The following is a 57,385-nucleotide window of genomic DNA, read 5'->3' on the forward strand; positions in this document are numbered from 1 at the left end:
CGAGGAGCTGGGCGACGCCGAAGTTCTGCAGGGCGGAGGCGAACAGCACCGGAGTGGTGCGGCCGGCGAGGAAGCGGTCCTGGTCGTGGTCGGCGCCGTCCATCTCGAGCAGCTCGTGGCCCTCGAGGGCGGCCGCCCACGCGTCGCCGGCCATCTCCGTGGCCTCGGCGGCGGGCACGTGGCGCTCGGGGGCGCGCGTCGCGCCGCCCGCCGTACGGGTGAAGTGGATGAAGTCACCGCTGCGGCGGTCCAGGACGCCCTGGAACTCCCCGGACTGCCCGACCGGCCAGGTGAGCGGGGTCGGCTTGAGCCCGATCTCCTTCTCGATCTCGTCCATGAGCTCGAGGGCGTCGAGGCCCGGGCGGTCCCACTTGTTGATGACGGTGATGACCGGGATGCCGCGGTGGGCGCAGACCTGGAAGAGCTTGAGCGTCTGCGGCTCCAGGCCCTTGGCCGCGTCGACGAGCATGACGGCGGAGTCGACCGCGGACAGCACGCGGTAGGTGTCCTCGGAGAAGTCGGAGTGGCCGGGGGTGTCGACGAGGTTGACCACGTGGTCGCGGTAGTCGAACTGGAGCGCGGCCGAGGTGATCGAGATCCCGCGCGAGCGCTCCATCTCCATCCAGTCCGAGACGGTGCCCCGGCGGCCCGCCTTGCCGTGCACCGCGCCGGCCTCGGAGATCACCCGGGCGTGCAGCGCCAATGCCTCGGTCAGGGTCGACTTGCCGGCGTCGGGGTGGCTGATCACCGCGAACGTACGGCGCGGGCGGGTGTCGGTGGTGCTGCTCATCGGGTCAAGACTCTCAGGTCGGGCCCAGAAACCCGCAACGGGCGCCGCCTCAAGGCAGCAGGAAGGTGTCGGCGGCGCGCTCGGACGTCGAGTCGAGGATCTCCGGCCACCGCATCCCGGGCAGCAGCGCGACGTCGTAGATCTCCTGGACCGCGGCGTCGAAGCGCAGCCACGCGACGGTGCTGCCCGTCTCGATGTCCACCACCCACACCCCGCACTCCCGCTCCTCGAGCCGGGCGGTCAGGGGCAGGCCCCCGAAGAGGTTGGCCTCGCGCACCTCGCTCAGCCCGACGAAGGCGTAGCGCCCGGCGAAGCTCAGGCCCCGGGTGAAGCCGGGCAGCTCGGCCACCCGTTCGACCCGTCCCGTGGCGACGTCGACCCGCGACAGGGCTCCCTCGCCGGACTCCAGGAACCACAGCTGGTCGCGGTGCCAGGTCGGCGAGTGCGGCATCGAGAGGCCCTCCGCCACGACCTCGTCGGTCTCCACGTCCATGATGATGCCGCCGCGCTCCTTGGTCGCCCGCCAGCCGCCCGCGGTGTCGGTGGTGCCGAGCGCGGTGACGTACCTGACCCGGTCGTCGACGACGGCGAGCCCGTTGAGGTGGCACCGGTCCTCGGCCGCCAGGCCGGAGATGAACGGCGGACGCCAGCGCGGCACGAAGCTGTGCCGGCCGTCGAACGTCGCCAGGCAGGAGAACCTCGTGGCGACCGCCCAGAGCTGCCCCTGGGCCCAGGCGAGGTCGTGCACCCGGATGTCCCCGGTGTGGAGGGTGTGGCGCGGCAGGAAGACGGCGTCGTGGCTGCCCTCGGGCGGCAGGGCCGGCGCCAGCTGTGGGACGTTGGCGTAGGTGACGATGTCCGACTTGGTCCCGACCGTCAGGAGGCCGTCGCGGTAGGCGGTGCCCATCGGGCGGGCCAGGCGCCGGAAGTGCGTGTTGACGCCCTTCTCCTGGGCGCGCGCCAGGACCAGGTAGCCCGACTGGTACGTCGTCATGACGAGGGTGGCGCCGAGGGCCTGCAGCAGCTCGGCGAACGACGCGGTGCTGGTGCTGCGCAGCGTCGAGGCCTGGTCCGGGCCGGCGCCCGACGGGTCCGGCGCGGCCCGCAGCCAGGCGAGGACGTCGCTCAGCGCCTCCTCCGGGGCGCGCTGGAGGTCGCCGACAGCGAGGCGGCCCACCCGGGGGCTCGGCACCTCGGCGAGGTCCTGCTCCAGGATGCGGTGGGCGGTCTCCCACTGGGCCTCCACGGTCTCCGCGACGGAGCGCCCGCGCAGGGCCCGCCAGCCCGGGACGAGGGCGTAGGACCACGGCAGGCCCTCCCAGCCGGGCAGGTCGGGCTGGGTCACGTGGGTGCCGGCCCCCCACCCGTCCACCATGGCGGCGCGCGCCTCGTGCGGGTCCGCCTCGACGTGCACGAACCGGGCGTCCGGCCAGGCGGCGGCCAGGAAGGCGACGTGCTGCGCGATGCCGTCGTAGGTGACGACGACGGTGGAGCGGTCGGCCTCGCGCGCCTCGCGCCCCTGCGGCCAGGCGGCGCCCGACCAGCTGTCGCCCAGGGGCTCCACCCAGCGCGGCTTGGCGTCCTGTCGACCGAGGCGGACGCTGTCCCATCCCCGGCGGTCGGCGCCGAGGGCCGGCACCGAGGTCACCGGGTCGAGGTCGCCGGGCAGCCGTGGCAGGCCGGCCGCGTCCGCCAGCCGCTCCGCGACACCGGCCGTGTCGACCCCGAGGTCGCCCACGACGAAGACCGGTCGGAGCGGGGTGGGCGGGGCGTCCATGTCAGACACTCAAGCACTCCTGGTCGGGCCCCGGGGGACGACGTGGCTCAGCGCTTCTTGGACACCTTGACCGAGACCGACGAGCTGCCCGCGCGGTAGGTGCCGGAGCGGTCGCTCGCGGTCACCGTCAGCGTGAGCGTCTTGGCCCGGTCCTTCTTGGTCACCTTGTACGTGGACCGGGTGCTGACGACCTTGGAGCCGCGCTTCCAGACGTAGGCGTAGGTCACGCCCGCGGTCTCGTTCCACGCCCCGGTGGTGGCCGTGAGGGTCCTGCGCACGGCCGCCGTCCCGCTGATCCGGGGGGCGGTCACCGCCGCGAGCTGGTTGCTCAGGGTGAGGTTGACGCCGGTCACCCGGGCGCCGGACCTGGCCAGCACGCGCGTCGCGCCCGCGACGGTCCACGAGGACTTCCAGAAGCGCTCGATCAGGGGCTGCCTGCTCACGCCGGCGTCGGACTCGTCGAAGGAGTCGTAGGCGTCTCCGTCCGCCGACACGAGGTAGGTGCCCGGGACCACGGCGGCGACGTAGTTGCCGGCCGCGTCCGGCTCGACGCGGTCGACCAGCCGTCCGGTCGCCGACCAGATGTCGACGGTCGTCTCGCTCCTGTCGACGCCCTTGACGCCCGAGACCGCGATCCTGCCCGAGAGCCGGGCATAGCGGGCGTTGAGGCTGGACCCGGCGTTCGCGGAGCCCTTGATCGGGACCGAGAACGTCCTGCCGGACTTGAAGCTCGTACCGCCCACCCACGAGGAGACCAGGTCCTCGCCGTGGACGTTCAGCTTGTACTGGCCCGGGGCGAGCGAGGTCACGGGCGCGGTCCACGTCCCGTCGCGGCGGGTCTCGATGGACCCGACCTGGTTCCCGGTCAGGTCGAAGACACGCACCAGGCCCCGGTGGGCACCACCGGCGTCGTCGGTGACCTTGCCGTACAGCCCGCTCGTCGTGTCGAGGGGCGAACGCGTCATGACCGCGTTGGCGGTCGCCACGTCACTGGCCCCGAGCGTCAGCGTCGACGCGCTCGCGGGGACCGCGCGCTCGTCCTCCGGGTCGGCGGCGACGTTGCCGAAGTAGACGGTGGCGTACTCCCCCGTGCCGGAGGAGTAGTAGTAGTCCTCGCCGTCGCTGAACCGCAGCGTGAACGTGCCGCTGCCGAGGGGCTCGTTCCCGTCGCAGTCGACGTAGTCGCCGTACTCGCCGCCGTCGACGATCTCGCAGTCGGCCGCGCTCGAGAAGCCGAAGGTGCCGTCGGCGCCCGTCTCCGTGCTGGCCACCTCCATCCACGAGTCGCCGACCCGCTCCAGGAGGTCGACGTCGGCGTTGTCGACCCGGACGCCGCCGGCGCCGGTCACGGTCCCGGAGATCCGCTGGGGCCCTGCGTCGCTCTCGGCCGGCAGGCTGGTCGCCGACGCCGTGCTGGTCCTGCCGGCCGTGACGTTGAGGGTGCTGGCGGCCTCCGCGGTGCCGCCCCCCACCCACGTCGTCCGGGAGTAGTCGCAGCCGTAGCCGTCCTCCTCGTCGTAGGAGCAGGACTGGGAGTCGCGGTCGACCACCCGCAGCTTGTAGGAGCCGGGGACCAGGTTGGCCTGCCAGGACTCCGTGACGGTCTTCGCCGGGCCGTCGTCGTACTCGTCCTCGTAGCTGTCCACACGGATCTGGGTCACGTACTGGGCGGTGCCGTCCTCGATGGAGGCGGTCGTCACGGTCGAGCGGTACACCTGCACGTAGGCGTCGAGGTCGCCGTCGGTGAGCTGGGAGACGCTGCCGGCGATCCGGCCGTAGCTGGCGCCGATCGGGGTGAGCTCGATGCCGGCGCCCTGCCAGGGGCTCTCGGCGCTGAGGACCCGCGCGGTGCTGAACCGGTCGACGTGCGCGCCGGAGGGGTCGTGGGCCTTGGCGGTGTACGACCCCAGGTCCAGACCCTCGAAGCGCACCTGGCCGCCGCCCTCGTCCTCCACGGTGGCCGGGTTGTCGACCGGGGTGGTGCTCGTGGTGACCGCCTTGCCCGTGGCGGTGCTGTACAGCGTCACCTGGACCCCGGGCAGCTCGTCGCCGGAGTACTGGTCGCGCACCTGGACGCTCAGCTCCCCGGGTCCCGCGGCCAGGGCGGCGTCCATGGCCGGGATCCATCCCAGCGGCGTCAGCACCAGGCCGGACGCGGCAGCCGTCACGAGCACCTTCGTGCGCTTCATCTGTTCCCCTTGTGGCATGCCCGAGTCGGCGACGTCACTCCCGCCGGCCCCCGCCGGCGGCGTCAAGGTACCCACGCACGAGCCCGCGCGAGGCGGATATGCGAGAACCTCGGCGCCCGGTCCATACCGCCGGGACCGAGCACGGTGGAACCCGGGACGCCGGGCACGGCGACGTGCTAGCGCCACCTCGCGATCGGTGCATCCTCGGCATCGTTTCCGCAGAATTAACGTCCCGAATGACTGTCGCTTCCCCCGCTTCGCGCGGGACTCGCGTGTAATGGGGGTCCACGGGCAGGCTCGACGGGCCGTCCACGGCACGCGTACGCGTCTCGGGAGGTCGCCATGCAGCACCGGCTCGGCACGCTGGGCATCACCCTGGGGACGATGCTGCTGACCGTGGGGACCCTGTCGGGGGGCGCCCAGGCGACGGTGCGCACCGTCGACGCTCCCCGTGTCACCGCGACCGGCGCCCAGGACCTCCGCACGGCCCTGCGCGGCCCCGCGGCGCGCCCGCGGCCCGCCCGCGCACCTGCTCGCAGCGGCTCCGGGATCGTGGCGCTCGACTGGAGCGACCTCGACGACACGCCCCGTCCCGCCCGCGGCGACTACCTGGTCATGCAGCCCTGGGAGTACGCGCGCATCCCGGCCCTCAAGGCGGCCAACCCCCGGCTGCGCGTCCTCATGTACAAGGACGCGGCCGCGACCGTCGTCGAGGCGCACGAGACCGGCCTCTACCCCACGGGCGTCGGCTACCGCGAGGCCTCGACGCACCCGCGGTGGTTCCTCACCGACCGCGCCGGCCGGCGCCTGGAGTGGTCGGACTGGCGTGGCCTGTACCCGATGAACGTCGCCGACGCCGGCTACCAGCGGGCCTGGGGCGACAACGTCCTGGCCGAGCTGCGCGCGCACGACTGGGACGGCGTCTCGATCGACGACACCCTGACCTACCTGAGCCACCCCACCGTCGACGACCGCGTCTCCACGCAGATCCCCGACGACGCCACGATGTACCGCGCCACCGAGTCGTTCCTCGCCACCATCGGGCCCCGGCTGCGGGGCGCCGGCTACCTCGCGGTCCCCAACGTCACCGTCGAGTGGGACACCTGGCGCTCGACCCTCACGGACTGGAGCCGCTACGTCTCCGGCTGGGAGAACGAGTACTTCGTGAAGTGGGGTCTGGACCGCGAGACCCGCTTCCACGACGCCGACTGGGAGTGGAAGATGCGGATGGCCGCCTGGTGCGCGGCGCGCCGGCTCCCGCTGCTGGCGATCACCTACAGCAGCCGCTCGGACCGCGCGACGATGCGCTATCACCGCGCCACCTGGCTGCTGACCTGGAACGGCCGCACCGGCGCGAGCATCTTCGTGCCCGCCGAGGAGGGCGCCAGCCACTGGTCGCCCCGCGCCAACACGCGGCTCGGCGCGCCGCGCGGCAAGCCACGCGAGCGCGACGGCGTGTGGCGGCGGGCCTACGCGCGCGGGCTGGTGCTCGTGAACCCCACGACCCACGCCCGCCGGGTCACGGTGCCCCGCGGCTACCGCACCAGGAGCGGCACGGTCGTGCGCAGCGTGCGCCTCGGGCCGCGCACGGCGCGCCTGCTCCGCCGCTGAGCCGCGCTCAGCGCGGGGCCACCCGGAAGACCGGCCACCCGATCTCGGTGCGCCATGCCGAGGCGTCGGCGGTGTCGCGCGGCCCGACCAGGTAGGTCTCGCGGACCGGCCCGGCGACGGCGAGGACGTTGCCCACCACCCAGCTGCCGACCTCGCCGTAGGTGACGTCGATGTCGTCGTGCTCCCCGACGTGGGTGGTCACGGCCAGCTCGACGGCCGGCAGCGTCACGGGCTGGACGCGCCCGCTGCTCGGCGGGCGGTCGGTCGGCAGGTAGACGAGCATGCGTCCTCGCCCGACCTCGAAGAGAGCGTTGTCGTAGAGCCCGCCCGGGGCGCCGGTCGACCCTGCCACGGTCGCGTCGAGCTCGGCCATCGCGCCGGCGTACCAGGAGAGGACGTGGTCGTGGTCGACGTCGCCCTGGACCGCGGCCACCGTGGTCTGCGGCACGGTGCGCAGCTCCACGTCCACCGGCGCCGGCGCGGGACGCAGCAGCCGCCGCAGCGAGGCCACGGCCGCGCGGGTGCGGTCGAGCTCCGACTCCAGCCGCTCCAGGTGGCCGGCCACCAGCGTGGCCCGGACGTCCGGGTCGGGCGTGCCCACGATCCGGCGTACCTCCGCCAGGGGGACGTCGAGCTCGCGGAGCCGGTGGATGACCTGGGCGGTCGGGATCTGCTCCGCGGCGTAGTAGCGGTAGCCCGTCGCTGGGTCCACCGTCGCGGGCACCAGGAGGTCCGCGTCGTGGTAGCGGCGCAGCGTGCGCACGCTCAGGTGGGTGAGGCGGGAGAACTCCCCGATCGCCAGCATGCGTGAAGTCTGCACTCTCCCCCCCGGGGAGACTCCAGGACTTGACCCTCCCTCGGCGGGACGCCGCAGGGTCCTGGCATGACCACCTCGACGCACATCTCCCCCACGCAGCTCCCCGCCACGATCCGGGCCTACCTCGCCGCGCACGCCGCCGGCGAGACCGACGCCGCGATCCGCACCTTCGCCCCGGACGCCGTCGTCGTCGACGACGGCAGCACCTACCGCGGGACCGACGAGGTCCTGCGGTTCCTGACCAAGGCCGGCGCCGGCTTCACCTACACGACCGAGCTCGTCGGCGCCGAGCGCGTCGACGACGAGCACTGGGTCGCCGTCAACCGCCTGGAGGGCGACTTCCCCGGCGGCCTCGTGGACCTCCGCTACCGCGTCACCCTGGTCGACGACCTCATCGCCGAGCTCGTCATCGCGCCGTGAGCCCAGGGCACCGCGTCACGGCGCCGACGGGTCGACGCCGAGGTTGACCTCACGGTCGTCGCTCTCGTCGGTGGTGCGCTCGCAGGTCCCGGCGAGGTCGCAGCGGACCACCGTCGAGACGTAGACCGTCTCGCCGCGCGCGTCGTCGCCCACGCCGACGCTCACCTCGGCCAGCACGTGCTGGTCGTCCTCGAAGTAGGGAGCCGAGTCCATGTCGACCCACGCGGCGCAGCGCCGGGGACGGCCCGTGCACCGCGAGTAGATCTGCTGCAGGTTGGCGAGCTCGGGGGCGACCGCGAAGGGGATCTTGAGCACGACCTTCTTGTCCGCCACGGTCCTGACCTGCACGAAGTAGCGGTCCTCCCCACCGGCGGCGTCCTCGAACCCGATCGAGACGCGGTGGACGCCGTCCGGGGAGAGCGCGCCGGCGTCGGCCGGCAGCTTCGCCTTCCCGTAGTAGACGTCGAGCGCGGCCTGGTCGGCCGGGTCGAGCCCGGAGGGCTCGACGGGCGACGTCAGCTTCTGCAGCTCCTCACCGGAGCGCACGTCGATCTCCCGGACGACGCGCCGCCCGGTCCCGCGGTCGTCGAAGTTGACCCAGAGGTGACCCGTCTCCTCCACCAGGATCGGCGGGTAGCTGTAGCTCTCGTAGCCGCCCGTGCCCAGCCGTTGCGCGTGGCCGGACTCGTCGACGGCCCAGAAGCTGGTGAGGGAGTCGCCCGGCGCGGCGCCGGTGACCACGACCCGCCCGTCGACGGTGCCCATGATCTGCACGCTCGTCCCGGGCAGGTCCGTCTCGAGCGGGCGCCCGTCGAGGACGAGGGTCGTGCCGACGGCGCGGTCGATCGCCGGCGGCTTGCCCAGGGGCAGCTCGAACGGGTCGACGACGCCCTCGGGCAGCGGGGCGGACTTCGGCGTGAAGGCGGCCTTGGAGGGCGCCGCCGACGCCGGGGCCGACGACGTGGACGACGGGGCGGAGGACGGGCCGTCGGACTCCTCCTCCCCACACGCGGCGAGCGCGCCGGCGAGGGCCGTGACCGTGACGGCGACGAGCGCCAACCGACGTGAGCGGGAGCGGAGCTGCATGGCGTTCTCCTCGGGTGGGGCGGTGGGCGACGGCAGTCGCGTCGAGGTAGGACGCACCGGCGTGGCAGAAGGTTGCCCCGTTCGGGGGCTCCCCACACGCAACGGAGCCGTCCCGACCGAGGTCGGGACGGCTCACATGCTTCAAGAGGGCGAACGAGTGGAGCTGGCGGGAATCGAACCCGCGTCCTCGAGCGTCGAACCAGGTCTTCTCCGGGTGCAGTTCGTGATGTCGCTTTTCTCGGCCCCGGGGCTCGCACGAACACGTCCCCGACAGGCTCAGTCACGGAAAAGTCCCGCTCAACCTCCGCGACGCGGATTGAGCAGCAAGCCTCCTAGATGACGCCAGTACCCGGGACGGAGGCAGGTGCCCGGACTGACGCTTCGATCACTGCTCAGGCAGCGAGAGCGAAGGAACTGCGATTGGTGTTGGCAGTTATAGGTTTCCAACGAGCGTTTACGAGATGACGTTGGCTCCTCGACCCGCTTCTCCTGGAACTAACGTCCCAAGTCGAAACCGATCAGCCCCTCTTGAGTTATGAGGACAGTCTACGGGTCCCACCCCGGGTCGCGAAGCCACACGGCCGGTGGGCGCGCCCACGCCCGTCAGGCGGGGGGCTCTGGAGCACTCGGGACGTCCTCGAAGGCCATGCCCCGCTCCGCGACCGAGGCCGCGTGCGCCCGCCACGCGTCGCGATGAGCGCTCCGGACCGCTTCCCGGGTCGCTTCGTCCGCGTCCTGCGGGAACACGAGGAACTCGGACGGGGCCGGCATCGACTCCGACGTGCCGTCGGGGCGCACCAGCTCCCAGCGCTCGTTGGTCATCCGGTGCGACGCCCGAAACTCCAGGCTCCCGTCGTCGTGCCAGCGCCAACGGACCGTCCACCCGGCCGTCCGCAGGTGCCCGTCCGCGCGCGCCTCGACGGCGCCGGGCGGCAGCTCCAGCCCCCAGTGGGCGAAGTACTGCGCGAACGCCAGGGCGGTCGGCGTCGTCGGGCTCACGGAGCGGCGCCGAACAGGCGGACCCCGTTGTGCCAGCAGACGTCGCGCAGCCAGTCGTCGCCGAGGTCGAGGCGGGCCAGGCCCTCGAGCTGCTCGGCGTAGGGGTACGGGATCGTCGGGAAGTCGCTGCCGAGCAGGACCTTGTGCTGGGCGTCGCGCAGCCGCGGGACCAGCTCGGCGGGGTACTGGCCGAAGAACTCGGTGAACACCATCGTCGTGTCCAGGTGGACCCGCTCGTAGGTCTCGGCCATCTCCAGGAACTCCGCGCACTCCGGGGCGCCCATGTGGGCGACCACCACGCACAGCCGCGGGAAGCGCTCGAGCACGCGGCGCAGCGGGTCGGGCCCCGTGAAGGCGTTGCCGACGGGGCCGGAGCCGGCGTGGATGACGACCGGGGTGCCGGCGTCCTCCAGCGTGCCCCAGACCGCGTCGAGCAGCGGGTCGTCGAGGTGGAACTCCCCCACCTGCACGTGCACCTTGACGACCTCGACGCCGTCGGCGACCAGCTCGGCGACGTACGACGGCGCCTCGGGCTCGGGGTAGAAGGTCGCGGAGCGCAGCACCTCGGGGACGCCGGCGGCGAAGTCGCGCGACCAGTCGTTGAGGTAGCCGGCCACCCCGGGCTTGTGGGCGTAGGGCAGCGTCGAGAAACGGCGTACGCCGAAGCCACGCAGCACCTCGACCCGCTCCTCGTGCGAGACGCGGTAGCGGATCGGCCAGTCGCGGCCGATCTTCGGGCCGGCGGCGTCGAAGACGGCGTAGACCGCGCGCTGGATGTTCTCGGGCAGGAAGTGGACGTGGACGTCGAACAGCCCGGGGAGGCCGAGCTGCTCCCAGAAGTCGCGGACGGCGGGCGTGTCCGGGTGGGGTGGTTTCGAGGCTCGCTCCGCTCGCACCTCAACCACCGGCGGTGCGGCGTCCTCTTCCCGGGAGGGCTCAGTCACGCATGCCCTTCGCGCGGCGGCCGACGGCCTGCTCGACCTCGCGGGTGGCCTGGCGCTCGGCGAGGGAGTGCCGCTTGTCCCAGGACTTCTTGCCCTTGGCGAGGCCGATCTCGACCTTGGCGCGGCCGTCGACGAAGTAGAGCGCCAGCGGGATGACCGTGAGGCCCTTCTCGTTGACCCGGCGCTCGATCTTGTCGATCTCGACCCGGTTGAGCAGCAGCTTGCGCTTGCGGCGGGCGGCGTGGTTGGTCCAGGTGCCCTGGGTGTACTCCGGGATGTGCACGCCGTGCAGCCACGCCTCGTGGCCGTCGATGTCGACGAAGCCGTCGACGAGCGACGCCCGTCCCATCCGCAGCGACTTCACCTCGGTGCCCTGCAGCACCATCCCGGCCTCGTAGGTGTCCTCGATGTGGTAGTCGTGGCGCGCCTTCTTGTTCTGCGCGACGATCTTGCGCCCCTGCTCCTTCGGCATCCGACCAGTGTCTCAGGGTCCGTCAACCGAATGGAGGGCGCGGGCCCGCCTCGGCGTCAGAGGAACTTCATCGGGTCGACAGGGTCGCCGTTGACCAGGATCGTGAAGTGCAGGTGGCAACCCGTGGACCAGCCGGTGTTGCCGGCGTAGCCCACGACGTCGCCGCGCTTGACGCGCTGGCCCTCGGAGGCCTTGTAGCCCTGGAGGTGGTTGTAGACGGCCGTGAGGTTCTTGCCGTTGTACTGCCCGAGGTTGAGGTAGAGGCGGTTGCCGTAGACCGAGGAGTAGTAGGTGTCCATCACGGTGCCGCTGGCCACCGCGCGCAGCGACTGCCCGCAGGAGACGCCGAAGTCCGTGCCGTCGTGCAGGCCCCAGTAGCCGTAGATCGGGTGGGTGCGGTAGCCGAACGGCGAGGTGACGTAGCCGTTGGCCGTGGGGGCGTCGAGGATCCCGTTGGTGGAGCCCTTGTAGCCGCCGTTGCCGGCGCGTGCGGCCGCGGCCAGGATCTGCTCCTTGATGCGTGCCTCGCGCTGCTTCAGCTCGCGCAGGACCCGGGCGTCGCGGGCGCGGGCGCGCACCGCGGTGGCCCGGGCGTCGCGGGTGGTCACCAGCAGGCCGACCACGGCGGTGCGGGCGTCGCGCGCCTTCACGACCAGGTCGCGCACCATGGCGAGGTTGGCGGCGGCGTCGGCGCGCCGGTCCTCCATGTCCTTCTTGGCGCTCTCGACGAGCGTCTCGCGGGCGGCGAGCTGGATCTCGGCCGCGTGCAGGTCGGCGTACTCGCGGTCCTGGCGGCCCACGATCGCGTCGGTCGCGCCCATCTGGCGGACGACGTCCTCAGGCGTCTTGGCGTTCATCAGCGACGACAGCGCCAGCAGGTGCGGGTCGCCGCTCTCGTAGAAGTCGTTGACCGTGTTGACGACCTCGGTGCGCTGGGAGGCCATCGCGGCCTGGCCATCGGCCAGGTCCTGACGCGCCTGGGCCAGGGCCTCCTCGGCCTCGACCAGCTTGGTCTGCATCTCGGCGTCCTTGGCCTGCGCCGTCACCAGGCGCGCCCGGACGTCGGCGAGGTTGGCACGGGCCGTCGAGAGCTGGGCGCGGACGGCGTCCAGGCGGGCGCTCGCGCGCTGCGCGCGCCGGCTGGCCTCGCCGAGGTTCTCCTGGACCTGGTCGATCTGCTTCTCGACCTGCTTCTGCTTGTCCTTGAGCGGGTCGTCGGCGGCGTTGGCCAGAGGGACGACCGCCCCGCCGAGGGCGGCGGCGGTGACGAGAGCGGTCACGACGGCGCGCTGACGCGACGCGCTGGGGAAGTAGCGCACAGGTATTGCCTTCGGCGTTCGGGGAAGTGAACTCCCCAACCGTAGGCGGCGCGGGTCAGACTTTGATGTATTTGCGCGTCAGTAGGAGTGTCGGCAGCACCGTGAGCACCGGACCGAGGATGCCGATCACCGCGACGGCCACGCCGTACTCCGGCCAGCCGATCCACGGGATGAAGGCGAGGTCGCCGCTGAGCCCGTCGAGGATCCCCCACTTGACCAGGGCCGCCAGGGCGCCCGCGGCCAGCGCGACGCCCAGGAAGGCGGTCACCAGAGCCTCCATCAGGAACGGCAGCGCGATGTAGAGGGTCGAGGCTCCGACCAGGCGCATGATGCCGATCTCCTTGCGGCGCGCGAGGGCCGCCAGCCGGATCGTGTTGGCGACCAGGAGCAGCGCGGCGAGGACGAGGAAGCCGGCGATCACCCACGAGGCGAACTTGATCCAGTCGATCGTGCTCAGGATCGGGCCGACGACCTCGCGCAGGTCCTGGACCCCGGCGACGCCCGGCAGGCCGATGACCTGGCTGGTGATGCCGCGGTACTCGTTGGGGTCCTCGAGCGTGATCCAGATCGACTCGGCCATGTCGTCGGCGGTGAGGGGCGCGTCCGGGCCCTCGAACCGCTCGTCGCCGTAGAGGTCCTTGACCTTCTCGAAGGCCTCCTCCTTGGACTCGAGGTACCAGCTGTCGACCTCGGGGCTGTCCTCGACGACGTCCTCGATGGCCTGCTTCTGCGGCTCGGTGACCTCCGCGTCGCAGGACGGGTTGTCGTCACCGTCGCGGCAGAGGTAGACCGTGATCTGGAGCTCGCTGCCCCACTGGTCGGCGGCGGCGACGGCCTGCTGGTTGAGCAGCGCGCCGAAGCCGACCAGGGTCAGCGAGACGAAGAGGGTGAGGACGACCGCGATGTGCATCGAGACGTTGCGGCGGAGCCCCTGGCGGAGCTCGGTGAACGAGTGGCGCAGCTGCATGCTCAGAGCACCTCCGAGCCGTAGGAGCCAGTGGCCTCGTCGCGGGTGACCCGACCGTGGTCGAGCTCGATGACGCGCTTCTGCATCTGGTCGACGACGGAGTTGTCGTGCGTGGCCATGAGCACCGTGGTGCCGGTGGCGTTGATCCGGTCGAGCAGGCTCATGATGCCGGCGGACGTCGTCGGGTCGAGGTTGCCGGTGGGCTCGTCGGCGATCAGGATCATCGGCCGGTTGACGAACGCGCGGGCGATGGCGACGCGCTGCTGCTCGCCGCCCGAGAGCTCGTCGGGCAGGCGGTCGCCCTTGTCCTGCAGGCCGACCAGCTCGAGCGTGCGCGGCACGACGTTGCGGATCTCGTCCTTGGGGCGGCCGATCACCTGCAGCGCGAAGGCGACGTTCTCGCTGACGGTCTTGTTGGAGAGCAGGCGGAAGTCCTGGAACACGGTGCCGATCTGGCGGCGCAGCCGCGGGACCTTCCAGCCGGCGAGCCGGTTGACCTCCTTGCCCGCGACGTGGACGCGCCCGGAGGTGGGACGGGACTCCCGCAGGACCAGGCGCAGCGCGGTCGACTTGCCGGAGCCGGAGGCGCCGACGAGGAAGACGAACTCGCCCTTCTCGATGTCGATCGACACGTTGTCGAGGGCGGGCTTTCCCGGGCCGGGATAGGTCTTGGTGACCTTCTCGAAGCGAATCACTGAATCGACAGTAGCCGAGCGAGCGGTGCCCGTCCGGGACCCCCCGCCACACCTCCTGGGGGTGTGGCGGAGGTCGCTTCCGTATCGTGGCCGCGTGCCCGTCGTCCGTCATCTCGCGCTCGCCCTCGGGGTGACCGCCCTCGCCGTGGGCATCGGCGTCGCCGTCTCCGACGTCCCCGAGGACACCGCGCCGGCCACGGTGGAGCCGAGCGTGCCGCTCACCGACGTCGACACGACCGAGCTGGTGGCGCAGCGGGCGGCCTTCTGCGACGCCCTCCCCGGGGCCGCCGTGACCGAGGCCCTCGGGGGCGATCCCGTCGACGAGGCCTCCTACGGCAGCGGCGACCGCGCCGCGCTGACCGACCGCGTCGAGGACGTGTCCCACGAGTTCAGCTGCTCGTGGCGGGGCGAGGACGGCACGGTGGCCCGCGCCTGGCTGTTCGTGCCCCCGGTGACCCCGGCGACCGCGGACTCGCTGGTCGCCTCGGCCCGCAGGGCCAAGGGCTGCACCCCCGACCCCGGCGCCCCGGCGTACGGCGTGCCCTCGCTGGCGCTCGCCTGCGAGCAGGCCGGCGTGCGGACGCAGTCCTACCGCGGCCTGTTCGGCGACGCGTGGCTCACCTGCGAGCTCTCCGCGCCCACGACCACCCCCGCCGCCGCGAGCCCCGAGGCCCTGACCGACCGGGCCGGCCGGTGGTGCGTCAGCGTGGCGTCGGCCGTCGAGGTCGCCGGCTGACCGGACCTCCTCCGGCCGGGCGGACACGCCCACCTGGCGGGACGGCGTGACTTCTTTGACTTGTATGTGTATTAATTTGCTGGACTTTAGTTACTTCAGCCAAGGAGACACATGCACCCCCGACGCCCCCTGCACCTGCGCGGACCACGCCGACGCACCCGCACGACCGTGGCGCTCGCCTCGGCCCTGCTCCTGGCCCTGACCGCCTGCTCGAGCGAGGACGCCGGGCCGGAGCTGGAGCTCAGCGCCGCCGTGCCCGACGAGGTCCCCGACGGGACCGTGCTCCGGGTCGGGGACCCGGCGACCGAGGTCGCCCTCGAGCTCTCCGGCCTCGACGAGGAGCTGGAGGGCATCGACATCGAGTGGGCCAACATCTCCGGCGGGCCCAAGACCCTCGAGGCGTTCCGCGCCGACGCGCTCGACGTGGGCGCGGTCGCGGACATCCCACCGCTGTTCGCGCAGTGGACGGGCACCGACGTCAAGATCGTGGCCGCCCGCGAGACCGTCGACCCGCTCGAGCACCCGACGTACGAGCTCGGCGTCGCCCCGGGCGTGGACGTGAAGGAGCTGTCCGACCTCGAGGGCAAGACCATCGCCTACTCCCCCGGCCAGGCCCAGGGCGCGCTCGTGCTGCGGGTGCTGGCCGAGGCCGGCCTGACCCAGGACGACGTCGAGCTGGTCGAGATGGCCAGCGTCGACGACGTCTACGTCAACGCGCTCGGCAGCAAGCAGGTCGAGGTCGCCCCGCTCGGGCAGGCGCTGGCGGCGCCGTACCTCGCCAAGTACGGCGACGACGGCGGCACCACCATCGCCCCCGGCGTGCGCGACGACTGGTGGACGCTCTACGCGCCGGTCGAGACCGTCAAGGACGCCGCCAAGGCCGCCGCGCTGAAGAAGTACGTGGCCGTGTGGGCCGAGGCCGCGCAGTGGATCTCCGAGCACCCCGACGAGTTCGCCCAGGGCTACTACGTCGAGCACGAGGGCCTGCCGCTCGAGGACGCGAAGGCGATCGTCGAGGCGCTCGGCACCTACTCGGTCCCGACCAGCTGGGACCAGGTCATCGAGGCCCACCAGGCCACCGCCGACCTCCTGGCCGAGGAGCAGGGCCACGACGAGCTCGACGTCGAGGACCTGTGGGACCGGCGCTACGAGGAGGCCATCGCGGCCGCGGTCGGGGGCACCTCGTGACCGCGGTGCTGACGGCCCCGGCCGAGCTCCCCGCCGTCGACGACGCCCGCGTCGTACGCCGCCGGGTCGGCCCGGGCCGCCGGGTGCCGTTCGCCACCCTGGTGGGTCCGCTGCTGCTCCTCGCCCTGTGGTTTCTCGGCTCGGCGACGGGGCTCATCGCCCCCGAGACGCTCAGCGAGCCGTGGACCGTCGTCACGGCGTTCCAGACGCTGATCGAGGACGGCCGGCTGCAGGAGAACCTGCTCACCTCCGCCACCCGCGCAGGCCTGGGCCTCGCCCTCGGGGTGGCCGTGGGGGCCGGGCTGGCCATCCTGTCGGGCCTGTCCCGCCTGGGCGAGGCCGTCATCGACGGGCCCGTGCAGATCAAGCGGTCCATCCCCAGCCTGGCGCTGATCCCGCTGCTGATCCTGTGGTTCGGGATCGGAGAGCAGATGAAGATCCTCACGATCGCGCTCGGCGTGCTGGTGCCGATCTACATCCACACCCACAACGGCCTGCGCGGCATCGACGGTCGCTACGCCGAGCTGGCCCAGACCGTGGACATCCGGCGCAGCGAGTTCATCCGCAGCGTCGTGCTGCCCGGTGCGCTGCCCGGCTTCCTGCTCGGCCTGCGCTTCGCGGTGACCTCGGCGCTGCTGGCGCTCGTCGTGGTCGAGCAGGTCAACTCCACGAGCGGCATCGGCCACATGATCACTCTCGCCTCGAGCTACGGCCAGACCGACGTCATCGTCGTCGGGCTGGTCCTCTACGCGGTGCTCGGCCTGGTCGCCGACACCACGCTGCGCATCATCGAGCGAAAGGCACTGACATGGCGACGCACCCTGGAGGGCTGACCCCCTCGAGCGCCCCGGACGGCACCGCCGTACGGGTGCGCGACCTCACTCGCAGCTTCAGCGAGGCCGGAGGCGTGCTCGACGGCCTCGACCTCGACATCGCCCAGGGCGAGTTCGTGGCCCTGATCGGCCGCAGCGGGAGCGGCAAGAGCACGCTGCTGCGGGCGCTGGCCGGGCTCGACCGCGACGTCAGCGGCGCGGGCACGGTCGACGTACCCGACAGCGTCTCGGTGGTCTTCCAGGACTCCCGCCTGCTGCCGTGGAAGCGAGTCCTGGACAACGTGACGTTCGGCCTGCGCGGCAAGGGGGCGACCGAGCGGGGGCGTACGGCGCTCGCCGAGGTCGGCCTCGAGGGCCGGGAGCGGGCGTGGCCGCACGAGCTCTCCGGCGGCGAGCAGCAGCGCGCCGCGCTGGCGCGCTCGCTGGTCCGGGAGCCGCGGCTGCTCCTGGCCGACGAGCCCTTCGGCGCCCTCGACGCCCTCACCCGGATCCGGATGCACGTGCTGCTGCGGCGCCTGTGCGAGGCGCACCGGCCCGCCGTGCTGCTGGTCACCCACGACGTCGACGAGGCGATCGTCCTGGCCGACCGGGTGATCGTGCTCGACGACGGCGTCGTCGCCTCCGACATCCGGGTGGAGCTGGCGGGCCGCCGGTCCCAGGCCGACCCCGAGTTCGCGGCGCTGCGCGCCCGGCTGCTCGCCCAGCTCGGCGTCGAGGACGACCACGAGGCGCCGGTCTCCCGGCGCGCCCCCTCCCACCTCGACCGGAGAGCCGCCTCATGACCCTGCACCTCAACCTGTTCATCTACCCCGGCGGGCACCACGAGGCCGCCTGGCGCTACCCCGGCTCGGAGCCCGAGCGGGTGCTCGACGTCGGCTACTACCAGGCGCTGGCCCAGCGGGCGGAGCACGAGAGGCTCGACGGGATCTTCTTCGCCGACGGTCCCGCCCTGGCCGAGAACATCCGCTACGCCGCGCGGATCAAGCCCGAGCCGCTTACCCTGCTCTCGGCCATCGCCGCGGTCACCGAGCGCATCGGGCTGATCGGGACCGCCTCGACGACGTACAACGACCCCTACAACCTGGCACGCCAGTTCTCCTCGCTCGACCACATCAGCGGCGGTCGGGCCGGGTGGAACATCGTGACCACCGGGGCGGCCAGCGCGGCGCAGAACTTCGGGCTCGGCGAGCACCCCGTCCACGCCGAGCGCTACGCCCGCGCCGACGAGTTCCTCGAGGTCGTGACCAAGCTCTGGGACAGCTGGGAGGACGGCGCGCTGGTGGCCGACGCCGGCAGCGGGCTGTTCGCCGACACCGACCGCGTCCACGCGATCGACCACGTCGGCCGGCACTTCTCGGTGTCCGGACCGCTCAACACCTCGCGCTCGCCGCAGGGACGCCCGGTCTACGTCCAGGCCGGCTCGTCCGAGGACGGGCGAGGCCTGGCCGCGCGCTGGGCCGAGGCGATCTTCACGGCCCACCAGACCCTGGACAGCGCGCAGGAGTTCTACGCCGACATCAAGCAGCGCGCCGCCCGGCTGGGCCGCGACCCGCGGCGGCTCAAGGTGCTGCCGGGCATCAGCCCGGTGATCGCGTCCACCACGCGCGAGGCCGAGGAGCTGCACGAGGAGCTGAACGCCCTGACCCAGCCCGAGTACTCGCTGCACCAGCTGCACCGGCTCACCGGGGCCGACCTGTCGTCGTACGACCTGGACGGGCCGTTCCCGCGCCACGTCGTCGACACCTCCGGCGAGCGCGGCGTCAACAGCCGCTCCCGGCTCGTGCTCGACATCGTCGACCGGGAGCAGCCGACCATCCGCCAGCTGCTGCACCGTCTCGCCGGCGCCCGCGGCCACCGCGTCGTGGTCGGGACGCCGGAGCACGTGGCTAACGAGATGCAGCGCTGGCACGAGGCCGGTGCCGCCGACGGCTTCAACGTCATGCCGCCGTGGCAGCCTGGCGGCTTCGAGGTGTTCGCCGACGAGGTGCTGCCGATCCTGCGCGACCGGGGGCTGTTCCGCCGGGAGTACGCCGGCAGCACGCTGCGCGAGCACCTCGGCCTGGACCGTCCTGACAGTCAGTACTCCCCCACCCACCAGCCCCGCCTGCCCCATCAGAAGGAGACGGCATGACCGACCTGACCAGCAGCGACTGGCGCCTGCTCGGCACCACCGGCGTCCGGGTCAGCCCGCTGACGCTGGGCGCCATGATGTTCGGCGCCATCGGCAACCCCGACCACGACGAGTCGATCCGGATCATCCACCGGGCCCTGGACGCCGGCATCAACGTCATCGACACCGCCGACGTCTACTCCCGCGGCGAGTCCGAGGAGATCGTGGGCAAGGCCCTCAAGGGGCGCCGCGACGACGTCGTGCTGGCGACCAAGTTCCACGGCGCCATGCACGACGACGACCCCAACCAGGGCGGCAACTCGCGGCGCTGGATCGTCCGCGAGGTCGAGAGCTCGCTGCGGCGGCTCCAGACCGACCACATCGACCTCTACCAGGTGCACCGGCCGCGCCCGGAGATCGACATCGACGAGACCCTCTCGGCGCTGTCGGACCTGGTCCACCAGGGCAAGATCCGCTACATCGGCACCTCGACGTTCCTGCCCTCGCAGGTCGTCGAGGCGCAGTGGGTCGCCGAGCGGCGCCACCGGGAGCGGCCCGTCACCGAGCAGCCGCCGTACTCGATCCTCGCGCGCGAGGTCGAGCGCGACCTGCTGCCGACGGCGCAGAAGCACGGACTCGGCGTGCTGCCCTGGAGCCCGCTCGCGGGCGGCTGGCTCTCCGGTCGGCACCGTCCCGGCGTCGAGGCCCCGACCTCGTCGCGGCTCCAGCGGCAGCCCGGCCGGCACGACCCCTCGTCGCCGGAGAACGCCCGCAAGCTCGAGGCCGTGCACGCGCTCCAGGAGCTGGCCGACGAGGCCGGCCTCTCGCTGATCCACCTGGCGCTGGCCTTCGTGCTCGAGCACCCGGCGGTCTCGTCCGCGATCATCGGCCCGCGCACCCTCGAGCAGCTCGAGTCGCAGCTCGGCGTCGAGAAGGTGTCGCTGACGCAGGACGTCCTGGACCGGATCGACGAGATCGTGCCTCCGGGCACCACGATCAACGAGGCCGACCGCGGTTACGCACCGCCGGCCCTCACCGAGGCCCGGCAGCGGCGGCGCTCCTCACGCTGAGCGCACCGGCGGTGGAGGGCCGACGACGACCGTCCCGAGACCGCACGAGCCCGCCGACCCCGTGGGGAGTCGGCGGGCTCGTGGCACGTCAGGGGCTAGTTGGCCTCGGCCTTGTCGGACCCGCGGCGCCAGCGGATGCCGGCCTCGAGGAAGCCGTCCAGGTCGCCGTCGAAGACCGCCGTGGGGTTGCCGACCTCGTAGCCCGTGCGCAGGTCCTTGACGACCTGGTAGGGGTTGAGGACGTAGTTGCGCATCTGGTCGCCCCAGCTGGCCTGGACGTCGCCGCGCAGGCCGTCGAGGTGGGCCTTCTCCTCGGCCTTCTTCAGCGCCAGGAGCTTGGCCTTGAGCACGACCATGGCGCTGGCCTTGTTCTGCAGCTGGCTCTTCTCGTTCTGGCAGGACACGACGGTGCCGGTCGGGATGTGCGTCAGCCGGACCGCGGAGTCGGTGGTGTTGACCGACTGACCGCCGGGGCCACCGGAGCGATAGACGTCGACGCGGATCTCCTCGTCGGGGACCTCGATCTCGTCGGTCTGCTCGAGCACCGGGACGACCTCGACCGCGGCGAAGCTGGTCTGGCGCCGGCCCTGGTTGTCGAAGGGGCTGATCCGCACCAGGCGGTGGGTGCCGGCCTCGACGCTCAGCGTGCCGTAGGCGTAGGGCGCGTGGATCGCGAACGTCGCCGACTTGAGGCCGGCTTCCTCGGCGTAGGAGGTCTCGTAGACCTCGACCGGGTAGTCGTGCTGCTCGGCCCAGCGGACATACATCCGCATCAGCGTCTCGGCGAAGTCGGCGGCGTCGACGCCGCCGGCGCCCGCGCGAATGCTGACCAGCGCCTCACGCGGGTCGTACTCGCCGTTGAGCAGCGTGCGGACCTCGAGCCGCTCGACGGCCTGCTTGATCCTGCCGAGCTCGCGCTCGGCGTCGGCCAGGGAGTCGGCGTCACCCTCCTCGGTGGCCAGCTCGACCATGATCTCGAGGTCCTCGATGCGGCTGATCAGCGCGGCGAAGCGGTCGACCTCGCCCTGGAGCGCGGAGAGCCGCCCGGTGACCCGGGTCGCGTTGGCCTGGTCGTCCCACAGGTCGGGCGCCGCCACCTGCTCGCCGAGGTCGGCGATCTCGACGCGCATGTTGTCGATGTCGAGCACCTGCTCGATGGTGTGCATCGTCGCCTGGAGCTGCTTGATCTCGGAGTCGTAATCAGGTCCTGCCACGCTGACCAACATTACGTCACCCAGCCGCAAGGCTAGTCACCGTCGACCGCGACCCCGTCTTGGCGCAGGGAGCGGACCATGCTCGTCAGGCTCCGGAAGGCGTCCGACCGCTCGGTCTCGGTCATCCCGGCCAGCATCCGGTCCTCCACGGAGCGCACCGCCGCACTCGCCTTCGCGAGGCTCCCCCGGCCGCGCGGCGTGAGCCGCGTGGGGAGCACCTTGCCGACCGCCGCCTCGGCGGGCCGGCTCACCTGGCCCTCACGCTCGAGGTGCTGGAGCAGCGTGTTCATCGACTGCCGGGTCACGAAGGCGCCGCGCGCGAGCTCCGAGCCGGACAGTCCCGGGCGTTGGGCCAGCAGCTCGAGGCAGGAGTAGTGCGTGATCGTCATCCCCAGCGGTCTCAGCACGTCCTCCATCGCGGCGCGCAGGGCGCTGGCGGCCTCCTTGAGCAGGTAGCCGAGGGAGGTCTCGAGGTCGATGGCGGTCCCGTCTTGCTCCATGTCAGAAGTCTGACATACTGTCGCCATGTCAGAAACCTGACACACCTTCGACCAGGAGCGCCCATGCCCGTCACCGGCCCCGACTTCATCTCCCTCCAGACGCGCGACCTCGCCGCCTCGCAGGCCTTCTACGAGCAGTACCTCGGTCTCGTCCGCTCACCCGCAGGTCCGCCGCACGCCGTCGTCTTCCAGACCGAGCCGATCGCCTTCGCCCTGCGCGACCTCACGCCCGGCACCGACCTCTCGTCGGTGGCCCAGCCCGGCCTCGGCGCGGCGATCTGGCTGCACGCCACCGACGTCCAGGACATCCACGACGCGCTCGTCGCCGGCGGCCACCCCATCGTCTCGGCGCCGATCGACGGTCCCTTCGGCCGCACCTTCACCCTCGCCGACCCCGATGGCTACCACGTGACCCTCCACGACCGCGCCTGACCGAGCCACCGTGGGTCGAGGCGGGTGCGCCAGCAACCGTCTCGACACCCGCGCCCCGGCGGGGTGGTTTCGAGGCTCGCTGCGCTCGCACCTCAACCACCGGAAGCGATCCCACGGCACCGCTGGTCGAGCAGCGAGCGCCAGCGAGCGCCCGTCGAGACCCCCGCACCCGGGCGGCCGCCTCAAGTCACGGGGTCTCGACGGGCGCTCGACCGCCGGAGCGTGGCTCGCTCGCTCGTTGGTTGAGGAGGTTGCGCAGCAACCGTCTCGAAACCAACCCCAACCGGTGGTCGAGCAGCGAGCGCCCGTCGAGACCCCCGCACCCGACCGCCTGCCCCCGGGCGCTCGACCACCGGAGCGTGGTTTCGAGGCTCGCTGCGCTCGCACCTCGACCACCGAGACCGGCGTCGGAGGTGTCCACGGGTGACGCGGCCCACACCACGAGGGCGCCGGTCCTCATAGGGTGGCGGCCATGTTCTCCAAGGTCCTGGTCGCCAACCGCGGCGAGATCGCCATCCGTGCCTTCCGGGCGGCCTACGAGCTGGGCGCGCGCACCGTCGCGGTGTTCCCGCACGAGGACCGCTGGTCCGAGCACCGGCTGAAGGCCGACGAGGCCTACGAGATCGGCGAGCGGGGGCACCCGGTGCGGGCCTACCTCGACCCCGAGGCCATCGTCGCGGTCGCGGTGAAGGCCGGGGCCGACGCGGTCTACCCCGGCTACGGGTTCCTCTCGGAGAACCCCGCGCTCGCGGAGGCGTGCGCGAACGCCGGGATCACGTTCATCGGCCCGACCTCCGACGTGCTGACCCTGACCGGCAACAAGGCCCGCGCGATCGCCGCGGCCAAGGCCGCCGGGGTGCCGACGCTCGCCAGCGTGGAGCCGTCGACCGACGTCGACGCGCTGGTGGAGTCGGCGCAGCAGCTCCCCTACCCGCTCTTCGTGAAGGCGGTCGCCGGCGGCGGCGGGCGCGGGATGCGCCGCGTCGACGACCCGAAGGACCTGCGCGAGGCCGTCGAGACCTGCATGCGCGAGGGCGAGGGCGCCTTCGGCGACCCCACCGTCTTCATCGAGCAGGCCGTCGTCGAGCCGCGCCACATCGAGGTCCAGATCCTCGCCGACGGCGAGGGGAACGTGATCCACCTCTTCGAGCGCGACTGCTCGGTGCAGCGCCGCCACCAGAAGGTCGTCGAGATCGCGCCCGCGCCCAACCTCGACCCCGCGATCCGCGAGCGGATGTGCGCCGACGCGGTGCGGTTCGCGACCGAGATCGGCTACCGCAACGCCGGCACGGTGGAGTTCCTGCTCGACCCGCACGGCAACTACGTCTTCATCGAGATGAACCCCCGGATCCAGGTCGAGCACACCGTGACCGAGGAGGTCACCGACGTCGACCTGGTGCAGTCGCAGCTGCGCATCGCCTCCGGCGAGACCCTGGCCGACCTCGGTCTGTCCCAGGACTCGATCCAGCTGCGCGGCGCGGCGCTGCAGTGCCGCATCACCACCGAGGACCCCGCCAACAACTTCCGTCCCGACACCGGCGTCATCACCACCTACCGCTCCCCCGGCGGCGGGGGCGTTCGCCTGGACGGCGGTACGACGTACACCGGCGCGGAGGTCTCCGCGCACTTCGACTCGATGCTGGCCAAGCTGACCTGCCGCGGCCGCACGTTCGACATCGCCGTGCAGAAGGCTCGGCGCGCGGTGGCGGAGTTCCGCATCCGCGGAGTGTCCACGAACATCGCCTTCCTGCAGGCGGTGCTGGCCGACCCCGACTTCGCCGGCGGCAACATCACCACCTCGTTCATCGAGACGCACCCCCAGCTCCTCCAGGCGCGCGCCAGCGGCGACCGCGGCACCAAGCTGCTCACCTACCTCGCCGACGTCACGGTCAACCAGCCGCACGGTCCGGCGCCGGTGACGCTCGACCCGGCGAGCAAGCTGCCCGAGGTCAACCTCGACGTGCCCGCCCCCGACGGCACCCGCCAGCTGCTGCTCGAGCTCGGCCCGGAGGCCTTCGCCCGCCGGCTGCGCGAGCAGAGCACCGTGGCCGTCACCGACACGACCTTCCGCGACGCCCACCAGTCGCTGCTGGCCACCCGGGTGCGCACCCGCGACCTGACGGCGGTCGCCGGGCACGTCGCGCGCACGACGCCGCAGCTGTGGTCGGTCGAGGCCTGGGGCGGGGCGACGTACGACGTCGCGCTGCGGTTCCTGTCCGAGGACCCGTGGGAGCGGCTCGACAAGCTGCGCCAGTCGATCCCCAACATCTGCCTGCAGATGCTGCTGCGCGGACGCAACACGGTCGGCTACACGCCGTACCCGACGGCCGTCACGGACGCCTTCGTCCACGAGGCCGCGGCCACGGGCATCGACGTGTTCCGGATCTTCGACGCGCTCAACGACGTGGAGCAGATGCGCCCGGCCATCGAGGCCGTGCGCGCCACCGGCACCACCGTCGCCGAGGTCGCGCTCTGCTACACCGGCGACCTGTCCGACCCGGGCGAGAAGCTCTACACGCTCGACTACTACCTCGAGCTGGCCGGGCGCATCGTCGACGCGGGCGCGCACGTGCTCGCCATCAAGGACATGGCCGGGCTGTTGCGCGCCCCGGCCGCGCGCACGCTGGTGACGGCGCTGCGGCGCGAGTTCGACCTGCCGGTGCACCTGCACACCCACGACACCCCCGGCGGTCAGCTCGGCACGCTGCTGGCCGCGATCGACGCGGGCGTCGACGCGGTGGACGCCGCCAGCGCCTCGATGGCCGGGACGACGTCGCAGCCGCCGCTGTCGGCGCTGGTCTCCGCCACCGACCACTCCGACCGCGAGACCGGGCTGTCGCTGGCCGCGGTCAACGCGCTGGAGCCCTACTGGGAGGCGACCCGTCGCGTCTACGCCCCGTTCGAGTCCGGCCTGCCGGCGCCCACCGGCCGCGTCTACCGCCACGAGATCCCGGGCGGGCAGCTCTCCAACCTGCGCCAGCAGGCGATCGCACTCGGTCTGGGCGAGAAGTTCGAGCAGGTCGAGGACATGTACGCCGCGGCCAACGACATCCTGGGCAACGTCGTCAAGGTGACGCCGTCCTCCAAGGTGGTGGGCGACCTGGCCCTCGCCCTCGTCGGTCTCGGCGCCGACCCGGCGGAGTTCGCCGACGACCCGGGGAGGTTCGACATCCCCGACTCGGTCATCGGCTTCCTCAACGGCGAGCTCGGCGACCCCCCGGGCGGCTGGCCCGAGCCGTTCCGCACCAAGGCGCTCGCCGGCCGCTCCTACACGCCCCCGAGCGAGGAGCTCACCGACGCGCAGGCGGCCGGCCTCGACGGCGCCCAGCCCAGCCGTCGCCAGACGCTCAACGAGCTGCTCTTCCCCGGTCCGACGAAGACCTTCGCCGAGGGCCGCCAGACCTACGGCGACGTGTCGGTCCTGCCGACGCTCGACTACCTCTACGGGCTGCGGCGCGGTGAGGAGCACGAGGTCGAGCTCGAGGAGGGGGTCACCCTGCTCCTGGGCCTGCAGGCGATCGGCGAGCCCGACGAGCGCGGCTACCGCAGCGTCATGGCCACGATCAACGGCCAGATGCGCCCGATCAGCATCCGCGACACCTCCGTGGCCTCCCAGGTCGCGGCCGCCGAGAAGGCCGACACCTCCAAGCCCGGCCACGTCGCGGCGCCGTTCCAGGGCGCGGTGACGATCGTCGTCGAGGAGGGCGCCACGGTCTCGGCCGGCGACACCGTGGCGACCATCGAGGCGATGAAGATGGAGGCCTCGATCACCGCCCCGGTCGACGGGACCGTGCAGCGGGTCGCCCTGAGCGGCACGCAGTCGGTCGAGGGCGGCGACCTGGTGATGGTCCTCGGCTAGGCCACCGGGCCCGGGTCAGGCCCGCAGCGCCACCGGCTCGCCTCGGTAGCGCTCCAGGCTGCGGCGCACGTCGTCCGACAGCGTCCAGGACGACTGGACGCCGTGGTCCCACAGGACCAGCGCGGTCTCGGCGACCAGGGCCGGCTCGTGCCCCGGCTCGACGCGCACCTCGGTCGCGACGCTGAACGACGAGCCCCCCACCCGGCTCACCCAGATCCGCACCAGGAACGGCTGGAACGGCGCGAACCGCATCTCGGCGTGGTAGTCGACGCGCTGCGACCCGACCAGCTCGACGACGCCGCTCGGGACGTCGGCCAGGAGTCCCGGCGTCGTGTCGGGACCGCCACCCAGCGGCGCGAAGCGCAGGAACTGGATCCGCGCCTCGTCGATCAGCCGGATCGCCTCGACGTTGTCGACGTGACCGCCGAGGTTGACGTCGCGGTAGCGCGCCTGGATCTCGCAGTCGAACACCTCAGCCATGGGCGGCATCCTCGCAGCCCCATGCCCGCCGCCGGCCGGCGCCCGACAGTGGCGTCAGCGGGCGGCGACGCGGAAGGTCAGCCAGGTGGAGCGCAGCCCCAGCCGGGAGCGGAAGGTGTCGCCGGAGACGACGACCCTGCCCTTGCTGCCGGTGAGCGTCAGCGAGCGCACGCGCCCGCCCCACTCGCCGTTGCCGTCGCGCCGGGTCACCGCGATGCCGGTCAGGTCGCCGACCGACGGCCACGCGCGCTCGACGGCGGTGTCGGCGAGGCGCAGGCTCCAGTCGTGGACGGGGTTGCCCGCCCAGTCGTCGTAGGGATCCTCCAGCGCGGCGAGATAGGGCATCGAGCCGGCGGAGGTCCAGCCTCCGCTGCTGGAGGCGAACTGGGTGAAGGCCGGCGCGCCGCGGTGGGTCAGCACCTGCCCCGCGGTGGCCGCGATCGCGGCGTTCGATGCCGGGTGCTCCGCCGCGTGACCGCCGTAGACCTGGCAGGAGGTGGTGTCGCACAGCCGCCCGCCCGTCCGGTGCGCCCGCTCGTACGTCGCGTAGGTGCGGGCGGCGACCGCCTGGGCGCGCACGGCCTCGGGGCTCCAGGAGGCCGGCATCTCCAGCGGGACGACCCCGCGCAGGTAGGCCTCCAGGGTGAGGGTGTTGACCGTGTCGCGCGCCTTCGAGCCGCGGGCGACCGCGGTGGCCTGGAGCCGTCCGCGGTAGGAACGCAGGCCTGCGGGGGTGACCAGCGTGATCGGGCGACCGCCCGCGGAGAGCTCGGCCTCCCCGCGCAGGTCGCGCCAGCGCCGCCAGCGGTCCGTCTTGAACAGCACCCGGTTGCGACCGGTCGCGGTGACGACGACGCGCCAGCGCTTCGCGCCGTTGGCCGGCAGCTCGACCGTGCCGCCGGCGGTGTCGCGCAGCCGAAGGCCGCGACGGCTCAGCACCTCGAGGTCGTCGCTGGTGTCGGCACTGATGACGACGCTGACGAGGCCCGCCGCCGTCCCCCAGCGGGTGCCGCGGTAGTAGAAGTCGAGGATCTGTCGGTGCGTGAGGCCGCGGCGGGCCGCGCCCTCGGCGCCGTACTGGGACATCCCGTGGCCGTGCCCGTAGCCGTGCCCGGTCAGCGTCAGCCAGGACCGGGTGGGGACCCGCCAGGAGTCGGCGGCGGTGGCCGCGGGGGCGAGGCCGACCACCAGGGCGAGCGTGAGCAGGCCGGCGGCGAGGCCGGTGGGACGGGTGCGCATGGGGGCTCCGGGACGTGACGGACGTGGCTCGAGATCACGCGAGTGAACGCGTGTGACCCCACATGGCACCACGCGTCCCAGGAGCCTGCAATCGCTCCGTGCGAACTACAGATCGGTAGTTCAGCCGACGCGCAGCGTGAACCAGGTCGAGTAGAGCCCCATGCGGAACCGGAAGTCGTCACCAGACACCACGACGATGCCGGTCGTGCCGCGCAGCGTGACCTTGCCGACCCGGCCGCCCCACTCGCCGTTGCCGTCGCGCTCCGAGGTCTCGATCGACGTCAGCTCGCCCACGCCGGGCCAGGCCTGCTCGATCTTGGCGTCGGTCACCCGGACGGTCCAGTCGTGGTAGTCGTTGCCGGCGAAGGCGTCGTAGGGGTCCTTCTTGGCGGGCAGGTAGGCGAAGGCGCCGCGCGAGGTCCAGCCGCCGCTGCTCGCGGAGAACTGGGCGAAGATCGGTCCTCCGCCCTTGGTCAGCACCTGCCGTCGGGTCGCGTCGATGGCCTTCGACGTCGCGCGCTGCTCGTCGGTCGCGCCGCCGTAGACCTGGCACTGGTCGGTGTCGCACAGCTGGTAGTGCCCGCGGCGCGAGTGCTTGCGCTCGTAGGCCGCGTAGGTGCGAGCGGCGACCGCCTGAGCGCGCAGGGCCTGCGGGTGCCAGTAGGACGGCACCTCGCGCGGCACGACGCCCTTGAGGTAGGAGTCGAGCGGCAGCACGTTGACGGTGTCGCGGTCCAGGCCGCGGCCCGTCGAGGCGGAGCGGAGGACGCCGCGGTAGGCGCGGCTGCCGCCGGCGAAGACCAGGCGGATGGGCTTGCCGCCCGCGGTGAACTCGGCGTCGCCGCGGACGGTGCGCAGCCGGCGCCAGCGTCCGGAGGTCTGGTAGTCCACGGCGCTGCGGCCGCCGGCGACCGGCACGATGCGCCAGCGCTTCGCGCGCGGTCGCGCCTGCGCGAGCCGGGTGGGCTTGCCGGCCTTGACCGGCCGGACGACCAGACCGCCGCGCGCAACGACCACGACGTCGCGGCTGGTGTCGGCGCTGATCAGCACCCGCACCTGGCCGCCGATCTTGCCCCAGCGCGTGCCCGGGTAGTAGAAGCGCGCGATCCTGCGGTAGCCCAGCCCCTTGGTCGCCGCGCGCTGGGCGCCGTACTGCGAGAGGCCGTGACCGTGCCCGTAGCCGTGGCCGACGACCGTGATGGTGGCACCGTCGGGCACCTGCCAGGTCGCGGCCGACGCGGGGCCGGACGGCATCAGGGTGGACAGCACGAGGGCCAGGGCGGCGAGGAGGGAGGTCCGAGAGAGCACCGGGTCACGGTACACGCGGACGCCGCTGCGGTCTGCCCGTCAGATGTGGTGCAGGCGCCGCGCGGCCTCGGCGACCGACCCGCTCATCGACGGGTAGACCGTGAACGCCTGGGCGAGCTGGTCGGCCGTGAGCGACTCCGCCACCGCGATCGAGACCGGGTGGATCAGCTCGCTGGCGCGGGGTCCGACGACCACGCCGCCGACGATGATGCCGGTGCCCGGGCGGCAGAAGAGCTTGACGAAGCCGTCGTGGACGCCCTGCATCTTGGCGCGGGCGTTGCCCGACAGCGGCAGCATCACCACCTCGGCGGTGATCTCGCCGGCGTCGACCGCCTGCTGGCTCCAGCCGACCGTCGCGATCTCCGGGGCGGTGAAGACGTTGGAGGAGACCTTCTTGAGGTCGAGCGGGCTGACCTTGTCGCCGAGGAAGTGCCACATCGCGATCCGGCCCTGCATGGCCGCGACCGAGGCGAGCATCAGCACGCCGGTGCAGTCGCCGGCGGCGTAGACGCCGCGCGCGGAGGTGCGCGAGACCCGGTCGACGTTGACGAAGCCGCCGTCCTTGAGCACGACGCCCGACTCCTCCAGCCCGAGCCCGGCGGTGTTGGGCACCGAGCCGAGGGCCAGGATGCAGTGCGAGCCCTGGATGCTGCGGCCGTCGGTGAGGGTCACGGTGACCACCTCGCCGTCCCGGGTCACCGACTCCATGCGCGACTGCGACAGCACCTTCATGCCGCGGCGCTTGGAGACCTCCTCCAGGACCAGCGAGGCATCGGCGTCCTCGCCGGGCAGCACCCGGTCGCGCGAGGAGACCAGGGTGACCGGGATGCCGAGGGCGAGGTAGGCGCTGGCGAACTCCGCGCCGGTGACGCCGGACCCGACCACGATCAGCTCGGTCGGTACCTCGGTCAGGTCGTAGACCTGCTCCCAGGTGAGGATCCGCTCGCCGTCGGGCTGGGCGCTGGGCAGGGTGCGCGGAGCGGCGCCGGTGGCGATGAGGATCGCGTCGGCCTCGAGGCTCCGGTCGTCCTCGCCGTCGAGGCTGACGGTCACGCGGCCCGGACCGTCGAGCCGCCCGCGTCCGCGCACGACCTGCACGTCCTCCTTGGCCAGGCGGCGCGCGATGTCGGCGGACTGGTCGGCCGCCAGCTGCATGACCCGCTTGTTGACCCGACCGAGGTCGACCGAGACGGCCGTCGCGAGGTCGCCCTCCTGGTCGTGGAAGTTGACGCCCAGCTCGGCGGCGCCGGCGACGTCGGTCATCAGCTCGGCGGTCGCGATCAGCGTCTTGCTGGGCACGCAGTCGGTGAGGACCGCTGAGCCGCCGATGCCGTCGGTGTCGACGACCGTGACCTCCGCGCCGAGCTGCGCCGCGACCAGCGCGGACTCGTAGCCGCCGGGTCCGCCTCCGATGATGACGACCTTGTCGGTCATGGGTCATTCCTCTCAGGTGGCTAGGTCTCGACACGCCGGTCGCGGCTTCGTTCCTCAGCCGCGCGGCTGCTCGACCTGGCCTGGGCTTTTCTCGACCGCGACTGCGTCGCGGTCGAGAAACCGGCTAAAAGTTGATCATGTGGCCGGCGATGCCGTGGATGGCTTCCTTCACAGACTCGCCGAGCGTCGGGTGGGCGAAGATGTTGCGCGCGAGCTCGTCGGCGGTGAGGTCCCAGGTCTGCGCCAGCGTCAGCACCGGCAGCAGTTCGGTCACGTCGGGGCCGATGAGGTGCCCGCCGATGATCTCGTTGTGCTCGGCGTCGGCCACGATCTTGACGAAGCCGGCCGTGTCGCCCAGGCCCTGGGCCTTGCCGTTGGCCGAGAACGGGAACGTCGCGGTCTTGACGTCGTAGCCCAACTCCTTGGCCTGCTCCTCGGAGTAGCCAAAGGAGCCGATCTGCGGCTGGCAGTACGTGGCACGCGGGATCATGTCGAAGTTGATCTCCTGCGTCTCCGCGCCGGCGATCGTCTCGGCCGCCACGATGCCCATGGCCTCCGCGGCGTGGGCCAGCATCATCTTGCCGGTCACGTCGCCGATGGCGTAGACGCCGTCGACGTTGGTGCGCCCGCGGGCGTCGACCGCGATCGCGCCGCGCTCGGTGACCTCGACGCCGGCGGCCTCGAGGCCGTAGCCCTCGACCCGCGGCTGGAAGCCGATCGCCTGCATGACCTTGTCGGCCTCGAGCACCTCGGTGCTGCCGTCCTTGGAGACGGTGACCTTGACCTTGTCGCCGGAGTCGTCGATGCCCTCGACCTTGGTGCCGAGCAGCACCTTCACGCCGAGCTTCTTGTAGTGCTTGGCCAGCTCCTTGGACACGTCGGCGTCCTCGGTGGGGACCATCCGGTCGAGGAACTCCACGATCGTCACGTCGACCCCGAAGTTCTTCATCACGTAGGCGAACTCGACGCCGATGGCACCGGAGCCGGCGATGATGATCGAGCCGGGCAGCTCGGAGTCGAGGATCTGCTCCTCGTAGGTCACGACGCGCTCGCTCAGCGACGTGCCCGGGATCAGCCGGGTCTTGGCGCCGGTGGCGATGATCAGGTCGTCGCACGTGTAGGACGTGACCTCGCCGTCCTTGCCCTTCACGTCCAGCGCCTTCGGGCCGGTGAGGGTGCCCCAGCCGTCGATCTCGGTGATCTTGTTCTTCTTCATCAGGAAGTGGACGCCCTTGACGATGCCGGCGCTCACCTGGCGCGACCGCTTGTGGGTCGGGCCGTAGGACATCGTGGCGTCGCCCTCGATGCCGAACTTGTCCTTCTCGTGCGTCAGCACGTGGGCCAGCTCGGCGTTCTTCAGGAGCGCCTTGGAGGGGATGCAGCCCACGTTGAGGCACACCCCACCCCAGTACTTCTCCTCGACGACCGCCACGGACTTGCCGAGCTGGGCCGCGCGGATGGCGGCGACGTAGCCACCGGGGCCCGCGCCGAGGACGAGAACGTCGAAGTGAGTCACGCTCCCAGCCTAGTGCGGGGCCCGATAGCCTGCAGCCGTGACCCTGTACGCCGCCTACGGGACGAACCTCGACCCCGCTCGCATGAGCGAGCGCTGCCCCCACTCCCCCCTGCACACGACGGGGTGGCTGGAGGGCTGGCGACTGACGTTCGGCGGCGAGGACCACGGCTGGGACGGGTCGCTGTCGACCATCGTCCAGGACCCCTTCGAGCAGGTGTTCGTCGCCGTCTACGACATCACCGAGGCCGACGAGGCCGACCTCGACGGCTGGGAGGCGGCCGACTCCGGCCTCTACCGCAAGACCAAGGTGCGGGTCGCCACCCTCACCGGCGAGCTGGTCGTGTGGACCTACGTCCTGGACGCCTACGAGGGCGGGCTGCCCTCGGCGTCCTACCTCGGGATGCTCGCCGAGGCCGCGGAGGCCGCCAGCGCCCCGGACGACTACGTCGCCGCCCTGCGCCGGCGCCCCTGCCGCACCAACGGCAGCTGACGTCCTCGGTCGCGGCACGACCCGCGGCACGACCTAGAGTGCTGCCGTGATCCCGACGACGCCCGACAGCCCCGACCACTCGCCGTACGACCTGGCGCAGGAGGCGGCCGCGCGGCTCGCCGAGCTGACCGGCGTCGCGTCCCACGACGTCGCGCTCGTGCTCGGCTCCGGCTGGCTGCCCGCCGTCGACGCGCTCGGCGAGGCGACGGCCGAGATCGACACCACCGACCTGCCCGGCTTCTCCGCGGCGGCCGTGGCCGGCCACTCGGGCAAGATCCGCTCGATCCGCGCCGGCGAGCGCAACCTGCTGGTGTTCCTCAGCCGGACGCACTACTACGAGGGCAAGGGCGTCTCCGCGGTCGTGCACGGCGTCCGCACGGCGGCGGCGGCCGGCTGCCGCACCATCGTGCTCACCAACGGCTGCGGCGGGCTGCGCGACACCTGGACCCCCGGCACGCCGGTGCTGATCAGCGACCACATCAACTTGACCGGCCGCTCCCCCATCGTCGGCGCCCGGTTCGTCGACCTCACCGACCTGTACTCCTCGCGCCTGCGCAGCCTGTGCCGCGAGGTGGACGCGAGCCTCGACGAGGCCGTCTACGTGCAGTTCCCCGGCCCGCACTACGAGACGCCCGCCGAGATCGGCATGGTCCGCGCGATCGGCGGTGAGCTCGTCGGCATGAGCACGACCCTCGAGGCGATCGCCGCCCGCGAGGCCGGCATGGAGGTGCTCGGGATCAGCCTCGTGACCAACCTCGCCGCCGGCATCACCGGCGAGCCCCTCAACCACGAGGAGGTCCTGGAGGCCGGCCGCGCGGCCGCGTCGCGGATGGGCGAGCTCCTGGGCCGGATCGTCCCCGCCATCTAGGGCTACCCGGAGCGAGGTCCGTGTCACTCCGCGAACCAAGGTAAGCCTTCCCTAAATAAGAGGTATGCTGACGGTCGACAGCAGCTCCCGCTGTCCTCCATCGAGCACAGAGCGAGACCCGCATGCCGCGCCAGCACCGCCACCCTCTCGGGCGCGCCACGTCCCTCCTGCTCGCGGTCGGGATCCTGACCGCGTGCGGGCCCGTCCTGTCCGCCCCCGGCGACGAGAAGGCCGAGGACGGGGCGACCACGGAGGTCCCCCGCCTGTCCGAGGTCGAGCCGCTCTCCGACCCGCGGAGCTGGGACGGCGTCGTGAGCGTCGACCTGCCGGATCCCGACATCGACCCGGTCTCCGACGACCCGGCCCCGGCACTGCCGGCCACCGTCACCGACAGCCAGGGCACGAAGGTCACCGTCACCGACACCAGCCGGATCCTGGCACTGGACATCTACGGCACCCTCGCGCAGACGGTCTTCCAGCTCGGCCTCGGCGACAGCGTCGTGGGCCGCGACGTCTCCTCGTCCTTCCCCGAGATCGAGGACCGCCCGCTGGTCACCCAGAACGGTCACGAGCTGAGCGCCGAGGCGATCCTGGCCCTCGACCCGACCGTGGTCCTCACCGACACCTCGCTCGGCCCGTGGGACGTGCTGCTGCAGCTGCGTGACGCGGGCGTCCCGGTGGTCGTCACCGACTCCCGCCGCGGGATCGACAACATCTCCTCGCTGACCCAGCAGGTCGCTGACGCCCTCGGCGTGCCCGACGAGGGCACGGTCCTCGGCCAGCGCCTCGAGGCCGAGGCCGACGCCACGGTCGAGGAGATCGCGGACGTCGCCCCCCAGGACGTGACCGGTCAGCTGCGGACGATCTTCCTCTACGTGCGCGGGCAGGCCGGCGTCTACTACATGTTCGGCGAGGGCTCGGGCGCCGACTCCCTGATCACCGCCGCCGGCGGGTACGACGTCAGCGAGGAGATCGGCTGGAAGGGCATGAAGCCGGTCAACGACGAGGGGCTGATCTCCGCCCAGCCCGACGTGATCCTGATGATGTCGAAGGGCCTGGAGTCCGTCGGCGGCGCCGACGGCCTGCTCGAGCGCTTCCCGGCGCTCGCCCAGACCCCGGCGGGCGAGCACGAGCGGATCATCGCCATGGACGACGACCAGGTCCTGAGCTTCGGCCCGCGCACCTCCGACGTCCTGAACGCCCTGGCGGTGGCCTTCTACGCGCCCGACGCCCTGTGAGCTCCGCGCCGTCGGTCCCGGCAGCGATGCCCGCGTCCGGCCCCGCGGACCGGACCGGGTCGTCCCCGCGACCCGCGCGGCTCACCCGGACCACCGCCTTCTTCGTCGTGCTCACCGTGGCGCTCGTCGTGGCCGGTCTCGCCGCCGCCGGGTCCGGGCAGCTGGCGATCCCCTTCCCGCAGGTCGTGGGCTCGTTCCTGCACCACCTCGGGATCGACGTCGGGCCCATGCCCACGCACCCGCGCGGCGACGACACCCTGTGGACCGTCCGGTTCCCCCGGGTCGCGATGGCGATGGTCGTCGGCGCCGCCCTCGCGGTCGCCGGAACCCTGATGCAGGGGGTCTTCGGCAACCCGCTGGCCGAGCCCAGCGTGGTCGGGGTCTCGGCCGGTGCCGCGGTGGGCGCCGCCGCCGCCATCGTCTTCAGCCTCGGCTTCGCCGGCGACTGGACGACCGCCGTGTGCGCCTTCGTGGGAGGCCTGTTCACGACCCTCGTCGTCTACGCGCTGGCCCGCGCCGACGGCCGGACGGAGGTCGTGACCCTGGTCCTGACCGGGATCGCGGTGAACGCCGTCGCCGGGGCGCTCCTGGCGATGCTGATGTTCCTCGGCGACACCCAGGCGCGCGAGCAGATCGTCTTCTGGCAGCTTGGCAGCCTCAACGGCAGCCGCTGGCAGTACGTCGGCGTCGTGGCCCCGCTCGCGCTCGTCGGCGTGGTCTGCGCCCTCGCCTGCGCGCGCAGCCTCGACCTGCTCTCCCTCGGCGAGCGCTCGGCCCGCCACCTCGGCGTCAACGTCGAGGCCCTGCGGATCTTCCTGATCGTGGTGGTCGCGCTGCTCACGGCGGCGGCCGTCAGCTTCTGCGGCATCGTCGCCTTCGTCGGCCTGATCGTCCCGCACCTGGTCCGGATGGTCACGGGACCGGGGCACCGCGCGCTCCTGCCGGCCTCGATGCTGGCCGGCGCGCTGGTCCTCGTCGTCGCCGACCTCGGTGCGCGCACGCTGGTGGCGTATGCCGACCTGCCCCTCGGGATGCTCACCTCCCTGGTGGGCGGCCCCTTCTTCTTCTGGCTCCTGCGCCGCACCCGCCGCTCCTCGGGAGGCTGGGCATGAGCGACGCCGCGCTGAGCGCCCGCGGGGTCGTGGTCCGCCTGGGCGGCACCACGGTGCTGGACGGGGTCGACGTCGACGTCCGACGCGGCGAGATCGTGTCGCTGGTCGGCCCCAACGGCGCCGGCAAGTCGACGCTGCTCGCCGTCCTGGCCGGCGACCTGAGCCCCGCGCAGGGCCGGGTCGAGGTGCTCGGCCGCAGCCTCGACGACTGGCGGCTCCGGGAGCTGGCGCGCGAGCGCGCGGTCCTGACGCAGGAGCACCACATCGCCTTCCCGTTCCCCGCCCAGGACGTCGTCCGCATGGGCAGGTCCCCGTGGCGGGGCCGGCCCGAGGAGGACGACGACCAGGCGGTGGTCACCGAGTCCATGGCGGCCACCGACGTCACGCACCTCGCCGCCCGCCCCTTCGGCGTGCTGTCCGGCGGGGAGAAGGGACGCACGTCGTTCGCCCGGATCCTCGCGCAGCGCACCGGCGTGCTGCTGCTCGACGAGCCGACGGCCGCACTCGACATCGGCCACCAGGAGACCGTGCTGGCCCGTGCCCGTCACGAGGCCGAGCAGGGCGCCGCCGTGCTGGTCGTGCTGCACGACCTCAGCCTCGCCGCCGCGTGGTCGGACCGGGTGGTGCTCCTCCACGGCGGCCGCGTCGCCGGCGAGGGCGCCCCGGGGGAGGTCCTCACCGGCCCGCTGCTCAGCGAGGTCTACGACCACCCCGTGACGGTCACGGCCCACCCCGAGACCGGCGAGCTGCTCGTCCTGCCCGACCGCCGACGCCGTACGCCGCGGCCGTCCGCCAGCGACCTCGAGGTGCGCGCATGAACCGACTGACCTCCCTGCTGGCCGCCGCGGCCCTGGCCCTCGGGACCGTGACCGCGGTGGCGGCGCCGGCCCACGCCGAGGCGCGCCTGACGGTGCGCAACGACCGCGGCGGCGACCAGGCCGACACCCGCTACCGGACCACGCTCACCCTCGACGCGACCGGCTTCCAGTCGGTCAAGGGCGGCTTCGGCGGCGTCTACGTGATGTTCGGCTGGGTGCGCGACCCCGGCAGCGACTCGTGGCGTCCGTCGAAGGGCGGTCTGACCGGCAAGGACTACCGCTACATCCCCGACTCCGAGAACGCCGCCGACAACCGCGGCTACCTCCGGTTCGTCTCGTTCCCGGGCGGTTCGACCGCCGGCGAGGCCAACGCCGTCATGTCGGGCTCGGGCGGCTTCCGCGTGACGATGACCGTGCCCGGTCCGGAGTTCCAGAGCGTCGACCGCGACGGCAAGCTGAGCACGGTCGACTGCCGGACGATGACCTGCGGCGTCATCACGATCGGCGCGCACGGCGTCAAGAACCCCGCCAACGAGACCTTCACGCCGGTGAGCTTCGGCGAGGTCTACGACCAGGCGCCGTCCTCCGCGCCCTCCCAGTCCGGCTCCCAGTCCGGCTCCCAGCCCTCGGGCGCCGGCCAGAGCGCCCCGCCCGCCGCCGAGGCGTCGCCCCCTGCCGCCGGTGGCGTCCCGCGGACCGCCCGCGCCGGCCGGCCCGTGGTGACCGCGGACCGCGCGACCGCGGTCGCGGGCAACGCCCTGGCGTTCACCGGCCGCGGCTTCGCGCCGGGCGAGCAGGTGCTCGCCATCCTCGACAACGGCCTGGCCGCGCTCGGACCGATGGTGGCCGGCACGTCGGGCGAGGTCGCCGGCGTCCTGCCACTGCCTGCCGACATCCCGCCCGGCACCCACGAGCTCCGCCTCTCGGGCGCCGCCTCCGGCACCGAGGTCTCGGAGCGCTTCCCGGTCAGCGCCGGCCCGGAGGTCACCGCAGCCGCGAGCACGCAGACGGCCGACGACGACGAGGCGCTGCCCGCCTCGCGCCTGTTCCTGGCCCTCGCGGCAGCCGTGTTCCTCGCCTCGCTGCTGCTCCTCCTGCTGCGCCGGCGCCGCACCCGGCCGACGCCCGCCGGGGTGGTGTGACCGTGCTGCGCACCTCGGCAGGGCGGGCCGTCGCCGCCGTCCTCGTGCTCGTCCTCGCCGTGGCCGCGACCGCGCTGGTGGCCACCTCCGGCTCGGCCGCGCCCGCCGGGACGACGGCCGCCGACGAGCCCGCACCCACCTCCACGAGCCCCACGGCCACCGCGGACCCGACGGAGACGACGAGCCCGACGGACGCGCCGTCGGAGACCCCGACCGACGACCCGACCCCCACCCCGACCCCCACCGCCCCGACGCCCACGCCGACCGACGACCCGACGAGCGGGCCCTTCACCGTGGACGACGCCCAGCTGCGGTGGGGCGTCAACGACGAGAGCAACAACGCGGCGTTCGCGCCGGGCACCTTCAACTTCTTCTCCGCCGGCGAGGTGCGCGACCCCGGCGCCGGCGGCCAGCGGCTGCCGCTGCGCAGCGGCGGCGCCACCTGGAGCAACGGCAAGCCGGCCCGCTGGTCGGCCCGCGCGGGCGAGGTGCGCATCGAGAAGCGCCGCCCCGACGGGAGCTACGCGCTCGCGGCGTTCGACGGCACCTCGACCGACGTCGCGGGCAGCCGGCTCACCACGGGCGGCGGCTCGTTCTCCGACCACCAGGTCGTGATCGACGGCGGCACCGGCACGGTCGACCCCGCCGCCGGCCGCGCCACCGTGAGCTGGAAGGGCACGTTCACCGTCCTCTACTACTCCGGCATGACCTTCTTCACGGTCAGCGACCCCCAGCTCGTCGTGACGCCCACGACGGCACGGCTCAGCGGGACCCTCGGGGGCTACGCCTCCGACATGAACGACACCAGCACGTGGGTCAAGGTGCCCGGACGTCGGGTCGTCCTCGCGGACCTGCCGCGCGCGGGACTGCGGCTACCGACCACCGGTGGGATCACCGGCACGCCCTCCTACCTGCGCGTGCGCCACGACGCCCCGAGCGCCGGCGTCACCCAGGTGCGCACCGGTCCCTCCTGGGGTGCGTTCCCGGCGTCGTTCCTCACGGCGATGCACCGCCTGGGGTCCGCGGCCTACTGGTACTCCTCCGGCGGCAGCGCCGACGCGCACAAGGTGCCGCTGCCCCTCACCGTGAGCTACTCCGCCGGCAGCCCGGTCACCGCGCCGGTCGACCCCCAGCCGACCGCCGAGCCGACCGCCGAGCCCACGCAGCCGAGCGCCCCGGTGGCGCCGGCGCCCCCGGCGCCCCTCCCGCCCGCCGGGCCGGGCCTCCCGGCGCAGGCGCCGGCGGTCCTGCCCCCGGGCGCCGCCCCTGCGGGCGCCACGCCCCCGATCTTCGACCCCCGCCTCCCGGCGGTCCCGGTCGTGAACGCCCAGACGCTGCCCGCAGCGTCGCGGGCGACCAGCTCCGGCCACCCATGGGAGTGGTGGACCGGTTCGCTGCTGCTGCTCGGAGCAGCCGCACTCACCATCCTCGGCAACGTCAGCAGTCGTGTGAAAGGAAAGTCATGACCATCACCACAGCGGGGGGCACCTCCGCTGCTCGTCGGGGCACGCGAGGAGTGGCCGCGCTGCTCTCGACCGCGGTCGCCTCGGCCGGCCTCGTCGCGCTCGGCGTCGCCGCCGCGCCGTCGGCCTCGGCCGCGCCGATCTCCGTCAGCAACGCCACGTTCACCTGGGACATCAACAACGAGGTCCAGGCCGGCGCCTTCGCGCCCGGCACCTGGAACCTGATGTCGGCCGGCAAGATCGGCAACCCCGGGGCGGGCGGGCAGACCTTGAGGCTCGCCGACAACGGCGCCACCTGGTCCAACAACGCCACCGCCGGGTGGAAGAGCACCGCGGGCAACGTGACGATCGAGGACAAGGGCGCCGACGGCACCTACGCCCCGGCCACGTTCGACGGAACGCGCCGCACCAGCGCGGGGGTCCTCACGTCCGGCTTCTCCCAGACGAACCTCGCCGAGACGCGGATGGTCGTGAAGAAGGGCACCGGCACCCTCGACCCCGACGCCGAGAACGCGCAGATCACCTGGGACGGTGACGCCACCGTCCTGTTCTACTCCGGCATGACGTACTTCCACCTCTCGGACCCCGAGCTGGTCGTGACCGACGGCGTCGGCACGCTGTCGGCCACGCTGGGCGGCTACGCCACCTCCATGGACGACATGGAGGCCTGGACGCCCGTCGCCGACACCAAGATCACCCTCGCGACGATGACGGGCGTCGACGTGACGCCGACCGGGATCGCCGGCGCGCCGCAGTACAAGGGCGTGACCTACGCCGCCGCCGAGGGCTCCACCGAGCAGGTCCGGACCGGCGACAACTGGGGCGCGTTCCCGCAGGCCTTCGTCGACTTCCAGCAGGTGCTCGGCCAGGGTCCCTACTGGTACTCCACCGGTGGCAGCGCCGACCCGCGCAAGATCGCGAACCCCTTCTCGGTGGCCTACAGCGAGCAGCTGACGCCGGAGGTCACGGTCAGCAGGACCACGTTCCTGCCGAACGGCGCCCAGGAGATCACCGTCCAGGGCACGGGCTTCGACCCGTCCGCCGCGACCGGCGCCCGTCCGCCGCTGGCGGGCCGACCCGCCGGCACGTACGTCGCGTTCGGCAAGTTCCCCGAGGCCTGGCGTCCCTCCGCCGGCGTCGCCTCCGCCAACCGCAAGAACAGCTCGCAGCAGTGGGCCGTCCTCGCCGAGGACATGGCGACCATCGGCGGCCCGGACGCAGGCGCCATCGAGCTCACCCCGGCCGGCACCTTCACCGCCACGCTGACGGTCGACAAGGCCGCCGCCGACACCGCCGCCGCCGCGGTGCCCACCGCCGCCAACTACGGCATCTACACCTACGCCGGCAGCGGCGCCACGGCCCCGTCGTACGAGACCTACACGCCCCTGACCTTCGCCAAGGCGCCCTCGGCCGCGACCATCTCGGCGCCGGCCCGCACCTACGGCCAGGCCTCGACCGCCACGGTCACGGTCACCGGTGAGGGCGCCGAGGGCGCGGTCACGCTCAAGCGCGGCGCCACGGTCGTCGGCACGGCGGACCTGGTGTCCGGCGCGGCGACGTTCGCCCTCGGCACGCTGGGGGCCGGCCGGCACCCGCTCAGCGCCACCTACGACGGCACGCCGAACGTCGAGGGCGCCACGGCCACCGCCACCGTCACGGTCGCCAAGGCGGCCAGCCGCACGACGGCCACGCTGGTCAAGAAGCCCGCTCCCCGCAAGGCCGGCAAGGTCCGTGCGAAGGTCACCACCACCCCGGCCGGCTCCGCCGCGGGCACGGTCAAGGTCGTCGTCCGCAACGCCAAGGGCAAGGTCGTCCGCACGCTCCAGGCCCGCCTGACGCGCGCCGGTGTCGCGACCGCCAAGCTGCCCCGCCTTGCGAAGGGCACCTACCGGGTGGTCCTGACCTACACCGGCGACGCCAACGTGAAGGCCTCCTCCAAGAGCCTGCCCTTCCGGGTCCGCTGACCGCGGCACGCACCGCACCACCCGTGGCGCCCCTCCCCGTGGTGGGAGGGGCGCCTCGGCGTCCCGGGAGCCGTGGCCGCGCTGGTACTACAGTGCCGGGCGTGCCGAAGATCAACGCCGAGACCGTCGCCGAGCACCGCGACCAGGTGCAGCGACGCGTCTTCGACTCCTTCGCCTCGCTCATGGGCGAGCGCAGCTTCGACGCGATCTCGATGGCCCAGATCGCCGCCGGGGCCGGCCTGGGACGCACCTCGATCTACCACCACTTCCCCGACAAGGAGGCGGTGGTGGTGGCGTTCGCGTCCCACGAGACCGAGCGCTACCTCCACGAGCTGCGCGCGGAGCTCGACGCGGTGGTCGACCCCGTCGAGCGCATGCACGTCTACATCCGCCACCAGCTCACCGCCGGCGAGCAGTTCCACATGGGCCTGGGCATGCAGCTCGTGGGCGTGCTGTCGCCCGCAGCCGTGCAGCAGGTCCGCGAGCACGTCGTCGCGGTCGAGGACGTGCTGCGCGACCTGCTGGTCTCCGGCGCGGCCTCGGGTGCCTTCTCGGTGCCCGACGTGGGCGCCGCCATGTCGCTGGTCCACGCGTGCCTGGCCCCGCGCCACGTGCCGGCCGAGCAGGTCGAGCGGTTCATCCTGCGAGCGCTCACCACGGACGAGCGCCGACCGGAGTAGGCTAGGTAAGCCTCACCTAATCTGAGACAGGTAGTTGACAAGTCGTCGAGATCTTGTCGACACTGTGTCTGCATCCTTCCGCGCCTCCGAAAGGCCCGCTCATGACCGTCCTCGACCGCAGCGCCGTCGACCTCCCACTCTCCGCCGCCATGCGCGTGGGGTCGATGGCCGAGCACGAGGCGGCCGAGCACTCGTCGTACATGTCGGAGCTGCTGGGCGGGCGCGTCAACGAGACCGGCTACGCCGACTACCTGCTCCGCCTGCGCGTCGTCTACGACGCCATGGAGACGACCGTGCGCGCGCGGCTCGACGACCCGGCCGTCGCCGCCGTGCACGACACCGCCCTGGAGCGGCTCGCCGCCATCGACAGCGACCTCGAGCACTGGGCACCCGGCCGCGACCGCGAGGTCGTCTCGCCCGCCGCCGACGCCTACCGCGAGCGGCTCGCGGCGGCCGGCTCCTGGGGCGGGCTGCTGGTGGCCCACCACTACACGCGCTACCTCGGCGACCTCTCGGGCGGCCAGGCCATCGGCCGGATCCTCGACCGCACCTTCGAGCTCGACGGCGCCGGCACGGCGTTCTACGCGTTCCCCGAGATCCCCAAGCCCAAGCCCTACAAGGACGCCTACCGGGCCCGGCTCGACGCGCTCGAGCTGTCCGTCGAGGACGTCGCACGCGTGGTGGACGAGGTGAAGGTAGCCTTCCGGCTCAACCAGGCCCTCTTCACCGAGTTGGGACAGAACATCGATGGGTACCGCCGCTGACCTGAGGTCCCCGACCTCCTGCCCACGCCCGTGAGGGTCCTGCTGACCGGCGCGGCCGGGTCCATCGGACAGGTGCTCACCCTCGGCCTCGCCGACCGCGGTCACGAGGTCGTCGGGCTCGACCGGGTCCCCCGGCCCGACGCCATCGACGTCCGCTGGCACGTCGCCGACTGCGCCGACCCGGACGCCGTGCACGCGGTCTTCGAGGAGCAGCCGCTCGACGCCGTGGTCCACGCCGCCGGACTGCCCGACGAGGCCTCGCTGCCCGACTCGCTGGCCTCGCACGTCGTCACCACCGGCGCGCTGCTCGACGCCGCCGTCGCCCACGACGTCCGCCGGGTCGTCTACGCCGGCTCCAACCACGCCGTCGGCCGCACCCCCCGCGCCGCGGTGGCGCCCCCGGGGGTCCTGGGGGTCGACGCACGGCCCCGGCCCGACACCTTCTACGGCGTCGCCAAGGTCGCCGCCGAGGCGCTCCTCTCGCTCTACGTCGACCGCTACGGGCTCGACGCCGTCTCCTGCCGCATCGGGTCGTTCGGTCCCCGGCCGGAGTCGCTGCGCCAGCTCGCCACCTGGCTCTCCCCCGACGACTGCGTCCGCATGGTCGACGCCTGCCTCACGGCCCCGGCGCCGGGCTTCGCCGTGGTCTACGGCATCTCGGCCAACACCCGGGCCTGGTGGGACCTCCAGCCCGGTCGCGACCTCGGCTACGAGCCGCTCGACGACGCGGAGGAGTTCGCCTCGAGCATCGAGGCCGGCCCCGACGACGAGGCCGAGGTCGGCGTCGTCGGCGGCCCGTTCGCGGGCGAGGCCTTCCACCGCCCGGCCCTGGACCGCCTGGAGCCTTGACCTGGAGCGCACTCCAAGGTCCATGCTGAGGTCATGCCGCCCACCCCTGGCCTGACCATCGCCCAGGCCGCCGTCCACACCGGTCTGACCGCCGACACGCTGCGCTACTACGAGCGCGACGGCCTCATGCTCCAGCCGGTCGGCCGCTCGGCGACCGGGCACCGTCGCTACCTCGACCGCGACCTGCGCTGGATCGAGATGGTGACCCGGCTGCGCGCGACCGGTATGCCGATCCGCGACGTACGCCGCTACGCCGACCTGGTCCGCGGCGGCGAGGGCAACGAGGCCGAGCGCCTCGAGCTGCTCCGGTGCCACCGCCAGACGGTGCTCCAGCAGCTGTCCGAGGTGCAGGAGCACCTCGGCGCGATCGACCGCAAGATCGGCATCTACACCGACGCGGTCGAGCAGCGACTTGACCTGGAGCGCGCTCCAAGGCATTGAGTGAGGTCATGAGCATCCGACGACGCGCCCTCGGCACCACCTCGCCCCTCGACGTCTCCGCCCTCGGCCTCGGCTGCATGGGGATGTCGGAGTTCTACGGCACCGGGCAGGAGGCCGACGGCATCGCGACCATCCACCGCGCCCTCGACCTGGGCGTGACCTTCCTGGACACCGCCGACATGTACGGCCCGTTCACCAACGAGCGGCTCGTCGGCAAGGCGATCGCCGGCCGCCGCGACGAGGTCCAGCTGGCCACCAAGTTCGGCAACGTCCGCGGCGAGGACGGCGCCCGGCTCGGCATCGACGGCAGCCCGGAGTACGTCCGCAGCGCCTGCGACGCCTCCCTGCAGCGGCTCGGCGTCGACCACATCGACCTCTACTACCAGCACCGCGTCGACCGCACCGTGCCGATCGAGGAGACCGTCGGGGCGATGAAGGAGCTCGTCGAGGCCGGCAAGGTGCGGCACCTGGGCCTCTCGGAGGCCTCGGCCGACACCATCCGGCGCGCGCACGCCGTCCACCCCATTACCGCGCTGCAGACCGAGTACTCGCTGTTCACCCGCGACCTCGAGGACGAGGTGCTGCCGACGATCCGCGAGCTGGGCATCGGCCTGGTCCCCTACTCCCCGCTCGGCCGCGGCCTGCTCACGGGCGCCATCACCTCGTCGGGCGCGCTCGAGGAGGGCGACTCCCGCCGCTCCGCCTACTTCCCCCGCTTCCAGGGCGAGGCGCTCGAGACCAACCTGGCCCTGGTGGCCCGGATCCAGGAGCTGGCCGATCGTCTCGGCTGCACCCCCGGCCAGCTGGCCCTCGCGTGGGTGCTGGCCCAGGGCGACGACGTCGCGCCGATCCCCGGCACCAAGCGCGTGCGCTACCTCGAGGAGAACGTCGCCGCCGCCGACGTCGAGCTCAGCGCCGACGACCTCGCCGCGCTCGAGGCGGCGGTGCCGCGCGGCGCGGTCGCGGGCGAGCGCTACGGCGACATGAGCACCATCGACGCCTGAGCCTCGCGTCGCGCGGCGGCAACGAGGTCATCAGCGTCGGCAGTTCGCGCCGCGGCCCGGCATCGTCACGCTCGGCGGGGCCGGTGCGGCGCCCAACTGCCGACGCCGAGTATCGGTAGACGCACCACCAGTCACACCAGTCACACCAGAGAGGTGCCGCGCGATTGCGCGGGCGGCGCGGGCGAAGCCGCGACCGGCTGAGCGCGCGGCACCCCAGCTCGGCCCGAGGAGGCAGCCAGAGGTGCAGGGGTCTCGACGGCCGCTCGTCGCTGGCGCTCCTCGCTGCTCGACCACCGGTGGAGTGCGGCGGCGTGGTTTCGAGGCTCGCTACGCTCGCACCTCCACCACCGCCGGGGCAGCTCCCCCGGCGGGGACAGGACACCGATCCGAGGAACGCTACGGTGCCGTCATGACGTCCGACCTCTCCCCGCTCCTCGACCGTGCACGCGCCTGGGCAGCCGAGGACCCCGACGACGTGACCCGCGCCGAGCTCGCGCGGGTGGTCGACGAGGTCGAGGCCGGCGGCGACCCCACCGACCTGGCCGACCGGTTCGACGGGACGCTGGAGTTCGGCACGGCCGGGCTGCGCGGCGCGCTCGGCGCCGGCCCCAACCGGATGAACCGGGTCGTCGTGATGCGCGCCGCGGCCGGCCTGGCGGCGTACCTGCGCGAGCAGGGGACGGTGGGCCCGGTCGTGATCGGCTACGACGCCCGCCACAACTCCGACGTCTTCGCGCGCGACACCGCCGAGGTGATGAACGGCGCCGGCATGACCGCGTGGCTGCTGCCCCGCCCCCTGCCGACGCCGATCCTGGCCTTCGCGATCCGCGAGCTCGGCTGCGTGGCCGGCGTGATGGTGACCGCGAGCCACAACCCGCCGCAGGACAACGGCTACAAGGTCTACCTCGGCGACGGGTCGCAGATCGTGCCGCCCGCGGACACCGGCATCGCCGGGCACATCGCGGCCGTCGGCCCCGTCGCGGACATCCCGCGGGGCCGCGCCGGGAAGGTGCTCACCGAGGACGTCGTCGACCGCTACCTCGACACCGTCGCCGGCCTGGCCGTCGACGGCCCGCGCGACCTCGACCTCGTCTACACGCCCCTGCACGGCGTCGGCGGCACCTCGGTCGTGCAGGTGCTCGAGACCGCCGGCTTCGCCCAGCCGCGCATCGTCGCGCAGCAGGAGGAGCCCGACGCCGACTTCCCGACGGTCGCCTTCCCCAACCCGGAGGAGCCGGGCGCCATGGACCTGGCGATGGAGCTGGCCGCACGCCACGGCGTGGACCTGGTCGTCGCCAACGACCCCGATGCCGACCGCTGCGCCGCCGCGGTGCCCGGACTGCAGGGCTGGCGGATGCTGCGCGGCGACGAGGTCGGCGCGCTGCTCGCCCACCACCTGCTGACGTCGGGCAAGCAGGGCACCTACGCGACGTCGATCGTGTCCTCGTCCCTGCTGGGCAAGATGGCCGCGGCCGCCGGTCAGCCGTACGTCGAGACGCTCACCGGCTTCAAGTGGATCGGCCGCGTCGACGGGCTCGCGTTCGGCTACGAGGAGGCGCTGGGCTACTGCGTCGACCCCGAGCACGTGCGGGACAAGGACGGCATCTCCGCGCTGCTGCTCCTGTGCGAGATCGCCGCCCACGCCAAGGCCGCCGGCCGCTCGCTGACCGACGTCCTCGAAGACATCGCGCTCGAGCACGGGCTGCACGCGACCGACCAGGTGTCCGCGCGCGTGGAGGACCTCACCGAGATCGGCGCCGCCATGACCCGGCTGCGCACCACCCCGCCCACGACGCTCGGCGGTCTCGCCGTCCTCGGGGTCGACGACCTGGCGCAGGGCTCGGCCGCGCTGCCCCCGACCGAGGGTCTGCGCTACACCCTGGCCGAGGGCGCGCGGGTGATCGTCCGCCCGAGCGGCACCGAGCCGAAGATCAAGTGCTACCTCGAGGTCGTCGTGCCCGTCGACCCGGCCGACGGGGCGGAGGCCGCGCGGATCTCCGCCGCCGGTCGCCTCGACGCGCTGGGCAACGACATCCGGGCCGCGGCCGGGATCTGAGCGCTACCTCACGACCCGGAAGGCCGCCGCGTCCCGGCCGGGCCGGAAGCCGCTGTCCGCCTCGGGGGTGAACACGGCGGTCACCCGGTAGCGGCCGGTCTTCCTCAGCCGGGGGGTCCGCACCGTGATCCTGCCGGTGTAGGCGCGCGTGCGCGTCCAGGTGAGGCCCCCGCCGACGCGCTTGACGGTGATCGCGACCGTGCCGGTCGGCCGGGCGGCACCGCTCAGGTAGCGGACCATGATCCTGACCCTGGCTCGGGTCGTCCGCTCCACCGTGGTGGGCACGACGACGTTGACGCTGGCGGCGTTCTCGCAGGGCACGTAGTCGCACCGGGACGCGGCGGGGCCGGCCGACACGGGCCCGGCCGTCGCGAGCAGCACCGGGAGCAGGGCCAGCGTCACGAGCGCGACGAGCAGTCGACAGGTCACCGGGTCATCAGAGCAGGGTCACGACCAGCGCAGTCGACAGCACCAGCACCCCGACCACCTCCGGCCAGGCGGGCGAGCGGCGTACCTCCGAGGCGAGGGCGACCTGCTCCTGCGAGCTCGGGCGGATGCCGCGCGCGGCGCGGGCGTCCTCCATGCGCTGGCGGATCCGGTTCTCCACGAAGTCGGTGTAGTCGACGTCGTGGATGCGGTCGGGCGAGGTGGGCGTGCGCCCCACGCGCGCGGCGCCCCCGCCGGCCGGCCGTCGCAGCGCGCGCCGGGACTTGCCCAGCGCCGGGGAGACGTAGCGCCGGTCCCCCGCCCGCACGGCGAGCAGCTGGCGCACGGCGAGCTCCTCGACCGCCGCCAGTGGGATCGTCACCGTCTCCAGCATGTTGCGCAGCACCAGGTCGTCGCCGACCAGCGAGACCCGCGGCCGCAGCATGGCCGCCCAGAAGAGCAGGGCCAGCAGCGCGCAGGCGGCGATCACCCAGTCGGCGATGCCGTCGCGGTCGACCAGCCCGATCCCCACGACGCCCAGCGAGAGGGTCAGACCGAGAAGGCCCATGACCCGTCCGCTGGTCGGCGCGAACCGCTCCGGCCGCTCCTCGCCCACGTCTCTCCTCGGCTCCTCGTCGGTTGCCCCCCGGCTCCACGCCAACCCTATGCTGGGGGGATGCCTCCCTCCCCCACCACCGCGACCGCCGAGGATGCCGCCGCGCAGTTCTCGGACGTCACGCGGTCCGACGCGTCGCTGCGGGGCTTCCTCCACGGCCTGCCGGGCGTCGACCAGGTCGGCGCCGACGCTCGGGCCGCCGCCCTCGGCACCCGGTCGATCAAGACGACCGCCAAGGCCTACGCCCTCGACCTCGCCATCCGCATGGTCGACCTCACCACGCTCGAGGGCCAGGACACCCACGGCAAGGTGCGCGCCCTGGCGGCGAAGGCCATGCGGCCGGACCCCGCCGACGCGACGTGCCCGGCGACCGCCGCGGTGTGCGTCTACCCCGACATGGTGGCCACCGCCAAGGAGGTCCTCGGCGAGAGCGGCGTCCACGTGGCGGCCGTCGCGACGGCGTTCCCGAGCGGCCGCGCGGCCCTGGACATCAAGCTCGCCGACACCCGCGACGCCGTCGAGGCCGGCGCCGACGAGATCGACATGGTCATCGACCGCGGCGCGTTCCTCTCCGGTCGCTACCTCCAGGTCTTCGAGGAGATCGTCGCCGTCCGGGAGGCCTGCGCCCGCGCCGACGGCAGCAGCGCCCACCTCAAGGTGATCTTCGAGACCGGCGAGCTGCAGACCTACGACAACGTCCGCCGCGCGTCGTGGCTGGCGATGATGGCCGGCGGCCACTTCATCAAGACCTCGACCGGCAAGGTGCAGCCCGCGGCCACGCTGCCGGTCACCATGATCATGCTCCAGGCGGTCCGCGACTTCCGCGAGACCACGGGCCAGATGGTCGGCGTCAAGCCGGCCGGCGGCATCCGCACGGCCAAGGACGCCATCAAGTACCTCGTGCTCGTCAACGAGGTCGCCGGGCCCGACTGGCTCGACCCCGACTGGTTCCGCTTCGGCGCCTCCACGCTCCTCAACGAGCTGCTCATGCAGCGCACCAAGATGACGACCGGGCGCTACTCCGGTCCCGACTACTTCACGTTGGACTGATGACCATGACCAGCAACGTCTTCGAGTACGCCCCTGCTCCCGAGTCGCGGAGCATCGTCGACATCAAGCCGTCCTACGGCCTGTTCGTCGACGGTGAGTTCGTCGACGGCCACGGCACGTCGTTCAAGACGATCAGCCCCGCCACCGAGGAGGTCCTCTCCGAGGTGGCCGAGGCCGACCAGGCCGACATCGACCTCGCGGTCAAGGCCGCCCGCCGCGCGCACACCCGCGTGTGGTCGCGGATGCCGGGACGCGAGCGCGCCAAGTACCTCTACCGCATCGCGCGGATCATCCAGGAGCGCGGCCGCGAGCTCGCGGTGCTGGAGTCGATCGACAACGGCAAGCCGATCAAGGAGTCGCGCGACGTCGACGTCCCCGTCGCCGCGGCCCACTTCTTCTACTACGCCGGCTGGGCCGACAAGCTCGAGTACTCCGGCTACGGCGACCGCTCGCTGGGCGTGGCTGCGCAGGTCATCCCGTGGAACTTCCCGCTGCTGATGCTCGCGTGGAAGATCGCGCCCGCGCTCGCCTGCGGCAACACGGTCGTGCTCAAGCCCGCCGAGACCACCCCGCTCACGGCGCTGCTGTTCGCGGAGATCTGCCAGCAGGCCGACCTGCCCCCCGGCGTCGTCAACATCGTCACCGGCGCCGGCGCCACGGGCCAGGCGCTCGTCGGCCACACCGACGTCGACAAGGTCGCCTTCACCGGCTCCACCGAGGTCGGCAAGGCGATCGCGCGCGCGGTCGCGGGCACGGACAAGAAGGTCACCCTCGAGCTGGGCGGGAAGGCGGCCAACATCGTCTTCGACGACGCGCCGCTCGACCAGGCCATCGAGGGCATCGTCGACGGGATCTTCTTCAACCAGGGTCACGTCTGCTGCGCCGGCTCCCGCCTGCTCGTGCAGGAGTCGGTGGCCGACGACGTGCTGGAGCGGCTCAAGCGCCGCATGGCGACGCTCCGGCTCGGCGACCCGCTCGACAAGAACACCGACGTGGGCGCCATCAACTCCGCCGAGCAGCTGGCCCGCATCCGCGAGCTCTCCGACATCGGCGAGGCCGAGGGCGCCGGGCGCTGGTCGGCGCCGTGCGAGCTGCCGACCACCGGGTTCTGGTTCCCCCCGACGATCTTCACCGGCGTCACCCAGGCCCACCGGATCGCGCGCGAGGAGGTGTTCGGGCCGGTGCTCTCGGTGCTGACCTTCCGCACCCCCGCCGAGGCGATCGAGAAGGCCAACAACACGCCGTACGGGCTGTCGGCCGGCGTCTGGACCGACAAGGGCTCGCTGATCCTCAAGATGGCCGGCTCGCTGCGCGCGGGCGTGGTCTGGGCCAACACGTTCAACAAGTTCGACCCGACGAGCCCGTTCGGCGGCTTCAAGGAGTCCGGCTACGGCCGCGAGGGCGGCCGTCACGGCCTCGCGGGCTACCTGAAGGGGGGCGAGTGACCATGTCGCGCGTCGACGTCCGCAAGACCTACAAGCTGTTCATCGGCGGCGCCTTCCCGCGCTCGGAGTCGGGCTACTCCTACGTCGTGCACGACTCGAAGGGGGCCTTCGTGGCCAACGCCGCGCTCGCCTCGCGCAAGGACGCCCGGGACGCGGTCGTCGCCGCGCGCAAGGCCTTCGGCGGGTGGGCGGGCAAGACCGCCTACAACCGCGCGCAGATCCTCTACCGGATCGCCGAGATCATGGAGGACCGCCGACCCCAGCTCGTGCAGGCCGTCCGCCAGTCCGAGGGGCTGTCGGGCTCGCGGGCCGAGAAGGTGCTCGACGAGTCGATCGACCGGCTGGTCTGGTACGCCGGCTGGGCCGACAAGCTGACCCAGGTCGTCGGCAACGCCAACCCGGTCGCCGGCCCGTACTTCAACCTGTCCACCCCCGAGCCCACCGGCGTCGTCGGCGTCCTCGCACCCCAGGAGTCCTCGCTCCTCGGCCTGGTCAGCGCGGTCGCCCCCGTCATCGTCACGGGCAACACCGCGGTGGTGGTGTCGTCCTACCGGCGTCCGCTCCCCGCGGTGACGTTCGCGGAGTGCCTGGCGACGTCCGACGTCCCGGGCGGCGTGGTCAACATCCTCACCGGGGACGCCACCACGATCGCGCCGTGGCTCGCGGGCCACATGGACGTCAACGCCATCGACCTCCTCGGGGTCGCCGGCGACACCGAGCTCGCGACCTCGCTCGAGGTCGCCGCGGCCGACAACCTCAAGCGGGTGCGCCGCGCTCCCGCGGCCGAGCCCGACTTCGCCGCCGACCCCGGCCTGGAGGCCATGACGGCGTTCGTGGAGACCAAGACCGTGTGGCACCCGATCGGCGTCTGAGCGCCGACTCGATGGCCAAGCCCCGCCGCGCCAGCACCCAAGCCCCTCACCTCGACCCGGTCCACCACGGCACGCTGCGGCCGGGGACGCCCGACCTGCTCGTCGACGACGCCGACCTCGAGGGGCTCGCCTTCGCCGACCTCGACGTGCCCCTGCTGTCCCTCGGCGGGGCCTCGCTGGACGGCTGCGCCCTCACCGGCGTCGTCGCCGCCGAGGCCGACTGGCGCTCCACGCAGCTGCGCGAGACGACGTTCGAGCGCCTCAACGTGCCGGTCATGCGGGCCCCGCGCGGGGTGTGGCGCGACGTCGTCCTGACCGGCGCCCGCCTCGGCTCCGTCGAGGCCTACGAGACGGCCTGGCAGTCGGTGCACTTCGTGGGCTGCAAGCTCAGCTTCGTCAACCTGCGCGGCGCGGAGCTGCTCGACGTGGCCTTCACCGACTGCGTCGTCGAGGAGCTGGACCTGCTGTCCACGTCGGCGCGCCGCGTGGCGTTCCGCGGCACCCGGATCGGTCGGCTCAACCTCCAGCAGGCCCGGCTCGAGCACGTCGACCTGCGCGGCTGCGAGCTCGAGGAGCTCGACGGCCTCGACGGCCTGCGCGGCGTCACCGTCAGCCCCGCCCAGCTCGACCTCCTCGCCCCGCTCCTCGCCCGCGACAAGGGGCTCAAGGTCGAGGGCGACTGAGCCGGCCCGGTGAGTTTCACCGGGTACCCGGTGAAACTCACGCTTCCGGGAGGAAGCTTCGTGCCGGAAGCGTGAGTTTCGTGCGGGTGGTGTGACCGGAGTGACGGGCCCACCCACCCCACCACGCCTCATGCCTGCGACGCGGAGAAGCGCTGCCGGTACGACGTCGGGGTGGTCGAGTACGTCGCCGCGAAGTTCTGGCGGAAGGTGACGGCCCCGCTGAAGCCGCACTCCTGGGCGATCCGGTCGACCGACCACGTCGTCGTCTCCAGGAGACCGCGGGCCCGGTCGAGGCGCCTGGCCAGCACCCAGCGGGCGGGGGTGGTGCCGGTCGCCTCGGCGAAGCGGCGGGTGAAGTTGCGCCGGCTCATCCGGGCGCGGGCCGCGAGGTCGTCGACGGAGAGCCGCTGGTCGAGGTGTCCCAGGGCCCAGTCGAGGGTGGGACCGAGGTGTCCCACGCCACCGGGCTCGGGCATGGGTCGGTGGATGTACTGCGCCTGGTCGCCCTCGCGGTGCGGCGCCACCACCAGCTGCCGCGCGACGGTGGCGGCCGCGGTGGCGCCGAGGTGGGTCCGCACCAGGTGCAGGCAGGCGTCGATCGCGGACGCCGTCCCCGCCGAGGTGAGCACGTCGCCGTGGTCGCGGTAGAGCGCGGCCGGGTCGATCCGGACGGCCGGCCGCCGTCGTGCGAGCTCGTCCGCGGCGCCCCAGTGGGTGACCGCGTCACGTCCGTCGAGCAGTCCGCTGTCGACGACGGGGAACGCCCCCAGGCACAGTCCTGCGACCCGGCCGCCGCGCGCCTGCACCGCCCGGATCCTCGCGAGCAGCGCCTCTCCTGTGGGCGGCAGGTCGGTCGGCCACGACGGAAGGACGAGGAGGTCGGCCTCGTCGGCCGCCTCGGGTCCGGCCACGTCGTCCACCCGGGGGCCCTCCGCCGTCCGGATGCCGCGTCCGTCGTCAGTCCAGACCACCGGGTCCCAGCCCTCGGCGAGGCCCTGCCGTCCCACCTCGCCGAACACCAGCAGCGGCGCGGCGAGGTGGAACATCGTGATGCCGTCGAAGGCGTGCACTGCGATGCGCATGTCTGGCCCGATCCCATCGAAAGTCGTCTTCCGTGCCACTCACGAGCGTACGCACCCGTGAGTCAGGCTGGTCGTCGTACCGTCCGACCACCTTTCAGGAGACACCATGTCCGCCCCTCGCCGAGCACTCGTCGTCGTCGACGTCCAGCAGGAGTACTTCGACGGGATCCTGCAGATCCAGGCCCCGTCGCGCGACCGGACGCTCGACAACGTCGTCACCGCCCTCGACCACGCCCGCGAGCACGACCTGCCGGTCGTCGTCGTGCAGCACCAGATGCCGGAGGGGGCGCCGGTCTTCGCCGTGGGCAGCGACAGCTGGTCCCTGCACCCCGAGGTCGAGCGCCGGCTGCAGCCGTCCTGGAAGCGCGCGACGAAGGACAAGGGCAGCGTCTTCGCCGGCACCGACGTCGCCGCCTGGCTGGCCGAGCAGGACGTCGACACCATCACGATCGTCGGCTACATGACCAACAACTGCGACCTCGCCACCGCCGTCGGCGCCGAGGAGCTCGGCCTGGCCGCGGAGGTCCTCTCCGACGCCAGCGGCGCGATCCACCTCGCCAACGAGGCCGGCAAGGTCTCCGCGGGCCAGCTGCACGAAACCCTGCTGGTCCTGCTGCACTCCAACTTCGCCGCCGTCGCGACCACGCAGGCCTGGGCGGCCGCCGTCACCGCGGGCGAGGCGCTGCCCAAGAGCGACCTCGGCACCTCAGCCACGCAGGGCCGCGCCGCCTTCGGCGGCTGAGCGCGGCCCTCGGCTACGCCAGCAGCCCTCGTACGACGCGCAGGCCCACCGACATCCGAGCCAGGTCGGCCGCGTCGTCGGTGCAGATCTCCTGCAGCGTCGTCGCGGCGCGGGCGACGACGACGGCGTCCCCCTCCTCCCACTGCGCGATGCGCAGGGGGGCGGGGTCGTCGGCGGACGTGGCGACCAGCACCTGGTGCGTGAGCTGGGCGTGCACGGCGTGCAGGTCGTCGCGCAGGGCCGCGCGGGCCATCGTCTGCCACCGGTCGTTGCGCGGCAGCCCGAGGATCCGCTGCACCAGCGACGGCAGACCGAGCCGCTCGCCGAGCGCGAAGTGCACGCGGGCCACGACGGTGGGGTCGTAGGACTCGCGCTGCGCGATCTCGATGATGTTGAGCAGCATGTACGACGGCGGCAGCACCGCCACGCGTGAGGCCAGCTCCTCGGGGACGCCCTTGTCGACGAGCGCGTCGCGTCGCGTCCCGTAGGCCGTGAGCTCGCGGCCGGTCATCAGGTCGGGCAGCAGCGCCATCGTCTGCTGCACCGCTCCGGCGAACAGCTCGACGGTCGCCTGGCTGTCCAGCGGCGGGCGGCGGTTGCTGACGAGCCAGCGCGAGGCCCGCTCGACGAGTGTGCGCATCTCCAGGCGCATCCGGGTCTGGACCGACGCGTCGAGCCGGGTGTCGAGCGCCTTGATCTCGTCGCGCAGCGGCAGCGACGCGAAGATCTCCCGGGCGACGAAGTTGGCCCGCACGAGGTCGGCGGCGTCCGCGCCGGTCTCACCGGCCAGCCGCGGCCAGTAGGTCATCCCGGCGCCGTTGACGAGGTCGTTGACGACCTGGGTCACGATGATCTCGCGACGCAGGGGGTGCTCCTTGAGCGGTCCCTCGAAGCCCTCGCGGATCTGGCGGGGGAAGTAGGCCTTGAGGTCCAGGTCGAGGTAGGGGTCGTCCGGCAGCTCGGACTCGATCAGCTCGTCGGCGAGCACGATCTTGGTCCACGCCATCAGCACCGACAGCTCGGGCACGGTCAGCCCCTCGCGGCGCTCCAGCCGGCGGCGCACCTCGCGGCGCGACGGCAGGCCCTCGATCTCGCGGTGGAGCCGGCCGTCGCTCTCGAGCTTCTTCATCCAGAACTCGTGGACGTGCAGCAACGGCACGGCGTTCGCCGCCGCGTTGGCCAGGGCGAGGTTCTGCTCGTAGTTGTCACGCAGTACCAGCTCGGCGACCTCGTCGGTCATCTCGACGAGCACCTTGTTGCGCTGCTTCTCCGTCAGGTCACCGGCCTGGACCACGCGGTCGAGGAGGATCTTGAGGTTCACCTCGTGGTCGGAGGTGTCCACGCCCGCGGAGTTGTCGATGAAGTCGGTGTTCATCCGACCGCCGGACTGGGCGTACTCGATCCGCCCGGCCTGCGTGAACCCGAGGTTGCCGCCCTCGCCGACGCACCTCACCCGCAGGTCACCGCCGTCGACGCGGATCGCGTCGTTCGCCTTGTCGCCGGCCGCGGCGTGGTCCTCGTCCGCGCCCTTCACGTAGGTGCCGATGCCGCCGTTCCACAGCAGGTCGGCAGGCGCGAGGAGGATGGCCCGCATCAGCTCGGCCGGCGTCATCGCGACGACGCCCTCGTCGATGCCGAGCGCGGCACGGATCTGGTCGTTGAGCCGGATCGACTTCGCCGAGCGCGGGAACACGCCGCCGCCCTCGGAGATGAGGGCCCGGTCGTAGTCGCGCCACGACGAGCGCGGCAGCTCGAACAGGCGCCGCCGCTCGGCGTACGACGTGGCCGCGTCGGGCGAGGGGTCGATGAAGATGTCGCGGTGGTCGAACGCCGCCAGCAGCCGGGTGTGCTCGGAGCACAGCAGCCCGTTGCCGAACACGTCGCCGGACATGTCGCCGACGCCCACGCAGGTGTGGTCCTCGGTCTGGCAGTCGACGCCCATCTCGCGGAAGTGTCGGCGCACCGAGACCCAGGCACCGCGCGCGGTGATGCCCATCGCCTTGTGGTCATAGCCGACCGAGCCGCCGCTGGCGAAGGCGTCGCCGAGCCAGAACCCGTAGTCCTTCGCCACGCCGTTGGCGATGTCGGAGAACGTCGCCGTGCCCTTGTCGGCGGCGACCACCAGGTAGGAGTCGTCGCCGTCGTGGCGCACGACCTCGCGCGGAGGCACGGTCTCGCCGTCGACGAGGTTGTCGGTGATGTCGAGCAGCCCGGAGATGAAGGTCCGGTAGCAGGCGATGCCCTCGGCCATCCAGGCGTCGCGGTCGGAGGAGTCGGGCAGCTGCTTGCAGAAGAAGCCGCCCTTGGCGCCGACCGGCACGATGACGGTGTTCTTGACCATCTGCGCCTTGACCAGCCCGAGCACCTCGGTGCGGAAGTCGTCGCGACGGTCCGACCAGCGCAGACCTCCGCGCGCGACGGCGCCGAAGCGCAGGTGCACGCCCTCGACGCGCGGCGAGTAGACGAAGATCTCGAAGCGCGGTCGCGGCTCGGGCAGGTCCGGGATCGCCGACGGCTCGAGCTTGAAGGACATGTAGGGGTGCGGCCCGCCGTCGACGGTCTGGAAGTAGTTGGTGCGCAGCGTCGCCAGCACGTGCGTCAGGTAGGAGCGCAGGATCCGGTCGTGGTCGAGGCTGGCCACGTCGTCGAGGGCGCGGTGGATGCGCTGCCGGACGTCCTCGACCTCGGCCGTGCGCCGCTCGGAGTCGGCCTCGTCGTCGTCGCCCGGCTCGAAGCGGGCCTCGAACAGCCGCACCAGCAGCCGCGTGATCTCGACGTTGCTGCCGAGCGCGTCCTCGATGTAGTCGAGGGCGAACGGCGAGCCGCCCTGCCGCATGTACTTGGCGTAGGCGCGCAGCACCGTAGCCTGGCGCCAGGTCAGGCCGGCGCCCAGCACCAGCGCGTTGAACCCGTCGATCTCGTTGAACCCGTCCCACACCGCGCGCAGCGCGTCCTGGAACGGCTCGCGGGCACCCGCGGGCAGGGCGCGGCCGTAGCGCAGCCCGAACTCGTAGACGTACGACGGGCGCTCCAGGCCGGCGAGGGCGTAGGGACGCTCGTCGACGACCTCGACCCCCATCGACGACAGCATCGGCAGGATCTCCGAGAGCGACAGCGGCTCGCCGATGCGGAAGACCTTGAGGCGGGCCTCGCCGCGACCGGCATCCAGCTCCTCGTAGAGCGCCAGGTCGATGCCCTGCTCGCCCTGGATCGCCTCGAGGCGGCCGAGGTCGACCGCGGCGGTGCGGGCGAGGAAGTCCTCCTTGTAGGCCTCCGGGAACGAGTCGGCGTAGCGGCGGCCCAGGATCGAGCCGGCCTCCTCGCCGTACTCGGCGACCACGGCGGAGTGGAAGTCGTCGCGCCAGGAGCGCGACGCCTCCCCCAGCCGGCGCTCGAGCTCCTGGGTGTCCACGTCGGGGATCGCCTCGCCCTTGGGCACCCGGACCACGAAGTGGACCCTCGCCGTCGTGGACTCGTTGATGCGCACGGTGAACTCCACGGACTCGCCGCCGAAGCGGTCCTGGAGGATCTTCGCGAACCGCTCGCGGACGCTGGTGTTGTAGCGGTCGCGCGGC

At 72.7% G+C, this 57,385-nt stretch carries 51 protein-coding genes and 1 other RNA gene (2 of these 52 cut by a window edge); 29 read left to right on the forward strand and 23 right to left on the reverse strand.

From position 1 onward, the window contains the following. The 3 genes in view from IRQ30_RS06025 to IRQ30_RS06035 are tightly spaced (at most 49 nt apart) and all read right to left on the reverse strand, a layout consistent with a single transcriptional unit that may run on beyond the window. Window positions 1-790, reverse strand: partial view of a peptide chain release factor 3 gene (locus tag IRQ30_RS06025; RefSeq protein WP_193610273.1) — the 5' portion only. It extends 785 nt beyond the left edge of the window; only the first 790 of its 1,575 coding nucleotides appear in the window; it begins with the start codon at window positions 788-790; its stop codon lies beyond the left edge, outside the window. A gap of 49 nt (window positions 791-839) precedes the next feature. Continuing rightward, window positions 840-2,567, reverse strand: a complete 1,728-nt coding sequence (locus tag IRQ30_RS23240; protein WP_227467050.1) for a TIGR03032 family protein — start codon at window positions 2,565-2,567, stop codon at window positions 840-842. 47 nt (window positions 2,568-2,614) lie between these two features. After that, entirely contained in the window at window positions 2,615-4,756 is a 2,142-nt protein-coding gene (locus IRQ30_RS06035) for a hypothetical protein (RefSeq protein ID WP_193612079.1), read from the reverse strand. A gap of 342 nt (window positions 4,757-5,098) precedes the next feature. On the opposite strand from IRQ30_RS06035, the gene IRQ30_RS06040 reads away from it, so the two are divergent. Next, window positions 5,099-6,367, forward strand: a complete 1,269-nt coding sequence (locus IRQ30_RS06040) for a putative glycoside hydrolase (protein WP_193612080.1) — start codon at window positions 5,099-5,101, stop codon at window positions 6,365-6,367. Window positions 6,368-6,374: 7 nt separating this feature from the next. Here IRQ30_RS06040 and IRQ30_RS06045 read toward each other — a convergent pair whose 3' ends face one another. Beyond that, on the reverse strand, window positions 6,375-7,172 hold the full coding sequence (locus IRQ30_RS06045; protein ID WP_193612081.1) for a MerR family transcriptional regulator: 798 nt from the start codon (window positions 7,170-7,172) through the stop codon (window positions 6,375-6,377). A 78-nt stretch (window positions 7,173-7,250) separates the two neighbouring features. Here IRQ30_RS06045 and IRQ30_RS06050 point away from each other — a divergent pair, with 78 nt between their 5' ends. Beyond that, a complete protein-coding gene (locus IRQ30_RS06050; protein WP_193612082.1) occupies window positions 7,251-7,604 on the forward strand; it encodes a nuclear transport factor 2 family protein in 354 nt (117 codons plus the stop codon). A 15-nt stretch (window positions 7,605-7,619) separates the two neighbouring features. Here IRQ30_RS06050 and IRQ30_RS06055 read toward each other — a convergent pair whose 3' ends face one another. From IRQ30_RS06055 to ftsE, 8 genes are all read right to left on the reverse strand, one after another. Then, window positions 7,620-8,690, reverse strand: a complete 1,071-nt coding sequence (locus IRQ30_RS06055) for a hypothetical protein (RefSeq protein WP_193612083.1) — start codon at window positions 8,688-8,690, stop codon at window positions 7,620-7,622. 155 nt (window positions 8,691-8,845) lie between these two features. Continuing rightward, window positions 8,846-9,216: a transfer-messenger RNA gene (ssrA, locus tag IRQ30_RS06060) on the reverse strand. Window positions 9,217-9,293: 77 nt separating this feature from the next. Further along, the gene (locus tag IRQ30_RS06065) at window positions 9,294-9,689 is read right to left on the reverse strand and encodes a hypothetical protein (RefSeq protein ID WP_193612084.1); all 396 of its coding nucleotides are present in this window, start codon (window positions 9,687-9,689) and stop codon (window positions 9,294-9,296) included. Then, window positions 9,686-10,585, reverse strand: coding sequence for an amidohydrolase family protein (locus IRQ30_RS06070; protein WP_193612085.1), 900 nt, complete (start codon window positions 10,583-10,585; stop codon window positions 9,686-9,688). Before IRQ30_RS06070 ends, IRQ30_RS06065 begins: the two co-directional genes overlap by 4 nt. A gap of 40 nt (window positions 10,586-10,625) precedes the next feature. After that, entirely contained in the window at window positions 10,626-11,105 is a 480-nt protein-coding gene (smpB, locus tag IRQ30_RS06075) for an SsrA-binding protein SmpB (protein WP_193610266.1), read from the reverse strand. 56 nt (window positions 11,106-11,161) lie between these two features. Further along, window positions 11,162-12,424, reverse strand: coding sequence for a peptidoglycan DD-metalloendopeptidase family protein (locus IRQ30_RS24130; protein WP_193612086.1), 1,263 nt, complete (start codon window positions 12,422-12,424; stop codon window positions 11,162-11,164). A 55-nt stretch (window positions 12,425-12,479) separates the two neighbouring features. Next, the gene (gene ftsX / locus IRQ30_RS06085) at window positions 12,480-13,391 is read right to left on the reverse strand and encodes a permease-like cell division protein FtsX (RefSeq protein ID WP_193610264.1); all 912 of its coding nucleotides are present in this window, start codon (window positions 13,389-13,391) and stop codon (window positions 12,480-12,482) included. 2 nt (window positions 13,392-13,393) lie between these two features. Beyond that, window positions 13,394-14,086, reverse strand: a complete 693-nt coding sequence (gene ftsE / locus IRQ30_RS06090; RefSeq protein WP_193610263.1) for a cell division ATP-binding protein FtsE — start codon at window positions 14,084-14,086, stop codon at window positions 13,394-13,396. Window positions 14,087-14,180: 94 nt separating this feature from the next. On the opposite strand from ftsE, the gene IRQ30_RS06095 reads away from it, so the two are divergent. From IRQ30_RS06095 to IRQ30_RS06120, 6 genes are all read left to right on the forward strand, one after another. Beyond that, complete coding sequence (locus tag IRQ30_RS06095; RefSeq protein WP_193612087.1) at window positions 14,181-14,822, forward strand: hypothetical protein; 642 nt, start codon at window positions 14,181-14,183, stop codon at window positions 14,820-14,822. A gap of 111 nt (window positions 14,823-14,933) precedes the next feature. Further along, window positions 14,934-16,010, forward strand: coding sequence for an ABC transporter substrate-binding protein (locus IRQ30_RS06100; protein ID WP_193612088.1), 1,077 nt, complete (start codon window positions 14,934-14,936; stop codon window positions 16,008-16,010). After that, entirely contained in the window at window positions 16,007-16,843 is an 837-nt protein-coding gene (locus tag IRQ30_RS06105; RefSeq protein WP_193612089.1) for an ABC transporter permease subunit, read from the forward strand. The genes IRQ30_RS06100 and IRQ30_RS06105 overlap by 4 nt, the downstream gene beginning before the upstream one ends. Next, a complete protein-coding gene (locus IRQ30_RS06110; RefSeq protein ID WP_193610259.1) occupies window positions 16,819-17,625 on the forward strand; it encodes an ABC transporter ATP-binding protein in 807 nt (268 codons plus the stop codon). The genes IRQ30_RS06105 and IRQ30_RS06110 overlap by 25 nt, the downstream gene beginning before the upstream one ends. Next, window positions 17,622-18,974, forward strand: coding sequence for an LLM class flavin-dependent oxidoreductase (locus IRQ30_RS06115; RefSeq protein WP_193612090.1), 1,353 nt, complete (start codon window positions 17,622-17,624; stop codon window positions 18,972-18,974). Before IRQ30_RS06110 ends, IRQ30_RS06115 begins: the two co-directional genes overlap by 4 nt. Beyond that, window positions 18,971-20,023 (forward strand): aldo/keto reductase, encoded by a 1,053-nt coding sequence (locus IRQ30_RS06120; RefSeq protein WP_193610257.1) that lies wholly within the window; start codon window positions 18,971-18,973, stop codon window positions 20,021-20,023. The genes IRQ30_RS06115 and IRQ30_RS06120 overlap by 4 nt, the downstream gene beginning before the upstream one ends. Before the next feature lie 95 nt (window positions 20,024-20,118). Here the strand turns inward: IRQ30_RS06120 and prfB are convergent, their stop codons facing one another. Together prfB and IRQ30_RS06130 are read right to left on the reverse strand one after the other, a co-directional pair. After that, on the reverse strand, window positions 20,119-21,237 hold the full coding sequence (prfB, locus tag IRQ30_RS06125) for a peptide chain release factor 2 (RefSeq protein ID WP_193610256.1): 1,119 nt from the start codon (window positions 21,235-21,237) through the stop codon (window positions 20,119-20,121). A gap of 32 nt (window positions 21,238-21,269) precedes the next feature. After that, window positions 21,270-21,737: a MarR family winged helix-turn-helix transcriptional regulator gene (locus IRQ30_RS06130; protein WP_193612091.1), complete on the reverse strand. Its 468-nt coding sequence runs from the start codon at window positions 21,735-21,737 to the stop codon at window positions 21,270-21,272. A gap of 63 nt (window positions 21,738-21,800) precedes the next feature. Between IRQ30_RS06130 and IRQ30_RS06135 the strand changes: the two genes are divergently transcribed. Together IRQ30_RS06135 and IRQ30_RS06140 are read left to right on the forward strand one after the other, a co-directional pair. Next, a complete protein-coding gene (locus IRQ30_RS06135) occupies window positions 21,801-22,169 on the forward strand; it encodes a VOC family protein (RefSeq protein ID WP_193612092.1) in 369 nt (122 codons plus the stop codon). A gap of 472 nt (window positions 22,170-22,641) precedes the next feature. Beyond that, entirely contained in the window at window positions 22,642-26,028 is a 3,387-nt protein-coding gene (locus IRQ30_RS06140) for a pyruvate carboxylase (RefSeq protein ID WP_193612093.1), read from the forward strand. A gap of 15 nt (window positions 26,029-26,043) precedes the next feature. Here the strand turns inward: IRQ30_RS06140 and IRQ30_RS06145 are convergent, their stop codons facing one another. From IRQ30_RS06145 to lpdA, 5 genes are all read right to left on the reverse strand, one after another. Next, on the reverse strand, window positions 26,044-26,508 hold the full coding sequence (locus IRQ30_RS06145) for an acyl-CoA thioesterase (RefSeq protein ID WP_193612094.1): 465 nt from the start codon (window positions 26,506-26,508) through the stop codon (window positions 26,044-26,046). 54 nt (window positions 26,509-26,562) lie between these two features. Then, window positions 26,563-27,747, reverse strand: coding sequence for a SpoIID/LytB domain-containing protein (locus tag IRQ30_RS06150; protein WP_193612095.1), 1,185 nt, complete (start codon window positions 27,745-27,747; stop codon window positions 26,563-26,565). Window positions 27,748-27,867: 120 nt separating this feature from the next. Next, window positions 27,868-29,055, reverse strand: a complete 1,188-nt coding sequence (locus IRQ30_RS06155) for a SpoIID/LytB domain-containing protein (protein WP_193612096.1) — start codon at window positions 29,053-29,055, stop codon at window positions 27,868-27,870. A gap of 39 nt (window positions 29,056-29,094) precedes the next feature. After that, window positions 29,095-30,489, reverse strand: a complete 1,395-nt coding sequence (locus IRQ30_RS06160) for an NAD(P)H-quinone dehydrogenase (RefSeq protein WP_193612097.1) — start codon at window positions 30,487-30,489, stop codon at window positions 29,095-29,097. A gap of 124 nt (window positions 30,490-30,613) precedes the next feature. Continuing rightward, entirely contained in the window at window positions 30,614-32,005 is a 1,392-nt protein-coding gene (gene lpdA, locus IRQ30_RS06165; protein WP_193612098.1) for a dihydrolipoyl dehydrogenase, read from the reverse strand. 37 nt (window positions 32,006-32,042) lie between these two features. Between lpdA and IRQ30_RS06170 the strand changes: the two genes are divergently transcribed. The 14 genes from IRQ30_RS06170 to IRQ30_RS06235 all read left to right on the forward strand — a co-directional run bounded on the left by IRQ30_RS06170 (window position 32,043) and on the right by IRQ30_RS06235 (window position 46,894). Next, the gene (locus IRQ30_RS06170) at window positions 32,043-32,495 is read left to right on the forward strand and encodes a gamma-glutamylcyclotransferase (RefSeq protein WP_193610248.1); all 453 of its coding nucleotides are present in this window, start codon (window positions 32,043-32,045) and stop codon (window positions 32,493-32,495) included. Window positions 32,496-32,541: 46 nt separating this feature from the next. Continuing rightward, on the forward strand, window positions 32,542-33,363 hold the full coding sequence (locus IRQ30_RS06175) for a purine-nucleoside phosphorylase (RefSeq protein WP_338089589.1): 822 nt from the start codon (window positions 32,542-32,544) through the stop codon (window positions 33,361-33,363). A 122-nt stretch (window positions 33,364-33,485) separates the two neighbouring features. Continuing rightward, complete coding sequence (locus IRQ30_RS06180) at window positions 33,486-34,601, forward strand: heme/hemin ABC transporter substrate-binding protein (RefSeq protein WP_193612099.1); 1,116 nt, start codon at window positions 33,486-33,488, stop codon at window positions 34,599-34,601. Next, complete coding sequence (locus tag IRQ30_RS06185) at window positions 34,598-35,713, forward strand: FecCD family ABC transporter permease (RefSeq protein ID WP_338089590.1); 1,116 nt, start codon at window positions 34,598-34,600, stop codon at window positions 35,711-35,713. The genes IRQ30_RS06180 and IRQ30_RS06185 overlap by 4 nt, the downstream gene beginning before the upstream one ends. Continuing rightward, on the forward strand, window positions 35,710-36,531 hold the full coding sequence (locus IRQ30_RS06190; protein ID WP_193612100.1) for a heme ABC transporter ATP-binding protein: 822 nt from the start codon (window positions 35,710-35,712) through the stop codon (window positions 36,529-36,531). Before IRQ30_RS06185 ends, IRQ30_RS06190 begins: the two co-directional genes overlap by 4 nt. Continuing rightward, window positions 36,528-37,673, forward strand: coding sequence for a hypothetical protein (locus tag IRQ30_RS06195; RefSeq protein ID WP_193612101.1), 1,146 nt, complete (start codon window positions 36,528-36,530; stop codon window positions 37,671-37,673). Before IRQ30_RS06190 ends, IRQ30_RS06195 begins: the two co-directional genes overlap by 4 nt. A 2-nt stretch (window positions 37,674-37,675) precedes the next feature. After that, window positions 37,676-39,139, forward strand: a complete 1,464-nt coding sequence (locus tag IRQ30_RS06200; RefSeq protein ID WP_193612102.1) for a hypothetical protein — start codon at window positions 37,676-37,678, stop codon at window positions 39,137-39,139. Further along, the gene (locus tag IRQ30_RS23770) at window positions 39,136-41,100 is read left to right on the forward strand and encodes an Ig-like domain-containing protein (RefSeq protein ID WP_193612103.1); all 1,965 of its coding nucleotides are present in this window, start codon (window positions 39,136-39,138) and stop codon (window positions 41,098-41,100) included. Before IRQ30_RS06200 ends, IRQ30_RS23770 begins: the two co-directional genes overlap by 4 nt. 101 nt (window positions 41,101-41,201) lie before the next feature. Then, the gene (locus tag IRQ30_RS06210; protein WP_193612104.1) at window positions 41,202-41,780 is read left to right on the forward strand and encodes a TetR family transcriptional regulator; all 579 of its coding nucleotides are present in this window, start codon (window positions 41,202-41,204) and stop codon (window positions 41,778-41,780) included. Window positions 41,781-41,881: 101 nt separating this feature from the next. Next, complete coding sequence (locus tag IRQ30_RS06215; protein WP_193612105.1) at window positions 41,882-42,544, forward strand: biliverdin-producing heme oxygenase; 663 nt, start codon at window positions 41,882-41,884, stop codon at window positions 42,542-42,544. Between the two features lie 30 nt (window positions 42,545-42,574). Then, a complete protein-coding gene (locus tag IRQ30_RS06220; protein ID WP_193612106.1) occupies window positions 42,575-43,393 on the forward strand; it encodes an NAD-dependent epimerase/dehydratase family protein in 819 nt (272 codons plus the stop codon). A 33-nt stretch (window positions 43,394-43,426) separates the two neighbouring features. Continuing rightward, the gene (locus tag IRQ30_RS06225; protein WP_193612107.1) at window positions 43,427-43,834 is read left to right on the forward strand and encodes a MerR family transcriptional regulator; all 408 of its coding nucleotides are present in this window, start codon (window positions 43,427-43,429) and stop codon (window positions 43,832-43,834) included. A gap of 8 nt (window positions 43,835-43,842) precedes the next feature. Next, the gene (locus IRQ30_RS06230; protein WP_193612108.1) at window positions 43,843-44,838 is read left to right on the forward strand and encodes an aldo/keto reductase; all 996 of its coding nucleotides are present in this window, start codon (window positions 43,843-43,845) and stop codon (window positions 44,836-44,838) included. A 409-nt stretch (window positions 44,839-45,247) separates the two neighbouring features. After that, complete coding sequence (locus tag IRQ30_RS06235; protein ID WP_193612109.1) at window positions 45,248-46,894, forward strand: phospho-sugar mutase; 1,647 nt, start codon at window positions 45,248-45,250, stop codon at window positions 46,892-46,894. Between the two features lie 3 nt (window positions 46,895-46,897). Here IRQ30_RS06235 and IRQ30_RS06240 read toward each other — a convergent pair whose 3' ends face one another. Further along, a complete protein-coding gene (locus IRQ30_RS06240; protein ID WP_193612110.1) occupies window positions 46,898-47,323 on the reverse strand; it encodes a hypothetical protein in 426 nt (141 codons plus the stop codon). Between the two features lie 7 nt (window positions 47,324-47,330). Beyond that, a complete protein-coding gene (locus IRQ30_RS06245; protein WP_193612111.1) occupies window positions 47,331-47,936 on the reverse strand; it encodes a hypothetical protein in 606 nt (201 codons plus the stop codon). Window positions 47,937-47,996: 60 nt separating this feature from the next. Between IRQ30_RS06245 and deoC the strand changes: the two genes are divergently transcribed. Genes deoC through IRQ30_RS06265 form a run of 4 tightly spaced genes read left to right on the forward strand, consistent with a single transcriptional unit; the run spans window position 47,997 to window position 51,986 of the window. Further along, window positions 47,997-48,986, forward strand: a complete 990-nt coding sequence (deoC, locus tag IRQ30_RS06250; RefSeq protein WP_193612112.1) for a deoxyribose-phosphate aldolase — start codon at window positions 47,997-47,999, stop codon at window positions 48,984-48,986. Beyond that, entirely contained in the window at window positions 48,986-50,431 is a 1,446-nt protein-coding gene (locus tag IRQ30_RS06255) for an aldehyde dehydrogenase family protein (protein ID WP_227467051.1), read from the forward strand. Before deoC ends, IRQ30_RS06255 begins: the two co-directional genes overlap by 1 nt. A gap of 2 nt (window positions 50,432-50,433) precedes the next feature. After that, window positions 50,434-51,303: an aldehyde dehydrogenase family protein gene (locus IRQ30_RS06260; RefSeq protein WP_193612193.1), complete on the forward strand. Its 870-nt coding sequence runs from the start codon at window positions 50,434-50,436 to the stop codon at window positions 51,301-51,303. Window positions 51,304-51,314: 11 nt separating this feature from the next. Further along, entirely contained in the window at window positions 51,315-51,986 is a 672-nt protein-coding gene (locus IRQ30_RS06265; RefSeq protein ID WP_193612113.1) for a pentapeptide repeat-containing protein, read from the forward strand. A gap of 128 nt (window positions 51,987-52,114) precedes the next feature. Here IRQ30_RS06265 and IRQ30_RS06270 read toward each other — a convergent pair whose 3' ends face one another. After that, the gene (locus IRQ30_RS06270; protein ID WP_193612114.1) at window positions 52,115-53,068 is read right to left on the reverse strand and encodes a GlxA family transcriptional regulator; all 954 of its coding nucleotides are present in this window, start codon (window positions 53,066-53,068) and stop codon (window positions 52,115-52,117) included. A 106-nt stretch (window positions 53,069-53,174) separates the two neighbouring features. Between IRQ30_RS06270 and IRQ30_RS06275 the strand changes: the two genes are divergently transcribed. After that, window positions 53,175-53,810, forward strand: a complete 636-nt coding sequence (locus IRQ30_RS06275) for an isochorismatase family protein (RefSeq protein WP_193612115.1) — start codon at window positions 53,175-53,177, stop codon at window positions 53,808-53,810. 13 nt (window positions 53,811-53,823) lie between these two features. Here the strand turns inward: IRQ30_RS06275 and IRQ30_RS06280 are convergent, their stop codons facing one another. Next, a protein-coding gene (locus tag IRQ30_RS06280) for an NAD-glutamate dehydrogenase (protein ID WP_338089591.1) crosses the window boundary here: on the reverse strand, window positions 53,824-57,385 show its 3' portion. 1,295 nt of this gene lie beyond the right edge of the window; 3,562 of the gene's 4,857 nt are visible here — the last part of the coding sequence; its start codon lies off the right edge, out of view — the gene reads right to left on this strand; it ends in the stop codon at window positions 53,824-53,826.

This window comes from Nocardioides lijunqiniae (genome assembly GCF_015024225.1).
GTDB lineage: Bacteria > Actinomycetota > Actinomycetes > Propionibacteriales > Nocardioidaceae > Nocardioides > Nocardioides lijunqiniae.

Coding starts and splice junctions, on each gene's coding strand:
- IRQ30_RS06235 (WP_193612109.1), top strand. CDS start 45,248: ATGACGTCCGACCTCTCCCCGCTCCTCGACCGTGCACGCGCCTGGGCA.
- IRQ30_RS06055 (WP_193612083.1), bottom strand. CDS start 8,690: ATGCAGCTCCGCTCCCGCTCACGTCGGTTGGCGCTCGTCGCCGTCACG.
- IRQ30_RS06145 (WP_193612094.1), bottom strand. CDS start 26,508: ATGGCTGAGGTGTTCGACTGCGAGATCCAGGCGCGCTACCGCGACGTC.
- ftsX (WP_193610264.1), bottom strand. CDS start 13,391: ATGCAGCTGCGCCACTCGTTCACCGAGCTCCGCCAGGGGCTCCGCCGC.
- IRQ30_RS06115 (WP_193612090.1), top strand. CDS start 17,622: ATGACCCTGCACCTCAACCTGTTCATCTACCCCGGCGGGCACCACGAG.
- IRQ30_RS06110 (WP_193610259.1), top strand. CDS start 16,819: ATGGCGACGCACCCTGGAGGGCTGACCCCCTCGAGCGCCCCGGACGGC.
- IRQ30_RS06130 (WP_193612091.1), bottom strand. CDS start 21,737: ATGGAGCAAGACGGGACCGCCATCGACCTCGAGACCTCCCTCGGCTAC.
- IRQ30_RS06035 (WP_193612079.1), bottom strand. CDS start 4,756: ATGAAGCGCACGAAGGTGCTCGTGACGGCTGCCGCGTCCGGCCTGGTG.
- IRQ30_RS06270 (WP_193612114.1), bottom strand. CDS start 53,068: ATGCGCATCGCAGTGCACGCCTTCGACGGCATCACGATGTTCCACCTC.
- IRQ30_RS06140 (WP_193612093.1), top strand. CDS start 22,642: ATGTTCTCCAAGGTCCTGGTCGCCAACCGCGGCGAGATCGCCATCCGT.
- IRQ30_RS06160 (WP_193612097.1), bottom strand. CDS start 30,489: ATGACCGACAAGGTCGTCATCATCGGAGGCGGACCCGGCGGCTACGAG.
- IRQ30_RS06230 (WP_193612108.1), top strand. CDS start 43,843: ATGAGCATCCGACGACGCGCCCTCGGCACCACCTCGCCCCTCGACGTC.
- IRQ30_RS23240 (WP_227467050.1), bottom strand. CDS start 2,567: ATGGACGCCCCGCCCACCCCGCTCCGACCGGTCTTCGTCGTGGGCGAC.
- IRQ30_RS06180 (WP_193612099.1), top strand. CDS start 33,486: ATGCCGCGCCAGCACCGCCACCCTCTCGGGCGCGCCACGTCCCTCCTG.
- IRQ30_RS06050 (WP_193612082.1), top strand. CDS start 7,251: ATGACCACCTCGACGCACATCTCCCCCACGCAGCTCCCCGCCACGATC.
- IRQ30_RS06225 (WP_193612107.1), top strand. CDS start 43,427: ATGCCGCCCACCCCTGGCCTGACCATCGCCCAGGCCGCCGTCCACACC.
- IRQ30_RS06045 (WP_193612081.1), bottom strand. CDS start 7,172: ATGCTGGCGATCGGGGAGTTCTCCCGCCTCACCCACCTGAGCGTGCGC.
- IRQ30_RS06120 (WP_193610257.1), top strand. CDS start 18,971: ATGACCGACCTGACCAGCAGCGACTGGCGCCTGCTCGGCACCACCGGC.
- deoC (WP_193612112.1), top strand. CDS start 47,997: ATGCCTCCCTCCCCCACCACCGCGACCGCCGAGGATGCCGCCGCGCAG.
- IRQ30_RS06100 (WP_193612088.1), top strand. CDS start 14,934: ATGCACCCCCGACGCCCCCTGCACCTGCGCGGACCACGCCGACGCACC.
- IRQ30_RS06255 (WP_227467051.1), top strand. CDS start 48,986: ATGACCATGACCAGCAACGTCTTCGAGTACGCCCCTGCTCCCGAGTCG.
- IRQ30_RS06135 (WP_193612092.1), top strand. CDS start 21,801: ATGCCCGTCACCGGCCCCGACTTCATCTCCCTCCAGACGCGCGACCTC.
- IRQ30_RS06195 (WP_193612101.1), top strand. CDS start 36,528: ATGAACCGACTGACCTCCCTGCTGGCCGCCGCGGCCCTGGCCCTCGGG.
- IRQ30_RS06190 (WP_193612100.1), top strand. CDS start 35,710: ATGAGCGACGCCGCGCTGAGCGCCCGCGGGGTCGTGGTCCGCCTGGGC.
- IRQ30_RS23770 (WP_193612103.1), top strand. CDS start 39,136: ATGACCATCACCACAGCGGGGGGCACCTCCGCTGCTCGTCGGGGCACG.
- IRQ30_RS06275 (WP_193612115.1), top strand. CDS start 53,175: ATGTCCGCCCCTCGCCGAGCACTCGTCGTCGTCGACGTCCAGCAGGAG.
- smpB (WP_193610266.1), bottom strand. CDS start 11,105: ATGCCGAAGGAGCAGGGGCGCAAGATCGTCGCGCAGAACAAGAAGGCG.
- IRQ30_RS06040 (WP_193612080.1), top strand. CDS start 5,099: ATGCAGCACCGGCTCGGCACGCTGGGCATCACCCTGGGGACGATGCTG.
- IRQ30_RS06150 (WP_193612095.1), bottom strand. CDS start 27,747: ATGCGCACCCGTCCCACCGGCCTCGCCGCCGGCCTGCTCACGCTCGCC.
- IRQ30_RS06265 (WP_193612113.1), top strand. CDS start 51,315: ATGGCCAAGCCCCGCCGCGCCAGCACCCAAGCCCCTCACCTCGACCCG.
- IRQ30_RS06260 (WP_193612193.1), top strand. CDS start 50,434: ATGTCGCGCGTCGACGTCCGCAAGACCTACAAGCTGTTCATCGGCGGC.
- IRQ30_RS06215 (WP_193612105.1), top strand. CDS start 41,882: ATGACCGTCCTCGACCGCAGCGCCGTCGACCTCCCACTCTCCGCCGCC.